Origin of the sequence: Psychrobacter sp. bablab_jr014 (genome assembly GCF_016464015.1) — a bacterium.
Classification (GTDB): Bacteria; Pseudomonadota; Gammaproteobacteria; order Pseudomonadales; family Moraxellaceae; genus Psychrobacter.
Genome location: NZ_JACDXT010000024.1, coordinates 1 through 41,697 on the forward strand (window position 1 = coordinate 1; position 41,697 = coordinate 41,697).

Genomic DNA, 41,697 nt, shown 5'->3' on the forward strand with positions numbered 1-41,697 from the left:
TTCTGCGTGTAAGGCAGACGCTCTACCAACTGAGCTAATCACCCTGAGCGAGGATATAGCGAAGCACTGCTTCGTCCGAGCGCAAGAGAATTTACATTTTCGTAAATTCTAAAAACTCGATAACTATATGTATCGCGAAAACCTTTAAGAGATTTTCTTAGTAAGCTATCATCAGCTGTCACACTCGATGTTAACTTAACCAGCTAGGCTTGTTTTGTTTAGCCCCTTGCTGTGGGTGTGTATTATATAGATTTACATACCCCTGTCAAACACTTTTTGCAGTTATTTTAGCCTTTTTTTAAAGTTTTTTATAAGATATTGTTTTAATGGATTTTATTTTTACAAAAGCTTAAGTCTTTTTAAGGGTACATGCACAGTCACGCAGTTTTACAGCTTATGGCTGTTATCTGTATGGCAATTGCTTCTATACTAAAGACCTTTTAGGACATAGGCAGCGCTGGGAGGGGATTATCGCGGCTTTAGATAATGGGCAATATCTGGCGTCATGGACGTGGATCGACTTTGCAGGGCTGGGTCTGCTACTTCATATCACAGTGATGGTGATATTGACGCTGCGTATTGTAAGTATTCAGCGCAACATTGGTGTGGCCATCGCATGGATTGCGATTCTGTATACGTTGCCGCTGGTGGGTCTGATTGCGTATTTGTTGGTTGGGGAGCCGACGATAGGTCGCCGCTATCGTGAGCGTATGACGCAGGCGCGTCTGCTTATGAACGATATGGCCGCGCGAGAGCGCTTGGTGTTTGATCAAGGCGAGGAGCTGCTTGATTCAGAATATCGTGGTGTCAGTCGGATTGGTACACTTTGGACGGGCTTTGGGGTACTGAGCAATCAAGAGATGCGTTTGCTCGCGTCGACCGATGCAGTATTTGAGTCGTTAATTGAAGATATTGATAATGCCCAAAGTCGGATTTTGATGGAGTTTTACATCATTTATCCCAAAGGTCGGGTGCTTGAGGTGGTTGAGTCGCTTATCACAGCAGCCAAGCGCGGGGTTGAATGTCATATCTTGGCAGACAGTGTGGGCAGCTTTAGTTTTTTTGGCAGTCAGCAGCATAAGGCATTAGAGCGGGCAGGCGTGTTCGTGCACCAGTCGCTGCCAGTGGGGTTGTTTAAGACGTTGTTTAAGCGCTCAGATTTGCGCAATCACCGTAAGCTGGTGGTGGTTGATGAATATATCGGCTATACAGGCAGCTTTAACTTGGTTGACCCTAGGTTTTTTAAACAAGAAAAAAACGTGGGGCAATGGATTGATGTGATGATACGCAGCGTCAGCGATGCGCCTGTCAGTGTGGCGACCGCGATGGCAAAGGTAGTGGTGACGGATATCGGCGCGGAGAGCAATGAAAATTTAAGCGCGCTCAGCCATCGCATGAACACGTATACGCGTAAGCTATATATGTCGCGTCCGACTATTAATGATATCAGTAGTCGCGTGCAACTGATTGAAGAGGCGCAGCACGAGCTGGTACCTATAAGGGATACGCAGCACGAGATTGTGTGTCCGCGCAGTCTGCCGCAAATGCCTGCGGTATCCAACGTGTTGGCGCAGCTGATTCCTTCAGCGCCGCAAGTAACTGCGCATGTGATTTATAACACGCTGGTGACTATTTTGCACCGTGCCAATGAGCGCATTCGTATCACCACGCCGTATTTTGTGCCCGATGAAGCCTTGTCGGGTGCGCTGTGTACGGCGGCAAAGCGCGGCGTCGAGGTGACACTGATTATCCCCAAAAAGGTCGATTCGTTTTTGGTGCAGCATGCGTCACAAGCGTACTATCAAGAGCTGCTCGAGGCAGGCGTGCATATTGCGCGCTTTGAGGGTGGCCTATTACACGCCAAAACCGTGGTGGTTGATTACGATTATGCGCTGTTTGGTACGGTTAATATTGATATGCGCAGCTTTTATTTAAACATGGAAGTCAGTTTGGCGATTTATACGCCTGATATGGTGGCGCAGATTGCGGCGTGTCAGGCATCATATTTGCAAAGCTGTGAGTATCTGCGCCTTGAAACATGGCGGCATCGTCCGAGCAGCAAACGTCTGCTGGATAATGTGATTCGCCTGTTTAGTCCACTATTGTAAAGACACAGCAAAACCGTTATAACAAAGCAATCCTATGAATATTGATAGAAATAGAATAAGTAGTGACGCGCCAAAAAGTAAAGACAGATAAGGTGATAAGTAAGTATGAATCACGTAGTACAGACCAAGACGCCTATGGATGAGCTAGCAGCGACCTATTGGCATGATGTGATTGCGCATCGTCCGATAGCTGGCGGTATGGCCTATGAAGATGAGGTGCGTGCCTGTCAGCTTGACTTGTCGCTGGCCAGTTTGCAGCGCTTGGACGTGCTGCTGTCGCAAGTGCGCCGTGATTGGTTGCGTGCTACTAATGTGGGTGAAGCGACGCGCCTGCAGCATGCGCCGAGTCGTCATCTTTTGTTGTTTTTGGCGTTTTATGCAGGTCGGGTGCTTGCAATGACGAAGCGTGCACCGTGGCATTGGTACGGGCAAGCAGCGCTACAAGAGCGTCAGCCGTCTTTGTCCTTATCGGCAAGTGATTTTTATCAGCAAATGGCGCTGGTGAACGAAGATGAAGCAGGGCAAGTGCTGTTTTTGTTAGAGCCGATTGGGCAGCGATTGTTTGGCTCGATAGACCGTCCTTTTACTGCGACTATAGGTGGCACGGTGGCGGGCGGGTTGTATCAAGCGGTCAATGGTTATTTACAACGCCAAGCCATCGGCGCTAGTCTGTCTCAAGCTCAAGCTCAAGCTCAAGCTCAAGCTCAAGCTCAAGCTCAAGCTCCAGACATGCCACCAGAAACAGCGATGCCAGCGCCTGAATCTGTTGTCCCTGTTGTCGAAACGCCACCAAAGCCAAAGCCCATCAAGCCGACGCCGCAGCCTTTTGTACAACTGCTCAATGATTTAAATACGATGGATGTGCCGCAAACCGCTGGCGTGCAGGATTATCAAAACGCCAGCAAAGTCCTCAACCAGTTTGAGCAGCATATTGCCAAACAAAACAAACCGCGCGCCGAGGTACATTTTTCAGACACCCATCTGAGTGCGCGTGAACAGGCATTATTGAAGCTAAAAAATGCGGCCGATGCAGGGCATACAGGCGCACAGCTACGCCTTGGGATGTACGAGCTGCTGGGCGAAGGATTGGACAATAACAAAGAAGCGGGCATTAATTTAGTAAAACAAGCGGCGGAAAAAGGCGATGTCCGCGCCGAGCGCTTGCTCAGTCACTTGTATTATCAAGGTATCGGCGTCGCTATGAACAGCGGCCAGGGCAAATACTGGCTTGAAAAAGCAGCGGCGAATGGACACGTTGAGGCGAGTGAACTGGTAAATGAGTGGCAGCATGCCGAGGCCTTAATGATGACGCGTCAGCAAGAACAATCGAGCATCCAGCGTTATCAAATCTTATTGGGTATCGTTGCGGTGGCAGCACTATTACTCATTGTCCTTTTATAATTCATGGACTTAGGGCGTGTTGACCATTCGACCATGGCACTGACAGCGACTATTTTTTAGGCAATTCGAGGTTAAAAATAATAAGTTTAGTCACTCTAAGCGTTTATTTTTAACGATGAAGCGGCAAAAAAGAGTCCTGTCCCTGCGGGCTGATGCTAAAACTGCCCCATACTGCGTTGCAAATCTCGCTAAGGCATCTGCATTATCGTCGCTTTGTGCCTTGTCTGGAACAATTTTAGCGATCAGCAGTGCCTACTTGCGAATGTTCAACACGCCCTAATAATACAAAATCTGCGCGCATAAAAAATCCCCATTGCCAAAGACAATGGGGACTCTTTTTGCAAGCTTGCATCAACCAATCGGGTATATGTGCCAGCTTATTGTGGAATATAACAACCGAAGTGCCGCCGTAAGATGGTGACCCATGAACCGTGAAGTTCAGGGCGGATGCGTCATCATGTCGGTAGGTTTCCTGATACACCACAAGGGTGCAGGCATACACATTGACACAATAGGTAGCGCATCCATTTTAAAGATTATCGGCTCAGGGAATAAACATCTACTAGCCAACACTTCAGAATAGATTCATTTTAACCAATGGTCTAATAGATTACAAGTCAGATTTACGACAGCTATTTAATGGTTGTGTTAAGTGTTGTTTTCGGCAATTTTCAGATATGTGTTAATATAGTCGGCTTGAACCCTCTTATTTTAGTCCTATAGATACTCATTCACCCAAGGAGCGGTAATCTATGACGCGCACGCAACAGCAGACCTCAGAAACTGAGCACAATAACGACAGCACATCCAAAAAGACTCCGCACGTTTTGATGATTCTAGATGGCTTCGGTCATCGTGAAGATACCGAAGACAATGCGATTGCCGCTGCCCATACGCCCAATTTTGACCGTATTTATGCCAAATATCCGCATGGTCTTATCTCGGGCTCTGGCGAAGATGTGGGCTTGCCTGATGGTCAGTTTGGTAACTCAGAAGTTGGGCACATGAACCTTGGCGCAGGTCGCGTGCTGTATCAAGACTCGACCTTGATTTCGAGCCAGATTGCTAGTCGTGAGTTTTACAAAAACGAAGCGCTAGTAAATGCTATTACTGCCGCAAATGAGAAAGGCGGCAATGTGCATATCATGGGTCTGCTCTCAGATGGCGGCGTGCACGCGCATCAAGACCATATCGAGAGCATGTGTCACATGGCGTTGGTACATGGTGCTAAGAACGTCTTTGTCCATTGCTTTTTAGACGGTCGCGACACCCCGCCAAAGTCGGCTGACAAGTACATCAACCGTTTGCGCGACCATTTAAACCAATTAAACGCCCATTATGACGGACACACGCAGATTGCCAGCATCATCGGTCGTTATTACGCGATGGATCGTGACAATCGCTGGGATCGTGTAAAGCAAGCCTATGAGCTGTTGACCGAAGGCAAGTCTGAGCGCGTGGCCACCCGTGCAGACGGCGCGATTCAAGCGGCATACAAGGCGCGTGAGACGGATGAATTTGTCGCACCGACCACGGTGATTGAGCATGGCGAGACGCCAATTACTATTGATGACAATGACGCGCTGATTTTTATGAACTTCCGTGCTGACCGTGCGCGTGAGTTGTCACAGGCCTTTGTATTACCTGACCATGAGTTCTCAGGCTTTGCCCGTCATAAGCAGCCCAAGCTGTCTGCCTTTGTCATGATGACCAAATATTCAGATGAGCTGGCGCAAAATGAGCACACCAGCATTGCTTATCTGCCGACATCACTCACCAACACACTGGGCGAGTATCTGCAGAACAAAGGCAAAACCCAGCTACGTATCGCCGAAACTGAAAAATACGCGCATGTGACGTTTTTCTTTAGTGGCGGTCGTGAAGCCGAATACGATGGCGAATCACGCGTATTGGTCGCATCACCTGACGTGGCGACCTATGATTTGCAGCCTGAAATGAGCGCGCCTGAAGTGACGGATAAGCTGGTCGCCGCGATTGAGTCGGGCGAGTATGATGTGTTGATCGTTAACTACGCTAATGGCGATATGGTCGGGCATACAGGCGTCTTTGATGCAGCAGTAAAAGCGGTCGAAGCGCTTGATGGCTGCGTGGCACGTATTGAAGAGGCAGTGATTGCCGCAGGTGGTGATATGCTGATTACTGCTGACCATGGTAACTGTGAGCAGATGCACGACCACGAAAGCGGTCAAGTGCACACCCAGCACACCACTGAGCTTGTGCCGCTCATTTATGTTGGTGAGCGCGCGGTGACCGTACGTGATGGTGGTAAACTAAGCGATGTTGCCCCGACCATTTTGGCATTGATGGACTTACCCATCCCTGAAGAAATGACAGGCAAAACCTTACTGCAAAGTGCATAACGCTGATTCGCATGTACAGCTAGTTCAGTCCGCTATAAGTGTGTAAGACAAAGGAAAGGGCAAGTGTGTCCTTTCCTTTTTTGTGCGCCAATAAAGCGCATGAGTAAGGACAGCGCGTGAGCAAGATGCGGATAGTCGCAGTCGTTCACACAGTGCTTGCAATATGGGTCTAGATTGGCATGGCAGGTTGATGCTATGCTTTTTTTATTTATTTTGAGTTTTGCCATGCATGCAGCGATTGATAACCGTAGAAAAAAGACAATATCAGCGGACAGCGCATTTGTGTCTAGCCGTTTAAAGCCTCTATGCGCTTTGGGACTGTTTGGCGTCCTCTTACTGCCTCTATCCGCCAATGCGGCAGCTGACGCGACCAAAGGCATTCAGCTGATCAGCTTACAAGGCGATACCCTACCTGCTGATAACGGTATAGATGAAGGGATGAGCGATGATGATTGGATTGATGCTGAGCGTGACTTAAGCGCCGTCGACGTCGATCCTGTCGAGGCCAGCGATGACACTTTTAATGATGTATCACTTGATGACGAGGCAGACAATCCTGTTGCTGATGTCCCACTAAATGCCATTTCGCCTGAAACACTCAAGACGTTTGTGTCGGTCATAGATTTGGTGCGCCGCGAGTATGTCGAGCCTGTTAATGATGAGTCGCTATTTAACGATGCCATGAGCGGTATGCTACACAAGCTAGATTCCCACGCAGAATTTTTGGATGCCGAAGCGTACGAAAACTTGCGCGCCTTTACACAAGGGGATGTGGGTGATGTGGGGATTAGCGCTGAGTATAATGACAATGCAGGCTACTGGGTGATTACCCAAGTATTAAAAAATTCTTCTGCTGCCAAGCAAGGCATCAAAACAGGCGACTACTTGCATCAAATTGATGAGCTAAAGCTCGATGCTGACCAGCAAGACAATGATATTACGCAGATGCTGATAGGCATTGCAGGCACGCAAGTGGATGTGGTCACCTCGCGCGCAGGTCGCCGCAAGCATACCAGCACCTTGCAGCGAAACAACAGCCATCCGCAAACCATTGAAACCAAGCTGGTAGAGGGTATTGCTGTGGTGAGGTTGCCTGCTTTTCAAAACAATAGCCGCGATAAGATTTTAAAAGGTCTCACGCAGCTAAACGCGCCCATTTCTGGGATTGTTATCGATGTGCGTGATAACCCAGGCGGCGTACTGGATGCTGCAGTGCAAGTCGCCAGTTTGTTCATGGAAGATACCGATGTGGTACAAGTTGAGAGCCGTAAAGCGCCACTAAAAGTATTAACCACCCAAGGCCGTGCCTTGTTAAAGCAGCTGCCTGTCGTGATATTACAAAACCGATATTCGGCATCAGCAGCAGAAGTCCTTGCCAGCAGCTTACAAACGCAAAAGCGCGCAACGATTGTGGGCGAAGTCAGTTATGGTAAAGGCTCGGTACAATCCGTCATTCCACTTGATGATGACCACGCGGTAAAACTGACCGTGGCGCACTATCTGACGGCGACAGGCAAAAAAATTGATGATATTGGTGTGACTCCTGATATTGCTTTGATTGGTGATGAATGGACATGGGAAGCCAAAGCGCTGGAGGTTTTACAGCAACAAACCCAAATGCCTGGTGTTCGTTTTGTCTCAAAGGAAAAGTAATATCAATAAAGCCAGCAGTAAAAAATAAACCGTTAAAAAACCGACAGTTATCGTTGTATAACCATCAGTTTTTGCTTTATATCAACGTCACCAAGTAGGCTTAGGGCGTATCATCAATGAGCTCATTCAAGAATTTAGCGGTCTTAAACTGGCTAAATCTTGCCAAACAGCGTCAAAAATCTTGTGAATATATCTGTATTCTCTGCAATTTTTTCCTTGTTTGACTACGATTTATCTCATTCTAAGTCTCGCTATCTAAATGATGATACGCCCTAGTCCTCATAGCGCTCATCATCGATATTCAGTTTTTTCATGCGATAACGTAGCGAGCGAAATGTCGTACCGAGCAGCTCAGCCGCTTGTGTTTTATTCCAATCGGTTTGCTTGAGTGCTGCGACAATCAGACGCTTTTCTTGTGCTTGCAGGTAAGCTTCTAAGCCATTCTCAGGCAGCTCATTGTCTTTGTCATCTGCTATAGAGGTATCTACTGGCGGTTGCGGTGGTGCTTCTTTTTTCACGGCGTCATTTAGACCTACTGTTGGCGTAGACTTCGGCGGCGTGATGGTGGACGCAGACATCGAAGAAGGATAGGGCTGATTGTGTGTGCGATAGGGATACACATGGGTATTGGCAGTGGCTGCGGTCTTAGGGGTCGTGGGTTGATGGTGGGTTTCAGACGGCTTGGCGTTTTCTTTAGTGGCGGATGCTGTTATGTCGTTGGCAGATGATGCAGCTTTAATATCTGCGTCACCAGTATCATCAATGACTGTAGGCGTAGCCAGTCCCAAGTGTTGAATATCAATTTCTGGTGTTTCGGCCAGTGTGATGGCGCGCTCCAAAATATTACGCAGCTCACGCACATTGCCTGCAAACTCATGTTGCTGTAAACGAGCAAGTGCAGTGGACGTCAAGGCAAAGGGGTGATCAAGCTGCCACTCTGTAGCAATGAGTGCTAAAAAGTGCTGGGCAAGGGCGGGAATATCCGTTTGTCTGGCTTGCAGCGCAGGCAAAGACAGCTCAATCACATTGATACGATAGTATAAGTCTTGGCGAAATGTGCCTTGTTGCACCAGTTCTGCCAAATTTTTATGTGTGGCGGACAAAATACGGATATCGACCGCCACTTCTTGGGTATCACCAATAGCGCGCACGCTCTTTTCTTGAATGGCACGCAGCAGTTTGACCTGCATCGCAAGTGGCAAATCCGCCACTTCATCTAAAAATAGCGTACCGCCATTGGCTTGTTGAAACAGACCTTGTTTGTCTGCTACGGCGCCTGTAAAGCTGCCTTTTTTGTGTCCAAAAAATTCAGATTCCATCAGCTCAGAGGGAATCGCGCCGCAGTTGACAGGTACAAAGCTATTCTCACAGCGCGGACTCAAATCATGTATCAGGCGCGCCACCACTTCTTTACCTGTGCCTGAGCCACCTGATAAAAATACAGGCGCTTGGGAGCGAGCCAGCTTTAAAATAGTGGCCTTTAACTGGGTCATGACCTCTGAGCTGCCGATTAATCGCTCATCGAGTAATTGCTGCTCAGGCGTTTTGGTATCAGCAATGTTTTCAGCATCGACCTGCGAGGCGACCTTTAGCGCATTTTCTACCAACTGGCGTAAACGCGGTAGCTCAAGCGGCTTATTGACAAAATCAAAAGCGCCGAGCTTGAGGGCTTGAATAGCCAAGTCCATACTGCCGTGTGCGGTAATCACAGCTACAGGTGTACGGCTGCCGCTTTTGCTGATTTGCTGCACCAGCTCCAAACCTGAGCCATCAGGCAGCTTTAAATCCGTTAAGCAAAAATCGTACGTTTGCGCTTGCAAGTATTCACGGGCTTGTGTGAGTGTATAGGCAACATCACTTTTGATGCCCATCTTGGTCAATGTGATTTGCATCAAGCGGCATAAATCCACCTCATCATCTACCACCAATGCTTTTGCTGTCATAATTTCCTCATATTGAGCGTCAAAATGACCATTTTCTTACATGGTCTGTGTTCATATTTACTGCTGTATATCGCCGTTTACGCTTTAGGTATGAATGTCTACTTGATGCCCAGATGTGGGAATAATTAAGCGAAAGCAAGTCTTTTCATGCTCTGCGACGTACACAAGTCGTGCGTGATTGGCTTCACAAAACGCTTGAGATAAATATAAGCCCAAGCCCGTGCCTGCCTTATCGGTAGTAAAAAAGGGATCAAACAGCTGCTCTATATCTGCGGCAGATACGCCTGCGCCATCATCCAAAATATCAATGATAACATCATTCTTCTGACAATAGAGTGCTATATCCACACAAGAGCTATGGTTTTTATAGCCGCTATAACGTAAGCCATTATTAATCAAATTAATTAAAATTTGCTCCAGTTGATGCGCGTCGAACTGTACACTGGGACTCATTTTACAATCAAGAGTGACGTTTTGCTCGGCAAAATAGTTTTTGACAAACTCAGGCAGCCATAAAGACAAGTCAATCTGTTGCTGGTTTGGCGGTCGCTGCTTGGATAAATTAAGTACATCTTCAATAATGCGATTGACCCGTTTGGTTTGGCTAAAAATCATCTGATACAGCTCACGATTGGCAGCCATTGCCATTGCAAATGGTGTGTCTGCACTCTCATCATGCGTCACATATTCGTCTACATCCTCTATAAGCAGCTGACTGGCTTGTGATATGGCGGCTAAGGGGTTACGAATTTCATGCGCGATACTGGCGGTCAGTTGTCCAAGCGCTGCAAGCTTCAATTGCTGGGCTTGGGCCTGCTCTCGGCGTAGGTCTTCGAACAGTATCAGTTGGCTGTGATTTTTTAAGGGAATCAGCTGCACGCTAAGCTTGCTGGCAGCTGTATCAAGTGTGCTGTGCGGTGGCTCATATATAAAGGCACGTGACTGCCCGCTTTGCCCTGCAGCCAACAGTCTGTTATATAATTTGGAGTGCTGCGCTTGTAGCTGCACTTGGAAGTCTGCTAATGGATTAAAAGCATCCATCAATACTGATTTTTGATACCAGCGCTTACGGATAAGCGGCGCTGTACTGGCCTCAGGCGGCGGCTGTTCAGTGATACCAAGCAGCTGATAAGTGGCTGTGTTGGCCATCATCACGCGCCCTTGTTCAACCACCATCACGCCATTTAGCATATGGCTAATGACTTCTTGATTAATGGTATTTAAGCGCTCAACCTCACGCGCGTGCTGAGTTGCCATATGCTCAACATGCACCAGCCGCTGCGAGACTGACCAGCTCAAAAAGCCCACCGCCAAAAAGCTCGCTGACATAAGCAGTGCATCGCCCAAATCCGTCAGACTGACGCTATTGGCAATAGCATAAAAAAACTGCTGATAGATGACCAAAATGATGGCCAGCAGCGTAATAATCAGCGCCTGTGTGCCATTAAGTAGCATGAAGCTGGCGGCGACCACCACCATATAGAGCATGGTCAGTTGTAAATCAGGCGCGCCATTAGTATACAAAAGCAGGCTTAGCATAATGACATCGAGAGCCAGCCCAAAAGACAGTTGCCGCCATGGGTGCTTACCGACCACCAAAAACAGCGCCAGCAAAATAAGGCTGAGGAGCACATAAAAAGACAATGCGGTCTGCTGCAAAAGCGACAGCAACAAGAAGCTGCTGTCCGCTTTGACATTGACATAGCCCATCAGTACCAAAAATGCACTGGCTACCACGCGATAACTGCTATAAATCAGTCCCAGCTTTCTTAGTTGGGGTCGTGGCAAGGTGGCTGGGCGCTGCATATCACTACTTACTGTATTATCAGTGGGCGAGGTTGCCTGTGTCATAAAAAGCGCATCCTATACGGTTGAGTCGCGCGTCCACTTACGGCTGAATCAAGCCATGACGAATGGCCATATGCGTCAGTTTGACATCACTATCGACGCCTACTTTTTCATAAATGCGGTAACGGTAGGTGTTAATGGTTTTAACGCTAACAAACAGCTGGTCGGCAATCTGCTGCGGGCTTTGGCAGTTGACAACCATCATGGCGACTTGTTTTTCCCGATCGCTTAATAAATCAAACGGCGAGCCTGCATTATCAGACAACAGCACTTCAGCAAGCTGTTCTGCGACATCTTGGCTAAAATAACGACCGCCTTGATAGAGTTTTTTAATGGCGCGTATCATTTCATCAAGAGGTGTGCCTTTGGTGATATAACCGTTTGCGCCTGCTTTTAATAGCATGGACGGGTAAGGCTGCGCTGCCATGCTGCTGACCGCTAAAATCTTGATACCCAGTCCCAGCTGCACGAGACGTTTGGTCGCTTCAAGGCCACCAATATTAGGCATGTTCACATCCAAAAGTATCACATCAGGGCTTAGCTGCTTGGCAAGTTTGATGGCCATATCGCCACTGTCTGCCTCGCCAACGACTTCAATCTCGTCGCTGTCTGCCAGCATACGGCTGATGCCCATACGTACCAAATCGTGGTCATCCACCACCAATACTCGAATCATAATTTTACTCTTTACGACAGTTTAACATCGGCTGCATCTGCGACCGACCATAACAGTAGTGTAACGCAGTTATAAAGCAGATGGGGATTTATTGCTGCGGACTAAAATGACACATATCTCATAAGCCATTGATAAAAAAGCCGCTTATTTCGTCTCAACCTACTGCAAAATGCCATTAAATATTATATATTGCTATACTGTTAAGCAAGATTTTCCAAAGCATAAGGGAATGTAATAAAGTTTGAACACGGATGGAAAAAGTCTATGATGTCAACTTCGTACATCAAACTTAAATATAAATCATGATACACTAACCGTACAAAAACCTTGTACGAGTACCTACAAAGCACTTAGAATCGAACGTAATCACCTCATCGAGACAACATATCTTATAAGATATGCGTACGGCGGGAACATGAGCGGGGGAAACATGAAATATCTACCATTAACCAAGCAGCAACTTTTTGCTGCGATGATGTCCTTGAGCCTAGGCACGGTAGCGCAGGCAGGACTTACTATTAATGGCGCAGACACTAGCAGTAGCGCACGCATTGGTTGGGGCGGCGCAAACGGATTATCAGAAGCACGTAATATTATGTACAGTAGCGGTGGTAGCAGCAGCATCCGCTCGGTAGACAACGGCTACGGCACCACCAACATCACCAACGCTAGCAGTGCCAATACGTACAAGACCACCTATCGTGGTAGTTTTGGCAGCAGCAATATGATTCCCATCAGTGCCGATTCGCGCAGCGTGGCAGTGGTTGACGCAGAGACAGGCGAGTCTTTGTATGAAAAAAGTGCAGATGTGGCACGTCCTATCGCCAGTATCAGTAAGCTGATGATGGCTATGGTTGTACTCGATGCCAATCTTGATATGCGCGAAGAGATTACCTTGGACGCTGAAGACTTTGTAGGGCCAAAACGCGCCAGCTCAAGGCTAAAAGCAGGCGATCGCATGAACCGCGCTGAACTGCTACTCATGGCACTGATGAAATCAGAAAACCCAGCCGCCAAAACGCTATCACGTCACTATCCAGGCGGCTATAGCGCCTTTATTCGTGATATGAACCGCAAAGCCCAGTCACTAGGCATGACCACCGCGTTCTTTGGTGACCCAACAGGTCTAGATAAGCGCAACGTCGCCTCACCCAATGACCTTGTGAAAATGGTACGCGCTGCGGGCAACTATGACGTGATTCGCCGTTTTTCAACCACCAAGAGCTACGACTTTTACGTATCCAACTACTCAAGCGGCAACCGCGTTTATAAAGCCAACAATACCAGTAGCCTAGTACGTTCAGGCGATTATCCAATTGGCTTGTCAAAAACAGGCTTTATCAATGAAGCAGGACGCTGCGTGGTGATGGAAACCCGCGTAAACAACCGTCCTGCTATTATCGTCATTCTAGGGGCAAACAGCTCAGCCACCCGCTGGGGCGATGCCAAAAATATCCTAACCAGCTTGTCTAGCCGCCGTACGGTATAAATGACAAGTGATTTAAAAAGACTGTTATTCCCGTAACGGTCTTTTTTATTGTCCATTGTTTTGCTTTTAGCACATAGGTGTGTAAAAGCGCTCGACCGATAACCAAAAGATTCCTGCCATGACTAAAGATTGCCCGCCAGTAACGCCAAAACTGTATCTATTAACCAATGATGATCCGTTGGATGTCTTGCAGCAAAAGCTCAGCGCTGCGTTTGCTACAGGGGCGGTAGGTTTATTACAAATCCGCCGTAAACAAGTTCTAGCGCAGGAAAATGGCCGCGAGCAGCTATATACCGAAGCCCAGTCGCTGATTGCCTTAGCGCAACAGTACAACGTGCCTGTGGTAATGAATGACGATATGGCGATGGCAGACAAGCTGGGCGTCGGTGTGCATTTGGGGCAACAAGACGGCAGTGTGTTTGATGCGCGTGCTCAGCTGGCGGCGGGGCAAATCGTTGGTCGCACCTGTCATGGGGATGCTGAACTGGTTAAAGACGCACAAGCAGCAGGCGCAGATTATGCCGCGATGGGTGCGATTTTTGCCTCAACGACCAAGCCCAATGCCACGACTATCAGTAAAGACGCGCTGATGGCAGGGGCGGCAACAGGTGTGCCAATCTGCGTGATTGGCGGCCTGACACCACAAAATGTGGTAACGCTGGCAGGTATTCCCCTTCGATATGTGGCGGTGGTGGGCGACATTATGGACTTGCCTGTCGATAAGATTGCTGCGCGCTGCGAGGAATGGCAAGTGGCGTTAGCGCAGCTTAGTGCAGCGCTTTAACGTCCAGCCATAAAATAAGTGCCTATATAATAACTAGGCGCTTTTTTTATAACACTAGCGTGTTATCCGTTATACGGAGAAACAATCCGTGCTACTCAGCGTGCTGCATACACAAAGTAGCATAAGGGATGGCTTCTAAACGCTTGGGTTCGATATCCTCGCCGCAAACTTCGCATTCGCCATACGTGCCGTTTTCGATACGGCTTAGCGCATTTTCCACATACATGAGGTTTTGCTGCGCTTCGGCAAGCAAGTTTTTGCGCATATCGTTTTGGCGATAGGAGATGGCTTGGTCTTCCCAGTGTTCGTTTAAGTCGTCTTGCGGGTTTTGAATATGGTCTTCGATGGCCTCAATGCGCGTGCGGTATTCTTCTTGTAAGGTTAATAGACGCTCGCGGGCATCTTGATAAAGGTCATTGTTGTCGTTCGCCATGGTTTTATCCTTTAATCGTTATCAATTTATTAGTCAGTTTGTTTATTGGTCATGTGTGACACATGCGACTGTTTTAATTTTGCTAGTTTGGTTTTAGAGACACTTATTCTTATCGTGCTGAATTTTTATAGTAAAAGTATAGACACTGCGATGCCACCACAAAATGTTAAGACGACGCAGGGCGCGCTATAGTCGATTCTGAATAAAAGCGTTAAGTATTTATTAACCAGCAAGACCGAGATAAATTTTCTGGTGTGCTGTGCCTACGCACACAGAGGCTGTAAAAACTTCTATCGACCTTGCTATAACATTTTGATAGGGAACTCGCTATATCTGCGCGTAGAGTTAGCGATATTTTTACCGCAAAATGGACGGCTGTGGTACACTCACGCGCAATCAAGTCTTAGGCGCTACTGTCGCCTGTGCTGCCCATTTTTTTATTTTTATATGATTGATATAGATGATAGGAGTGAGTCATGAATTTTTTGCGTATGAGTGAGCTGTCACTAAACGACAAAGTGGTACTGATTCGTGAAGATTTGAATGTGCCCATCAAAAACGGGCAGGTGGCTAGTGCCGCACGCTTGCAGGCCAGTTTGCCTACCATTCGCCTAGCGCTCGAAAAAGGCGCGGCAGTGATTGTGTGCTCGCACTTGGGTCGCCCAACCGAAGGGGAGTTTGAAGAAAAATACTCACTCGCGCCTGTCGCTGATTATCTTAATGACGCGCTTGGCGCTGAGCTAAAAAGCCCAGTGACCCTAAGCCGCGACTATCTGACCGAAGGCGTACAGATTGCTGCAGGTGAAGTTGTGCTGCTAGAAAACGTGCGCTTTAACGCAGGCGAGAAGAAAAACGACGACGCATTGGCCAAAAAATACGCGGATTTGTGCGATGTGTTCGTGATGGATGCCTTTGGTACGGCGCACCGTGCCCAAGCGTCAACCGAAGGCGTCACCCGCATCATGCGTCAAGAAGGCAAAACGGCCTGTGCTGGTCTTTTGTTAGCAGCCGAATTGGACGCGCTAAGCCGTGCGCTAGAAACCCCAGCACAGCCAATGCTAGCAATCGTTGGTGGCTCAAAGGTATCTACCAAGTTAGAAGTGCTACACAGTCTTGCTGAAGTGTGTGAGCAAATCATCGTTGGCGGCGGTATTGCCAATACTTTCCTCGCAGCAGAAGGTCATAGCGTTGGCGCGTCTTTATACGAGCCTGACTTGGTTGAAACCGCGCGCGAGATTATGACCAAAACCGAGATTTTATTGCCTGAATATGTCGTGGTTGCCGATAAGCGCGAGATTGACTTTGCAGACTTTACGCATTCATTGCAAGCAGCGACCGCTACCATTAAATCGGTAGATGCCATCGGCGATAATGATATGATTTTGGACATCGCACCAAAGAGCGCAGAAGTCTTGGCAGACGCGATTTGTCATGCCAAAACCATCCTATGGAATGGTCCCGTTGGCGTATTCGAAGTCGATGCTTTTGGGGCGGGTACTGAGATTTTGGCAAAAGCGGTAAAAGACAGTGATGGTTTTTCTATCGCAGGTGGCGGTGATACGCTCGCCGCGATTGACAAATACAATGTCGCCGATGACGTCAGCTACACTTCAACAGGGGGTGGCGCATTCTTGGAATTTGTAGAAGGCAAGGTGTTGCCTGCTGTTGCTGCACTACAAGTATAAACTCGGTAACACGATACGTACAACATACGCCAAAAATATGCGATAGGCTATAAAAACGTTGTCAGAGTCCACTGTATATATTATAGTGGTTTTAGTACGCAATTGCCGAGTTTTATAGCCTTTATGGATGTGCATAAGGGCGTTGACAATACGTACGATTGATAGCGATAACTATTACGCAGGTATGAGATTTTAACCTGAAAATTATTATTGCATGTCTGATTGACTGGCTATAAAATAGCGCCAGCATGCACAGGGCATGCATTTTTTACATGAGGTTGACTATGTTAAAACGTCATTTGTTACTTGCTAGCGTACTTGCTGGTACTTTTGCAGTTACGGCTTGTAGCCAACAAACTGAAGAGCAAGCGGATGCAGGCAACACTGAAGCAGCTGCAGAATCTGCGGCTGATGACGCTGCTGCAAATACTGAAGCGGCTGCTGCTGATGCAGAAGCGGCTGCTCAAAATGCTGGTCAAGAAGTTGCTGACAGTGCAGAAACGGCTGGCGCAGTTGCGGCTGGGGCTGCACAAAACGCTGGTGATGCAATCGCAGAAGGCGCTAACAATGCAGTAGAAAACACTGCTGAAGCTGTCGCTGAAGGCGCAAACAACGTTGCAGAAGGCGCGAACGATGTCGCTACTGACGCTGAAGCAAACGTTGCTGAAGACCAAAACTACTAATCGTTTCTTATAAACGCATCAGTAAATACTTTTTTTATAGTCCCCATCTCTCTAAAAAGCTTTGGTTTATACCAAGGCTTTTTTTATGCTCAGCGTTTTTGTTTGATAGTCAGTCAGCGTGACCAGTATATTTGAGAAATAATGGCGTAAAGCTGCGAGAGCGTGCTGATTTTTGTTATAATCTGCGCCTGATGATGAGCGCCCAAGATTTGCGCGCGCACCATAACTTTTTTATATCAACCAGAGAGCGATTTATGGCTTTAATCTCCTTGCGTCAACTGTTAGACCACGCGGCTGAACACAACTATGGCGTGCCTGCCTTTAACGTCAACAACCTAGAGCAAATGCGTGCCATCATGATGGCGGCAGACGCTTGTGACTCACCCGTTATCGTACAGGCCAGTGCGGGCGCGCGTAACTATGCAGGTTCGGCATTTTTGCGTCATCTAATCATCGCCGCTATTGAAGAGTGGCCACATATTCCTGTCGTGATGCACCAAGACCACGGCACATCGCCAGCCGTTTGCCAACGCTCAATCCAGCTTGGCTTTTCATCGGTCATGATGGATGGCTCGCTTGGTACAGACGGCAAAACCCCAATGGACTATGACTATAACGCCAGTGTGACTCGCGAAGTGGTCAAGATGGCACACGCATGCGGCGTGTCTGTTGAAGGCGAAATCGGCTGCCTAGGCAGTCTAGAAACGGGTATGGCAGGCGAAGAAGACGGTATTGGCGCAGAGGGCGTACTTGACCACACCCAGCTATTGACCAGCGCTGATGAAGCGGAGCAGTTCGTAAATGACACCAATGTCGATGCCCTTGCTATCGCCATCGGTACCAGCCACGGCGCGTACAAATTCACCCGTCCACCGACAGGCGACATCCTCTCTATCGAGCGCGTCAAAGAAATCCATGCGCGTATCCCAAACACCCACTTGGTCATGCATGGCTCGTCATCAGTGCCGCAAGAATGGCTAAAAGTGATTAACGAGTTTGGCGGTGAGATTGGCGAAACTTACGGTGTACCTGTTGAGCAAATCGTCGAAGCCATCAAGCACGGTGTGCGTAAAGTCAACATCGACACCGACCTGCGCTTGGCATCGACTGGCGCAATTCGTCAGTACTTGGCGCACAACCCGAGCGAATTTGACCCACGTAAATACTTTAAAGCCTCAATGCAAGCGATGTCTGACATCTGCACCAACCGTTTTGAAGCCTTTGGTTCAGCAGGTCAAGCCAGCAAAATCCGTCCGATTAGCCTAGAAGGCATGGTCGCATTTTACGAAGGTAAATAAGTCAAGCTAAAGCTGTCATTATTCTGTGTGGCGGTACTCAATAGCACTTCGACAAAGGAGAGGGTAAGACCATGATTGGACTGATTTGCGGGCAAGTCATACATTTAAGCGCCCCCAGCGCCTGCGTCTTGACCAGCTCTGGGGTCGGCTATGATATTGAGCTGCCGCTGCCGTCATTTTGCCAGCTGCAATTGGAGCACGATGCGCGCATTTGGACGCATCACCATGTGCGCGAAGATGCCCAGCTGCTCTACGGTTTTATGAGTCGTAGTGAACGCGATGTGTTCCGTCAGCTGATTAAAATCAATGGCGTGGGCGCAAAAATGGCACTCGCAATGCTCTCAGCCATGTCTGCGGCAGAGCTAAAGGCGCAGGTCGAACAAGGCTCGGAGGCTGCACTGACACGTATTCCAGGTATTGGCAAAAAGACCGCCCAGCGCCTGCTGATTGAGCTAAAAGACAAGCTTAAAAATATCGAAGTGGCGGGCAGTGCAGGTATGCCTGAATATACCGAGCACGCCGTCAGTAGCGACAGCAGTATCAATGCTGAGGTCGAAGGCGCGCTGATTAGCCTTGGTTATAAGGAAAAAGAAGCGCAGCAAGCGATTAAAGCGGCGCGTGGTCAGTCAGATGACTTTGAGGACACGCAAAGCTTGCTCAAAGCGACCTTGCGGCAACTGTCGAGCTTTTGATATTTTCGTTTTTCTAACTAAAAATGGCTGCCGATGTGCAGCCATTTTTAATGCATTAAACTCAGTGACAAGTGCTTATATTACTTATCACGATGTTCATCGCTGTATGCTATCCAAAAGTCAGCATTTTTAATCTATCTTTATCCCATTTTTAAAAATAAAAACTTCCTGTAATCCTACAAATCTCAATCTTTATCAATCTTACGTTAAAATGACTGATTGTTATTTATTAATGATAATTATAATCATTAATGTTATTATTATCAAAAATTAAACATGCTTGTAAGGTATGTTGGTTTTAGGGCGTGTCCCCATTTAGTTATAAACGCTTGAATTAGGGGCACGCCCTAGTTTATTTTGATTAACAAGGAAAGAACATGCGGTCTCAGCAAAGCAAACACTTAATGCAAAAGAAACATCTCACTATAGCTGTACATATTGGCCTCATGATGGGTATAAGTCATACTGCTTATGCTGCAGAAGCTTCTACTGGTACACAGGTTGATCAAACGACCTCACCATCAACCACGTTGGATACTATCGTCGTTTATGCAGATGGTTACCGCAGTACAGGCACAAAGACAGCATTGAACCCCAATGAAGCGCCGATGAGCTATACCCGAATTGACCAAGAATTACTACAAAAAAGACAGGCGGACAGTGTCAATGCTGCTTTGCGTTATGAGCCTGGCATAAGCTCTGAGAGCCGCGGTACAGTATCTGTTTTTGATGAATATAACATTCGCGGATTTAAGACTTATTCTAATTTTTATGAAGGTTTACGGTTGCCTTATGATGGTGCGTGGAATCTTATGCCCCAAGTAGACGTTTACGCCACTGAAGCAGTAGAGGTGGTAAAAGGCTCGGCATCATCGTTATATGGTTACGCGTCGCCTGGAGGCATGGTAAACCAAATTGCCAAAACACCCAAGAGCATACCAGAGCATGAAGTACAGCTGCGTCTAGGCAATCAAAATTTAAAAGAAGTCGCCGTAGACAGTACAGGACCTATTGCGGACAACTTAGACTACCGATTTGTGGCGCTAAAACGCCAAAAAGATGGTCAAATGCAAACGACAGAAGAAGAGCGCTTATTAATAAATCCATCATTAAAGTGGCAGGCGACGGATAATGTTTCTGTACTTGCCAATATCTATTACCAAGATGACCCTGAAATGGTGCCGTCAACACCATTACCAGCTGTCGGTACAGTATATAACGCCAGCTACGGTAAGCTGGATAGTTATGCTTATGCAGGTGATGAATGGAATAAATTTAGTAAAGAAGTATTTATGCCTAGTGTCACGGTAAACTGGGACATTAATGATCAGTTGACCTTTAAACATATTTTGCGTTATACCGATGCCGAGGCGCAGCAGCGCAACATGTATAACAGCGGATTGGTGAGTGGTAGTGATAAAATATTGAATCGTATTGCCTATACTACTGATGAAAGTATGAGTAATTGGAGCACAGACAATCAACTGGCCTATAAGTTTGATACGGCCAATACCTCACACAATTTACTGTTTGGTATTGAATATCAAGAGACCGACAGCGCCGCGACTTACTATGATGCGGGCGCAGCGGGTACGCCAAACCTTGACCTATCTAATCCAGACTTCTCACAAATAAATAAGGCTACGCTGCCACTAGATACCTATCGTCAAGACGAAGACATCGAGCAAAGCCAGCTTGGGCTCTATGTACAAGATGAGATGCAGTGGCAAGATTTGACCGTGGTCGCAGGCTTGCGTCACGATAAGTTTGAGAGTATCACTGAGCAGACCAAAGCCGCGCAAGGCGCGGTGTACGATGCACAAACGATCGATAATGATGCCTCAGAGACCAGCGGTCGTCTGGCCGCCATCTACGACTTTAATAACGGCCTATCTCCATTTGTGAGCTACTCAGAGTCGTTTCAGCCTGTAGTTGGCAGTAACTTTATTACCAATGAACCATTTAAACCAACCACCGCCGATCAATTAGAAGCGGGCATTAAATATCTGTCACCAGATCGTGCGACTCAAGGGACGTTGGCTGTATTTGATATCACACAAAAAAACGTCGTCGTAGCTGATGAAATTAATTATAGAAGTCAAACACAAACAGGGGAGATTACGTCAAAGGGCTTTGAAGTTTCAGCCAGTCATATGTTAAACGACTGGGTAGATGTAGCCGCAAGCTATAGCTATACCGATGCTGAGATCACAGAGGATGAATTTAATCCTGATGTCGTTGGTAATACCCCTGCACAAACAGCCAAACATAAAGCCACGCTATGGGCAGACTATTACGCTACAGACAAGCTAACTTTGAATGCGGGTGTTCGCTATGAAGGTGGGATGCAGTTAGACAAACAAAATTCAGATGAGCTACCAAGTGTGACGTTAGTCGATGTCGGCGGTAGTTATCAGATCAATCCGATGCTCACGTTAGGCGCAAGTGTGAACAACCTTTTTGACAAAACCTATGTCGGTGCTTGCTATGACGTTAATAACTGCTGGATGGGACCTGAGCGTGAAATGTCTGTTAGTTTAAAAGCTCGTTTTTAATTTTTTCCGCTTGCTAACTGACGCCTGTTATTAGGGCGTGTTCTTATTTAAATGATGATGAAAGTGAGGTAAATCTTGCCAAGCATTGCCAGAAATTTTACAAAGATCTCTATATTTTTTGTAACTGTTTCTTTGTTTGATGAGGGTTTATCTCATTTTAAGTCTCGCTATCTCGGTGATGATACGCACTAAAAATGGCTGCCGATGTGCAGCCATTTTTAATGTATTAAACTCAGTGACAAGTGCTTATATTACTTATCACTATGTTCATCGCTGTATGCTATCCAAAAGTCAGCATTTTCAATACCTACTTTTCTAGGGTCAAATATAGGATTAAGACCTGCTTTCATTTGCTCATCGTAGTCTTTAAGGACTTTAAGTGCGATTTTACTTAATAAGATAATAGCAATAAAGTTCAGATAACACATACTACCAAAGCCAATGTCACCAAGCGCCCACATCATGCCTGCAGATTGAATGCTACCCATTAAACAAATGATTAAGAATATGACTTTTAAAATCGGCTTTAATACTGGATAACGCAGCTTACTGTCTAGGTAGACCAATGTGGTCTCAGCAATATAGTAATAAGCAATCAGACAAGTAAAGGCAAAAAGGAAAATAGCGATAGCTACAAAGCCACTACCGTATTGACTAAATACAGTAGATACTGCCGCTTGTGTAAACGCTGTACCTGCTTCAACACCTGGCATGTTTTCAACAAGCGCCGTTCCCGTCTCTGGAATAACATTATACATACCTGTAGATAGAATCATCAGTGCTGTAGCGGTACAAACAAAAACGGTATCAATATAGATAGAAAAACTTTGGACCAGCCCTTGTTTGGCAGGGTGGGATACTTCGGCAGCAGCTGAGCTAAAAGTCGCTTCACCAGCACCAGCGACGTTTGAAAAGACAGCGCGGCGTATACCCCACGCAATAGCTGTACCAACAATACCACCAAAGACAGCATCCATGCCAAAAGCGCTTTTGAAGATAAGTGCAAACATCGCGGGTATGCTTGACGCATTGATAATAAGCACAATGACCATTAATGCAATATAGCCTACCGCCATAAATGGCACGACCAAACCTGCAAAACTGGCAATGCGCTTGATACCACCAAAGATAATAAAGGCCAGTAACGCAACGATAGTAACACCCGTAATCAAGGGCGAGAGTCCAAATGCGGTATTGAACGAGTCAGCAATGGTATTGGCTTGTACCCCGGGTACCAGTACGCCATAAGATAAGCAGGTAACGGTTGCAACCAAGATAGCGAAGGGTTTCATTTTTAAACCACGTTCTATATAAAATGGCGAGCCGCCACGATATTGCCCTTCTACAGTATGCTTATAAACCTGTGCTAATGTGGATTCGATAAAAGCACTTGCGCCCCCGAGCAAGCCCATAACCACCATCCAGAATACCGCACCAGGGCCACCCGCAGCAATGGCTGTGGCCACGCCCGCGATATTACCCACACCAATACGGCCTGACAATGCCATACTAAAAGCTTGAAATGAGCTGATGCCTTGGGTAGACGTCTGTTTATCAAACAGTAGGGCGACCATCTGTTTTAAATAACGAAACTGTACGCCACGTGTCATAACCGTAAAGTAGATACCGACACCTAGTGCCAGATACACCAGTACGTCACTCCAGATATAACCAACGATGCTATTAATGAATGCTTCCATAGCCTTACCTCCTTGTAAGTGTTGTTCCGTAATTACCCAAGACGCCGTACCAAAATTATATTAGTTGGCCAGCCAGATGGTTTTGGTTTGTGTGTATTGTGCCAAGGCTTCTAGACCGTTATCACGACCACCAAATCCTGACTGCTTATAGCCACCAAATGGGGTAGTGATATCACCCTCTGAAAAACCATTGATAGATACGGTACCAGCTCGAATGGCAGTAGCGACGCGATAAGCGCGATGAATGTTTTGGGTATAAAATGATGCGGCGAGTCCGTATTGCGTATCATTAGCCATTTTGATTGCCTCATCTTCGGATTCAAACGTGGTGACTGCCAGTAGGGGGCCGAATACTTCTTCTTGAAACAGCATCATATCAGCACTGACGTGATCGAAAATCGTTGGCTCAATGTACCAGCCGCTGCCTAGAGTGTTGTGTATGTTACCGCCCACAACCAGCGTCGCACCTTCTTGTTTCGCGACTTCTAAATAATGAGTCACTTTGTCAAAATGGGCTTTTTCAATCATAGGGCCAATAGCAGTATCTGGGTCATAAGGAGAGCCTACTTTCCAGTTTTTAAGCCCTGCTTTTAACTTATCGAGTAGTTCTTGCTTTTGACTGCTATGGACTAATAAGCGTGAACCGCAGCTACAGTTTTCGCTCATATTCCAAAAAGCAGCAGAGAGTATATTGTCGATAGTATCGTCATTGAGGAGCGCGTCATCGAAGACAATTTGCGGGCTTTTGCCGCCACATTCTAAAACTATCTCTTTTAAGTTGCTCTTAGCGGCGTACTCTAAAAACAGACGACCGACCTCAGTTGAGCCTGTAAAGGACACCATATCTACATCCATATGTTGCCCTAATGCCGCGCCTACCGCTTCACCAAGACCACAAACCATCTGCAAGGCATCTTTTGGTACACCTGCCTCATAAGCAAGCTCGGTCATGCGATAGGCAGATAGTGACGTCAGTTCGGCAGGTTTAACGATGACAGAGTTGCCTGTGATGAGAGCAGGGGCGACCTTCCAAGCATACATTTGCGCAGGAAAGTTCCAAGGTAACACTGTACCGACCACCCCAATAGGCTCTTGAACAATCATGCCAAGGCCTGTAGGTGCAATTTTTCCAAAAACTTTGTCAGCCGCTTCGGCGTACCATTCAAAGGTTTCAATAGTGGCGGGCATGTCGGTATTTAGGCATTCTGTAATCGGTTTTCCTGCATCAATACAGTCCAAAGCAGCCAGCTCTTCTAAGTGCGCTTGCATAAGAGCCGCCCAGCGCTGCATGATGGTTTTACGTTCTGCAGGGGTCATGCGTCGCCATGCACCACTTTCAAACCCAGCGCGAGCGACCTTAACTGCGGCGTCAACATCTTGTGCAGTACCTGCGGCAATTTTACCGATGATGCTGTCATCAATCGGCGTGCGATTGTCTATCGTATTTTGAGAAATATTGCTGTCAGCTATCAGATGTCCTGCCCATGTTTTTTGTTGCTTGGCTTGTTCGAATACTTGCTCTTTTGTCAAACTCATTAGATGCTTCCTTGTCATTCAGCGGGGGCAATGATGTTGCTATGTTCACCGCTGGCTTTAGTCATGGCATAAGAAAAAACTAGGTGTATTAATTACTTGGGTAATAAATCAAAAAATGCCGTTTGTTCTTCTTTCGTCATCTTGGTTAAGGGCACACGCACTGAACCAACATCCATGCCACCTTTTAAACAGCCTGCCTTAGCTTTTTGGTTATAATTGCCAGCTTCCATAGAATGAATGGCAGGGTAAATACGGCTCATAATTTGCTTTGCAGTATCCCAGTCGCCTTGTTGTGTAGCATTAAACAGTGCCACTTGCTCCTCTGGAAAAACGTTTGCTGCCCCTGCTATCCAGCTTTTAGCACCCCAAAAGAAAAAGTCAACAGGCTGGTCATCACAGCCACAAACCACCTCAAAGTTTGCAAAGTTGGCTTGTAACATTCGCAGCGCGTGGCTAAAGTCACCGCTACTTTCTTTGACACCGATAATGTTTGGATGCTTGGATAAATGAGCCACAGTATCAAACTCAATACTGACGCCGACACGGGCAGGAAAGTTATACATAATGATAGGTAGGTCACTGGCATCAGCGACTTTTTCAAAATGCGCGATGATGCCGTCTTGTTCAGGCAAACTATAAGGGGGTGCAGACAGCATTAAGCCGTCATAGCCTAGTGCTTTGGCTTGAGCAGCAAACTCAATTGAATGGTCAGTGGATAGACTGTTGATACCTGCGATAAGTGTCAGCTTACCTTTAGCTGCCTTAGCGATAGTCGTCATTACCAGCTCACGCTCTTGTGATGAAAAAGTGTAATACTCTCCAGTTGTGCCACACGCGACAATACCTGTCACGCCCTTATCAATAAACGCCTCAACCAGAGCAGTTAACGTTTGGGTATCCACTGCATTGTCAGCTGTGAAAGGGGTTACGATGGGAACTAAGATGCCATTGATATTCATACATATATCCTTGTAGTAAAAGATTGGTTTTGCTTTTCTATTGAACCAGTGTGAGGACGATAGATTGTTTACGTGATTAGTTAAGCGAAGACGACTTGACGAAACGACTTAAGCGATAGGGTGTTGGGTCAATCGTATGTACTTCATTAAAATAGTCGTGCGTTATCATTTGCGCACTGACCACCGCTTGCGTCAGTCCCAAATGCTGATGCCCAAAATTCAAAAATACATTGTCAATGCGATCGATAACTGGTAAAGAGTCTGCCGTTGAAGGACGAAATCCCATCCACTGCGCCGCGTCAGTCATATCTAAAGGTGCGCGTAACATCGGTTGTGCCAACTGATGTAGCATCTGTGCGCGGCGCATATTGGCTGGCGCGTTAAGGCCTGCGTACTCTACAGTGCCTGCTAAGCGTAAACCTTGCTCCATTGGCGTCATAATAAAGCGTCTGTCCATACTCGAAACAGGAATAGAAAGTCGCTGCGTCACATTGGGTAGCATCAAGTGATAACCCCGTTCCGTGTCCAGTGGCACTGAGATGCCAGTCAACTCTTTTGCCAAAGTCTTAGAGTGAGCGCCTGCTGCCAACATGACTTTATTAGCCATCATTGTGTTCTGATTGGTGACAAGTTTAAAACCATCGCCCCTACGCACAATATGCTCGACACGGCAGTGCGTTCTTACCGTCCCACCTAGCTGTCGAAAGCTATGCGTAAGCTGTGCAATCATCGCGTTAAGATTGGTCACATGGCCCGTATCAGGGAAGAACAATGCAGCAAGCTGATTATTTTGTAGTGTAGGTTCACGTTCCAAAAGCTGCTGTTGTGACAGCAGTTGATTGCTAACACCGATATCGTTTAAGCGCTTACCATGATGGGTTAAAGCATCAATGCTTCGCTGCTTTTCGACCGTCAGTAGTGAGCCTTTGACTTCAACCCAGTCATTTAAATGCCATGTGTTTGCAAACTGCTGCCACGCTTTAAGACTGTCTTGATTAAGACGTAAGAGCGCTTGGTGACTGGTATCAAAAGGCACAGCGCGCATATTCAACAGCAGCTGTATTGCCCATGGCATCAGTTGTGGTAGGTAACGCCAATCCAGTCGCAGCGCACCTGTAGGATTAAGTAGCATCGCTGGGATATGGCGCAAAATACTGGCATCAGCAATAGGAAAGACTTGTTCTGTTGCCAAATGACCAGCATTGCCAATAGATGCGCCTTGACCAATGTCATTAGCATCTATCAGTGTAACTTGGACACCGCGCGCTTGTAGCATCACTGCTGTTGTTAAGCCAATAATGCCGCCACCGATGATATGTAGCTCTGAAATCGACATAAGCCCTGCTCCTAAAACCGCGATTAAGCGGTAATGCCCCATTTAAATGGATCGTCTGTCTGTACGATAAGGTTGGTTTGTGCGCAGACATGCGCGTGACCACAAATGGTAGGAACAATGGTATTTTTTGGGTAATTAACGTCACCGCTGTCATGTAATGGCTGATATCTACCAACGAACACGCTACCGACCACGCTTTGTTGATGCCAAGGTTGCCCTGGTGCGAGGCGACCATCTGCAGCCAGACAAGCCAGCTTGGCGCTTGTGCCTGTACCACAAGGTGAGCGATCATAGGCCGCGCCTGGGCACAGTACAAAGTTTTGACTGTCAACATTTGGGGTATCACTGTCTGCAAAAAGTTCAATATGGTCTATTTCTTCACCATCTTTGCCAGTGATATTGGCGGCTACTAAGGCGCGCTTAATACTCACGCAAGCTTGAGTCAAGGTTTGCACGTTGTCCACCGCAATGCGATAGCTGTGATCACTGACTAAGAAAAACCAGTTACCACCCCATGCAATGTCGCCATATACCGTACCTATTTCAGGCACTATTACAGCTACTTGTTTTTTGTAGCGATAGGCGGGAATGTTTTGTACACTACAACTGCCGTCTGGATGCAAGGTGGCTTTAACCAAACCAACAGGCGTCTCTAACCAATGCACACCTGCTGTAATTTTATTTTGGTAGGCCATTGAGGCAATGACACCAATTGTGCCATGACCACACATGCCTAAGTAGCCTGTATTGTTAAAAAAGATGACTGCAGCAGTGGCTTTTGGATGAGTGGGTGCCAGCAACAATGCGCCAACAAGAACATCATTCCCACGCGGCTCTAAAATAATGCTTTGGCGTAAATGATCATAGCGTGTACGGAAATCATGCAGTTTGTCTTTTAAGGTTTTACCAAGTAATTTAGGAAATCCGTCATATACCATGCGGGTTGGTTCACCGCCTGTATGCGAGTCAATAATGGCAAAATTAAAAAGTGTGTTGTCCATGACCGATATTCCTATTCATCCTTAAAAAGCAGCAATACGATGATTTTTGGCGCTGACAAATCAGCCGCCCAAAACAGTTTTCAACCGCTCAGCATTGAGGTCTGTCTATAGAATGGGCTTTTTAATAAGGCGAGTCTTGTGATTTTCCAAAGAAAAAATGCGCATTTCAGCACAATGGTTTGGCGTACACTAGAAGGTTGGGTATAAAATCGGCGTGCTAAGAATACCAAGTAGCGGTCTACATTTTGGCAAAACGTGACATGGAGTCGGGAGAGAATATGCAGACGCAGTTTACAGAGGACAGTACAGCAGCCACATTAGCGGACACATTGCAAAAGCAGTGGCAGTGCAATAGTTATCGACCTGTAGATAAAGATGCATTTGTCGGTAGCGTGTCTTTACTGCTACCGCTTCTTAACACGCTACCCAACGTCGTTTTTTTTGTTAAGAATAGCCAAGCACAATATCAAATTGCTAATAAAACCTTATTAAAGCGGTGTAACTTGCAAAAGCATGACGATATTGTCGGATTTACCTCTGAGCAGATGTTTTTACATCGTCAAGGTAAAGAATATACGCTGCAAGATAAGCGCGTATTAGCGCAAGGCAAATCAGTTGTGGATAATCTGGAACTGCACAGTTATGCATCAGGTAAGCTTGGTTGGTGTATCACAAATAAGCTGCCTATTTATGATATTAATGGGCGTATTGTAGCTATGGTAGGTATATCCGTAGATATTGATGATGATGATGAACGTATTTTACGAAAACATGCGCGTTTGGCAGAAGTTGTTACGTTCGTCCGCGCCCATTTAGACACCAGAATTGCTATAGCCGATTTGGCTGAGCTGGCCAGTCTGAGTGTGTCGCAGCTAGAGCGCACGTTCAAATCAGTACTTAATATATCGCCCTCACAATTGGTACAAAAACTGCGTTTAGAATACGCTATCACCTTACTAGCAGCACCAGAAATGAGTATAACGCGCATTGCGCTCAAATGTGGTTATAATGACCATAGCGCATTCAGTCGTCAATTTAAGCAATTTACAGGCATGTCGCCGACACAGTTTCGTCGTGTACATTGCAGTTAGCTGTATTTGAGTGACGACATTCATTGTCGCTTATCTTTACCGCTGATGGCGACAGGTTACCTTTTTGCATGACTTTGTACGCGGCATTGGGTATGCTGTCTATTGCTGATAGCAGCGCTGATGATAACCCAAGATGATGTATATATTATGATGCAAGACCGCCTGATCAATCCCAACGAAACTGCCATTGATGCCCCTGACAGCAATATTCGCCCTGCATTACTGGCTGAATATATCGGTCAGCCTGTGGTGCGTGAGCAGATGGAGGTCTTTGTTGGCGCGGCGCGCGCTCGTGATGAGGCGCTCGATCATACGCTGATATTTGGACCGCCTGGGCTGGGTAAAACCACACTTGCCAATATCATTGCGCGCGAGATGGGCGGCAATCTGCGCTCAACCTCAGGTCCTGTGCTGGAGCGTGCGGGCGATTTGGCGGCGATGCTGACCAATCTTGAAGAAGGCGATGTGCTGTTTATTGATGAGATTCATCGCTTAAGTCCTGTGATTGAGGAAATTCTCTATCCTGCGATGGAGGATTTTCAGCTCGATATCATGATTGGTGAAGGTCCAGCGGCGCGCTCGATTAAGCTTGACTTGCCGCCCTTTACCTTGGTGGCGGCGACCACGCGTGCGGGATTGTTGACCTCACCACTGCGCGATCGTTTTGGTATTGTGCAGCGCCTTGAGTTTTATAGTGTGGCGGATTTGACCACGATTGTCCGTCGTGCTGCGCGTCTGATGGGTGTGTCGATGAGTGAAGAGGGCGCGGTGGAGATTGCCCGCCGTGCGCGCGGGACACCACGTATCGCCAACCGCCTGTTGCGCCGTGTGCGTGACTATGCCGAGGTCAAAAGTGATGGTCACGTGACAGGCGAGATTGCCAGTAGTGCGCTCGATATGCTCGCGGTGGATAGACGCGGACTCGATCATTTGGACAGACGCTATATTGAGATTTTGCACGAGCGTTTTGATGGCGGTCCTGCGGGTGTGGAAGCGGTCGCCGCTGCGATGGCAGAGGATAGAGGTACGCTGGAAGACGTCATTGAGCCGTATTTGATTCAACAGGGTTACGTGCTGCGTACCGCACGCGGTCGGGTGTTGACGCAAATGGCGATTGACCAAATCTAATGGTTTTTCAAATAAGATAACTTTTTAAAGACATTTATGACATGAAAAAAAGGCTTACCATTTAGGGTAAGCCTTTTTTTATCTAAACATTGCGGCTTTTTCAATTTAACTTATGGCATCAGACGAATGACCACCACGATGAGGGCAAGCGCGTAAAAGATGAGTGATACCCAACCATCAATCTGTATGGCGGCGGCGATAGCGATGGCAAAGACGGCGAGCGCCAGCCAATCATTGCGGCGCGTGTTGAGCATATCGGCACGTATTTGCTGGATTTCTCTTATTTGTTGGTCTTGGCGAGCGCCTTGAGCCGCGAGGCTTTGCACGCTTTTATCGAGCAATTTGGGCAGCTCAGCGCTAGAGAGTAGCAGCTCAGGCAGCTGGGCGCGCAGTTGTTTGAGTTTGCGTTTGGGGTCGAGCTGGGTGTGTACCCAATCGTTAATAATGGGCTTGGCAAGTGACCAAATATCAAGCGCGGGGTAGAGGTCGCGCCCGAGTCCCTCAACGTGTACCAACGTCTTGAGCAGTAGCATCAGCTGCGGCGGTATGGTCATGTGATGTTTGCGCGCAATGTCGAGTATCTGCATGAGCACCCCCGCAAAATCAATCTCATTAATCGGCTTGTTCAGCATCGGTCCGATACTGCGCTGCATATCACGCTGCAAGGCGTGCTTGTCCGCGCTGGGCGGTATCCAGCCTGCGCGACTGACGATGGTCACGAGCGCTTCAAAGTTATTATTCATCACCGAGAGCAGCAAACGCGCCACCAGCATTTGGTCATCAGGCGATAGCGAGCCCATAATCGCGCAGTCCAGTCCAATATAGCGTGGTGGGTGCGGCAGCGGTGCGGCAGTGCCTGCGCTCAACTCAGCAAGTGGCGGCGTCTCAACGAACACATTGCCAGGATGCATGTCGGCATGAAAAAAATTGTCACGGAACACTTGGGTAAAAAAGATGGTCAGCCCTTTTTCTGCCAGCGCGGCGCGGTCGTAGCCAAGCTCGTCAAAAACGTGCGTCTGCGAGATGGGCACGCCTTGAATGCGCTCCATGACCATGACATTTTTGGCGCTTAGATACACCTCAGGCACGTACATCAGCGGCGAGCCCAAAAAGTTATTGCGCATCTGCGTGGTGTTGTCCGCCTCGATGGTTAAGTCCAGCTCATTGAGCATCACTTGGCGGTAGTCTTCGACAAGGGTGATGATGTGTACCGCACGCGCCGCTTCAATACGCGCCGATGCCCAATCGGCGACATTGCGCAGCAGCTCAAAATCGCGCACGATGGTCGCCCGAATCTCAGGCCGCACCACCTTGACCACCACTTCGCGCCCGTCTGGCAGCGCCGCAGTATGCACCTGTGCGATGGAAGCCGCGGCAAGGGGCTTGGTATCAAAGCGAGCAAACAAGCTATCCAGCGGTTGTCCCAAACCTGTACGCGGCGCGATGATTTGTGCGATGGCAGTATCAGGATTAAAGGGCTTGACCTTGTCTTGTAGCTTAATGAGCTGCTCGATAATCTCAGGCGGCACAAGGTCGCGGCGCGTGGAGAGCAGTTGACCCAATTTTAAAAACAGCGTGCCCATGTCCTCAAGCGCGTACTTGATAGCGTCCTGCTGATGCTTTTTGCCCCACGCGGCAGGATGCAAGCGAATCAGCCGCGCAACGGGCGCAAGCTGCGGCATGTCTTCGATTGGTAAGTGGGTGTCGATGCGGTAGGTCGCGGCAATGCGCCACAACTCGCGCAGGCGCTTTTGATGGGATAAGAGCATGGTCAGTCGTCATATTGCCAAAAAACACGCATTATCATAGCACGAACCCAGCCAAAATGACCGCTACCGAAGTCAGGCGTTTTTTAACGCATAAAAAACCCAGCGATAGACATTGCCATCGCTGGGTATTGATACCTTTAAAGCTGAGTAGTCTTTAAAAATTTATAGCTGCTTAACACATCTTTTAAAATAGCCTAAGCAACTTGAGACGCTATCAACCATACTTGTACCGTTACGCTTTAAAGCCGCGATGTACAGCGACGATACCTGCGGTTAGGTTATTAAAGCTACAGTTTTCAAAGCCTGCCTGCTGCATCATTTGCTTCAGCGTTCTTTGGTCAGGGTGCATACGAATCGACTCTGCCAAGTACTGATAGCTCTCAGAATCGTTGGCAACGATTTTGCCCATCAACGGCAGCGCGGTGAATGAATACAAGTCATAGGCTTTTGATAATGGCTTAAAGATAGGCTTTGAAAATTCTAAAATCAGCAAGCGTCCACCTGGCTTTAATACGCGGTACATAGCGCGCAGTGCTGCGTCTTTGTCGGTCACGTTACGCAGACCAAAGCTGATGGTCACCAAGTCAAAGCTGTTGTCTTCAAACGGCGCAAGCGTTTCGGCATTGGCAAGGACGAAGTCCACATTGTTGCAGCCTGCATTAATCAGGCGTTCACGACCGACTTCGAGCATCGCCGCGTTGATGTCCGAGAGCACAACGTGACCTGTACGACCGACTTCACGGCTGAATACTTTTGCCAAATCGCCCGTACCGCCTGCGATATCAAGCACGTGTTGACCTTTACGCACGCCCGATAGGCTGATGGCATAGCGCTTCCACAAGCGATGGATACCGAATGACATCAAGTCATTCATGATGTCGTATTTTTTGGCGACCGAGGTAAAGACGTCTGCCACGCGCGCTTGTTTTTCCGACTTTTTAACGGTTTGATAGCCAAAATGCGTGTCTTCTAAGCCATCGGTGTCTGGCGTGTGCGGGTTGTTAATGTCGTCACGTGGGTTAAACGTGGTTTGGCTGGTGATGGTTGGGCTTTCGCTCGGTGCAGCAAGTGGCTGCTGTTGCCCTTGTGGCGCACCCGCTGGCAAGTCGGTCACATTCGTAAACGTGTCATCTTTTTCAGCTACCTTGTCTGCTGGCGCAACAGGAGCGTCCGCTTTTGGTGCGCCTTTGGTTTGCTCGTTTAGTGCTTTTTGCGCATCTAAGCTGTCTTGAACCAGTTTGTCTTGTACGTTATCGGTGGTGTCGGTCGTTGTTTTTGTGGCGTTACTCATTATCTTATCCGTTTTTTTTGGTGGGTCAGTAGGGCAGTGCGCTTACTGAGAGGTTTTAACTGATTAATGACAGAGTCATTCGCATTATCTTTGCGCCAGTTTTTAGCTGTATCTTATTCTATAAACCAAAAGCGCTTTTGCTGTCGGTCGCTTGCGGCTGGTGTACACGCTCAATCAGCGCCAGCTCACGCTCGCAGAATGGGTCAATAAACGTACCCACGCTCTTTAGTGGCTTCATGGCCTCAAAGCCTGCTTCGATAAAGTCATATAAAGGCTGATAGTTACGGCGATAGGCGGTGCTTTTTGCTAAGGCAAATGCCTTTCTTAGCATAAATGAGTTTAAATCTTTATCGGTGCGGTAGCAGACTTCTTTTAGGTTGCGAATTTGTGTACGGCGTTTGTCCGCTTCATCGACGGCGCGATAGGCGGCGAGCATATTGTCATCATTAACTGGCAAGTCTTCTTTTAGTAGCCACTCGGCCAAATGCATGTCCAACTCAATCGCTAGGATGGATGCTTGAATTGCCAGTCCGCCTGCTTGGAGTGCCGATTCTTTTGCCAGTTTTTCGATTTTTTTGGTTTTTGGCAAGATACGCTCAAGCTGCTTAGCAAGCAGGCTAAATTCTGCGCCGCCATAAAGTTTATTTAAAAAATAGTTTGCCATCGGTTTGTTTTTTGGCTGCTCAAACATTTGGCGATGCGTGTTACGAATGCGGTCACGCTGCCATGCTTGTACTTCGTTTAACTTTATATTAAGTGCCTCGTCTTGGTGGTACGGCAGCGACCAATAGTGAGTAATGTGTTGTTGCAGTTCAGTCAACGCGGCCATGACAAGCTATCCTCTATTAAATATCAATTAATGTTAAAAATGAGCAAAAAATAAAAAAACGCACTGACGACCATAATTCTTTTTTGGTATTCGCGCAGCACGATAAGCGCCAAATGTTTGCGCAATGTGGCGTGCTGTTCAAGCATACCATTATTCAGCGTCCGCCACCTTAAAAGAAACGCAAATCAAATACAAATGCAAACGGTTACAAGATGCCACGGGCGCAAGTGCTATGCTTTTAGAACAAAAATAGCAGTCATAAAGAGCAACTATCAAGGAGCAGCGCTCATGGCAAAAGACAAAGCGAAAAAAAACGATAAAAACAGCGATACATCCAATAAGAAAAATAAAAAGTCAGAAGCCAGTACCGAAACCTTCCCCAGCGTGCATGAGGCATTATTGACGCCCAATCCACTGAGCCAATTTGCGCTCGATGATGATGCCTTGCGCTTGGCACTGATTACCGCGCAATATGCCCTACGTGCCACACGCCAAAGCGAACACAAAAACGATACGGCAAGTGCGCCCACACCGACAGGTTTGTTGGTGCTGGTCAATGGCATGGAGCAGGCGGGCAAAGGCGCGGCGGTCAAGCAGTTGCGCGAATGGGTTGACCCAAGATTACTCAAAGTCGAAGCCACCATCGGTACTGCGCCGCAACCAGCACAGCCCGTTTGGCAAGCGCATACGCACACTTTGCCACGTACAGGTGAAGTGATGGTATATTTTGGCAACTGGTATGCCGATTTGATTTATCACGTCATGCGTATGATGAGTGAGGCTAAAGCCAAAGATAATGGCGGGTCTAAAGGTAAGGACAAGTCTGCCAAAAAAGAGCTTAAAAAAAGATGGCAAAGTTATCTACAGCAGCAGCTCGCGCGCCTTAGCGCCTTTGAGCGCGACTTGGCAGCCAATCAAACCAAATTGCTCAAATGCTGGTTTCACATTGATGCCGATACCTTAAAAGACCGACTGCATGACGACGATGCCGACCCTGAATTTTTGTATCAAATTGATTGGGAAGACAAAGCGGTCTTAAAAATGTTTAATAAAGTCGCTGCGACCCTGATTGAGCAGCAAAGCGACTGGGTGATTATTGACGGCACGGATAAGGCGCGCGCCACTCAGCGCTTTTGTCATGAGGTCTTGCACGCCATGCAGCACACGTTGGTCAGTAGCGAGCAGCCGCCTTGTAATGATGCGACAGGCGATGCTTTTGAATGCGTGCCGATTCCTGAGGTATTGACCGACATTGGCGACCCTGATATGAATAAGGACGACTATCGTCAAGAACTGGCGGACAAGCAAAGCCGTTTGGCAGCGCTCCTACGTGCGCGTGGGGACAGGCACGTGGTGTTTGCTTTTGAAGGCATGGACGCAGCAGGTAAGGGCGGCGCGATTAAGCGCTTGGTGGCACCACTCGACCCGCGTGAATATCAGGTGTACAACATCGGTGCGCCTATGAATTACGAGCTGGAGCACCCGTATCTGTGGCGCTTTTGGACGCGGCTGCCTAATGCGCGTACCGACCGCATCAGCCGCGTGGCGATTTTTGACCGCACATGGTATGGCAGGGTGTTGGTAGAGCGCGTTGAAGGCTTTGCCAAAGACTGCGAATGGCAGCGCGCTTATGCCGAAATCAATCGTTTTGAAGCCGACTTGGTACAGTCAGGTACAGTTGTCTTAAAATACTGGTTAGCGATTGATAAACAAACCCAGCTTGAGCGTTTTGAAGCCCGCAAAAACACACCGCATAAAGAATACAAGCTGACCGATGATGATTGGCGCAACCGCGATAAATGGGAGGACTACGTCCAAGCTGCCGCCGATATGCTGGCGCGTACGGATACTGACGCTGCACCATGGCACATTATAGCCACCAACGACAAGCGCCGCGCTCGCTTGCAAGTGCTCGAGCATGCCATCAATCAGCTACAAAATGGCTGATAGTTTACGCTAACTGCTTGAATCGTCATAAAAATATGAAATGCAAAATGACTGGTTATACTCACGATTGTCTTTGACAAAAGTGTCAAAGTTACCATAATAGGGCTGCCACGAGGTACAATCGACGTGGCAGTTACCTAACGTTATCTTAGAATGTGTCAACATGGCGGTAAATATCGACACAGAACCATGCATTCTAGATACATATCTAATATAATAGGCGGCGCATCATCCTCTTGACAGCTTTAGCATTTCGCGTCTAGCACCTTTTTAGTCGATTCAGACAGACGCGCTCTAGCCGCGGTATGATGCCCAACATTCCCACTTGTGCCGACACCCCATGCTGATACTAAGCGTGGCGCATTGGCTCAGGTGTTTATTCGCACTATTTTTATAAGCTGACGCAGGGCATATCAACCTATGGGTATTAGCAGCAGTTCTACGCAACCGATCAAAAAAGTCGGTTCGATGAGAGTGAATCTCTTCTTTGCCATTCTTATGATTGTGATGACCATTTACTTCTTGTGGTGGGGTATTGGATACACCTTGCATCAGCAAACATTACTGTTTGTGGTCGCCACCGCCTTTGGTGTTTTCATGGCGTTTAACATCGGTGGTAATGATGTTGCCAACTCCTTCGGCACCTCAGTCGGCGCGGGGACACTGACCATCCCACAAGCACTTGGCGTTGCCGCGATTTTTGAAGTCTCAGGCGCAGTGCTGGCAGGTGGTGAGGTAACCGACACCATCCGTAAAGGCATTGTGGACTTAGATGGTCTGTCTGTGACGCCCAATCAGTTTATTTACGTCATGCTCTCCGCTTTGATTGCGGCGGCGTTTTGGCTATTGTTTGCCACGCGTAAGGGCTTGCCTGTATCCACCACGCACTCGATTATTGGCGGTGTGATTGGTAGCTCGATTGTCCTTGGTATTTATGTCGGCGGCACCGACATGGCGCTGTCTACTGTCGATTGGGGCACCATCGGTCAAATTGCCATCTCATGGGTACTGTCACCTGTTTTAGGCGGTGTCTTGTCGTACATCCTTTACGGTCAGATTAAGAAAAACATCATTGATTATAATGATATGACCGAAGCGCGCATTCATGACCTAAAACAAGCCAAAAAAGCGCTCAAGCAAAACCACAAAGAATTTTTTGACAAGCTATCTGAGTCACTCCAGCTGTCGTATACTTCAGCGATGCTCCGCGATCAAGAAATCTATAAAGACGACGACTGCGCGCGTGAAGACCTAGAAACCGACTATTATCAAAATCTATATGACATTGAGCGTGAGCGCGGCAGTTTGGACACGCTAAAAGCGATTAAGAAATGGGTACCGCTCATTGCTGCAGGGGGTGGTGTGGTCATGACCGCCTTAGTCGTATTTAAAGGCTTAAAGAACGTCAATAGCTCATTGAGTAACCTAAATGGCTTCTTAATCATGGGTATGATTGGCGCACTGGTGTGGCTTGCGACCTTTATCTATACCAAAAGTATCCGTGGTAAGCATAAAGAAGATTTGAGCAAGGCCACCTTTATTATGTTTAGCTGGATGCAGGTCTTTACTGCCTCAGCTTTTGCTTTTAGTCACGGCTCAAACGACATCGCCAACGCCGTCGGACCATTTGCAGCGATTATGGACGTGATTCGTAATAACAGCATTGCCGCACAAGCTGCCGTGCCTTCAGCAGTCATGTTAACCTTTGGTGTGGCACTGATTGTCGGTCTTTGGTTTATTGGTAAAGAAGTCATCCAGACCGTCGGTACCAACCTTGCCAAAATGCACCCAGCCTCAGGCTTTTCAGCTGAGCTTGCTGCTGCTGCGGTCGTTATGGGCGCATCGACTATGGGTCTGCCTGTCTCAAGTACGCATACCTTAGTCGGGGCGGTACTGGGTATCGGTATTGTTAATAAAAATACCAACTGGGCTCTGATGAAGCCAATCGGCCTTGCTTGGGTCATTACCTTGCCAGCGGCTGCGGCCATGTCTGCCATTAGCTTTGTGGTTTTAGACAAGATTTTCTAATCAACTTTCTAGGGCGTGTCTTCATTTTAAAAATGGTGATACAGGGAGATTAAAGGTATTTTTCGCAGCCACAGCAAGCAAGAAAAATGCCTTTAATCGAGTGCACCTATTATGTTGTGTCGTTTATTTAGATGTGACCGCACAAACAATAAAAAAGCGTACTGCCAATCGGGAGTACGCTTTTTTTATAAAACTTATAGTGTTAAGAAGACCATCAATCTGTACCAAACTGTTGGCGTTTTTTGGCAAAAAAGCGATCCAAACGATCCATCGCATCTTCAAGGTTTAATAAATTGGGCAAGAAAACCACGCGAAAATGGTCAGGTTTGTCCCAGTTAAAGCCCGTCCCTTGTACCATCAAGACCTTTTCTTCAACCAACAAATCCATCATAAACTGCATGTCGTTTTTGACAGGGTAGATTTCAGGGTCCATCTTTGGAAAGCAATAAAACGCGCCTTGTGGCTTAGTGCAAGAAATACCCTTAATCGCATTGAGACGCGAAATGGCCATTTCTCGCTGCTTGTATAAGCGGCCTGTCTCTGCGGTCAGCTCCTGCATGCTTTGATGACCGCCCATCGCGGTTTGGATAGCGTGCTGCGCAGGCGCGTTGGCACATAGGCGCATTGAGGCGAGCATGTCCAAGCCTTCGATAAAGTCGCTGGCGTGGTCTTTTTTGCCTGAGACCAGCATCCACCCTGCGCGAAAGCCTGCAATACGGTGCGACTTGGACAAGCCATTATAAGACAGTACCAGCGCTTCATCGGTCAGTGTACACATCGGTGTATGTACCACATCATCATAAAGCACGCGGTCATAAATCTCATCCGCCATAATCACCAAATTGTGCTCGACCGCCAAATCTACGATTTGTTTTAATACCTCATTTGAGTACAGCGCGCCTGTCGGATTGTTTGGGTTAATTACCACGATGCCCTTGGTCTTGTCCGTGATTTTTGACTTGATGTCTTCAATATCAGGATGCCAGTTGTCGTCCTCATTGCAGCGATAATGCACCGCCGTACCGCCTGACAAATTAGCGGCTGCCGTCCATAGCGGATAATCGGGCATCGGAATCAACACCTCATCACCGTCATTCATCAGCGCTTGCATGGTCATCACAATCAGCTCAGACACGCCATTGCCCAAATATACATCGCGCACATCGACCGCCGACAGCAAGCCCTTAGATTGGTAATACTGCAACACTGCCTTACGCGCCGAAAAAATGCCTTGCGAGTCTGAATAGCCTGTCGCTTCGGTCAAATTCATTGACACATCACGCAAAATCTCATGCGGCGCCTCTAAACCAAATGGTGCAGGGTTGCCGACATTGAGCTTAATAATTCGGTGACCGTCGGTTTCCATTTTATTCGCCGTTTGTAGCAGCGGGCCGCGAATGTCATAGCAGACGTTTTTAAGTTTGGTAGATTTGGTTAATGGTTTCATAGCGTGACCTGTTGTCGCCGATTGAGATAAAAAAGATGAAGAAGACGTATCAAATATAGTGGGTGCTGTTGACGCCTTAGCGGGTGTATCAGCTGGCATAATCTCAGCGTCTTCTCCGCGCAGCAGGTAGCCCTCAGTACAGCCTAAGAGTCGCGCAAGGGTAGGCAGCTTTGAGGACACAATGCCATTGGTGCCGCGTTCCCAGTTTGAAATCGCACCTCGACTAACTTTAGCGCCTGCCTCGGTCATCGCTTGCGCCAGCTGTTCTGCCGTAAGCCCCTTATCACGGCGCAAGCGCACCAAACGCGCTGCCTGTGCCAGTCGGTCTTTACTTGTCTGATCCGTCATAAAACAGTAAATCCTCTGCAGATGAGGTAATAATCATAGTTTTAAATGCAAGATATTATTGCAAATAAAATAATTTGGCAAATGTATTCTGATAAATTTTATTAAATCATTACATTTTGCAAGTAAATCTTGCATTTTATAAATAACGAATTGCCTAATGAATGAATTGTGACCAGATATCAACAATTCGTAGCACAACACTGGTAAAACAGACTGGTCATCACCATATTAAAAGCGCACACTGAACCAACATAGATACTTGAGAGTTTTAAGGAAACAACATGCAAGACAACCAACTGACCAAAGAAGAAATTGCCCAACTGACAGATGCTGACTGGAGAGAGCGCCTAAGCGACGAAGAGTATCAAATCATGCGTGAAAAGGGCACAGAACGCCCATTCACTGGCGTGTATAACGATACTACCGATGATGGCGTGTATCGCTGTAAAGGCTGCGGCGCAAAGCTGTTTGATGCGGATAATAAGTTTAACGCAGGTTGCGGCTGGCCGAGCTTTGACCAAACCATCGACAACAGCGCCATTGACGAGCACCTAGACACCTCACTTGGCATGCGCCGTACCGAAGTCACTTGCAGCAACTGCGGTGCGCATTTGGGTCACGTCTTTCCAGATGGCCCGCGCGAGACCACAGGCATGCGCTACTGCATCAATTCTGTAGCACTTGAGCTGGATACAGATGCCAAAGAATAATTAACAGCCGTTAATCGCTAAACAGAGCGTGTGATAAACGCATGCTCTGTTTACTATGAGAACACAGTGATAAGCAACGATTAAAATAATCATAATAAGGAAAACATTATGGACAACATCTATCAGTTTGACGCCGAGCGCTTAGATGGCAGCATGCAGTCATTCGCAGACTATAAAGGCAAAGTATTGCTCATCGTCAATACCGCCAGCAAATGCGGACTGACGCCGCAATACGAAGGGCTAGAGCAGCTGTATCAGACCTATAAGGACCAAGGGCTGGTTATCATCGGTTTTCCTTGCAACCAGTTTGGGCATCAAGAACCGGGTGACGCCTCAGAGATTGGGCAGTTTTGCCAAAAGAATTATGGGGTTAGCTTTCCAATGATGGCGAAGGTTGATGTCAACGGCAGCGATGCGCATCCCATCTATAAGTGGCTAAAAGAACAAAAAGGCGGCGTTCTGCTGGATGCGATTAAATGGAACTTCAGCAAGTTTTTAATCAATCGTGAGGGTCAAGTGGTCGAGCGTTATGCGCCAACGACCGAGCCAAAAGCCTTAACTGACGATATCGAAGCACAGCTTGCACAAAAAAGTGTATAAAGTAGCGCTAAATAATCACAGCGAAAACAATATCTTATAAAAAACTTTAAAAAAAGGCTAAAATAACTGCAAAAAGTGTTTGACAGGGATATGTAAATCTATATAATACACACCCACAGCAAGGGGCTAAACAAAACAAGCCTAGCTGGTTAAGTTAACATCGAGTGTGACAGCTGATGATAGCTTACTAAGAAAATCTCTTAAAGATTTTCGCGATACATATAGTTATCGAGTTTTTAGAATTTACGAAAATGTAAATTCTCTTGCGCTCGGACGAAGCAGTGCTTCGCTATATCCTCGCTCAGGGTGATTAGCTCAGTTGGTAGAGCGTCTGCCTTACACGCAGAA

30 protein-coding genes and 1 other RNA gene are annotated in these 41,697 nt (G+C 47.4%); 17 read left to right on the forward strand and 14 right to left on the reverse strand.

Annotation, left to right across the window (positions count from 1 at the left end; translation table 11 throughout):
• Nucleotides 1-557: 557 nt before the first annotated feature.
• Nucleotides 558-2,108 carry a cardiolipin synthase gene (locus JIE71_RS07010; protein WP_199508028.1) on the forward strand — a complete coding sequence of 517 codons (1,551 nt, stop codon included), beginning with the start codon at nucleotides 558-560 and terminating at the stop codon, nucleotides 2,106-2,108.
• A 105-nt stretch (nucleotides 2,109-2,213) separates the two neighbouring features.
• On the forward strand, nucleotides 2,214-3,509 hold the full coding sequence (locus JIE71_RS07015; RefSeq protein WP_199508029.1) for a tetratricopeptide repeat protein: 1,296 nt from the start codon (nucleotides 2,214-2,216) through the stop codon (nucleotides 3,507-3,509).
• A gap of 389 nt (nucleotides 3,510-3,898) precedes the next feature.
• Here the strand turns inward: JIE71_RS07015 and ssrS are convergent.
• Nucleotides 3,899-4,093, reverse strand: a non-coding RNA gene (ssrS, locus tag JIE71_RS07020) — 6S RNA.
• 168 nt (nucleotides 4,094-4,261) lie between these two features.
• Here ssrS and gpmI point away from each other — a divergent pair.
• Together gpmI and JIE71_RS07030 are read left to right on the forward strand one after the other, a co-directional pair.
• On the forward strand, nucleotides 4,262-5,890 hold the full coding sequence (gene gpmI / locus JIE71_RS07025; RefSeq protein WP_199508030.1) for a 2,3-bisphosphoglycerate-independent phosphoglycerate mutase: 1,629 nt from the start codon (nucleotides 4,262-4,264) through the stop codon (nucleotides 5,888-5,890).
• A 195-nt stretch (nucleotides 5,891-6,085) separates the two neighbouring features.
• Entirely contained in the window at nucleotides 6,086-7,543 is a 1,458-nt protein-coding gene (locus JIE71_RS07030) for a S41 family peptidase (RefSeq protein WP_199508031.1), read from the forward strand.
• A gap of 272 nt (nucleotides 7,544-7,815) precedes the next feature.
• On the opposite strand, the gene JIE71_RS07035 is transcribed toward JIE71_RS07030, so the two are convergent.
• The 3 genes from JIE71_RS07035 to JIE71_RS07045 form a co-directional block, all read right to left on the reverse strand.
• Complete coding sequence (locus JIE71_RS07035) at nucleotides 7,816-9,486, reverse strand: sigma-54-dependent transcriptional regulator (protein WP_199508032.1); 1,671 nt, start codon at nucleotides 9,484-9,486, stop codon at nucleotides 7,816-7,818.
• Between the two features lie 84 nt (nucleotides 9,487-9,570).
• On the reverse strand, nucleotides 9,571-11,337 hold the full coding sequence (locus JIE71_RS07040) for a sensor histidine kinase (RefSeq protein WP_199508033.1): 1,767 nt from the start codon (nucleotides 11,335-11,337) through the stop codon (nucleotides 9,571-9,573).
• Between the two features lie 37 nt (nucleotides 11,338-11,374).
• Complete coding sequence (locus JIE71_RS07045; protein ID WP_199508034.1) at nucleotides 11,375-12,010, reverse strand: response regulator; 636 nt, start codon at nucleotides 12,008-12,010, stop codon at nucleotides 11,375-11,377.
• 430 nt (nucleotides 12,011-12,440) lie between these two features.
• On the opposite strand from JIE71_RS07045, the gene JIE71_RS07050 reads away from it, so the two are divergent.
• Both JIE71_RS07050 and JIE71_RS07055 read left to right on the forward strand, forming a co-directional pair.
• On the forward strand, nucleotides 12,441-13,499 hold the full coding sequence (locus tag JIE71_RS07050) for a serine hydrolase (RefSeq protein WP_199508054.1): 1,059 nt from the start codon (nucleotides 12,441-12,443) through the stop codon (nucleotides 13,497-13,499).
• Between the two features lie 118 nt (nucleotides 13,500-13,617).
• Nucleotides 13,618-14,283 (forward strand): thiamine phosphate synthase, encoded by a 666-nt coding sequence (locus JIE71_RS07055; RefSeq protein ID WP_199508035.1) that lies wholly within the window; start codon nucleotides 13,618-13,620, stop codon nucleotides 14,281-14,283.
• Nucleotides 14,284-14,374: 91 nt separating this feature from the next.
• On the opposite strand, the gene JIE71_RS07060 is transcribed toward JIE71_RS07055, so the two are convergent.
• On the reverse strand, nucleotides 14,375-14,716 hold the full coding sequence (locus JIE71_RS07060; protein WP_199508036.1) for a TraR/DksA family transcriptional regulator: 342 nt from the start codon (nucleotides 14,714-14,716) through the stop codon (nucleotides 14,375-14,377).
• A gap of 476 nt (nucleotides 14,717-15,192) precedes the next feature.
• Here JIE71_RS07060 and JIE71_RS07065 point away from each other — a divergent pair, with 476 nt between their 5' ends.
• The 5 genes from JIE71_RS07065 to JIE71_RS07085 all read left to right on the forward strand — a co-directional run bounded on the left by JIE71_RS07065 (nucleotide 15,193) and on the right by JIE71_RS07085 (nucleotide 21,629).
• Entirely contained in the window at nucleotides 15,193-16,401 is a 1,209-nt protein-coding gene (locus JIE71_RS07065; protein ID WP_199508037.1) for a phosphoglycerate kinase, read from the forward strand.
• Nucleotides 16,402-16,685: 284 nt separating this feature from the next.
• Complete coding sequence (locus tag JIE71_RS07070; RefSeq protein WP_199508038.1) at nucleotides 16,686-17,084, forward strand: hypothetical protein; 399 nt, start codon at nucleotides 16,686-16,688, stop codon at nucleotides 17,082-17,084.
• Nucleotides 17,085-17,338: 254 nt separating this feature from the next.
• Nucleotides 17,339-18,382: a class II fructose-bisphosphate aldolase gene (gene fba, locus JIE71_RS07075; RefSeq protein WP_199508039.1), complete on the forward strand. Its 1,044-nt coding sequence runs from the start codon at nucleotides 17,339-17,341 to the stop codon at nucleotides 18,380-18,382.
• 71 nt (nucleotides 18,383-18,453) lie between these two features.
• Nucleotides 18,454-19,074 carry a Holliday junction branch migration protein RuvA gene (gene ruvA / locus JIE71_RS07080; RefSeq protein ID WP_199508040.1) on the forward strand — a complete coding sequence of 207 codons (621 nt, stop codon included), beginning with the start codon at nucleotides 18,454-18,456 and terminating at the stop codon, nucleotides 19,072-19,074.
• A gap of 377 nt (nucleotides 19,075-19,451) precedes the next feature.
• Nucleotides 19,452-21,629, forward strand: coding sequence for a TonB-dependent siderophore receptor (locus JIE71_RS07085; RefSeq protein ID WP_228284579.1), 2,178 nt, complete (start codon nucleotides 19,452-19,454; stop codon nucleotides 21,627-21,629).
• A 251-nt stretch (nucleotides 21,630-21,880) separates the two neighbouring features.
• Here JIE71_RS07085 and JIE71_RS07090 read toward each other — a convergent pair whose 3' ends face one another.
• The 5 genes from JIE71_RS07090 to JIE71_RS07110 form a co-directional block, all read right to left on the reverse strand.
• Nucleotides 21,881-23,329, reverse strand: coding sequence for an alanine/glycine:cation symporter family protein (locus tag JIE71_RS07090; RefSeq protein WP_199508041.1), 1,449 nt, complete (start codon nucleotides 23,327-23,329; stop codon nucleotides 21,881-21,883).
• Between the two features lie 60 nt (nucleotides 23,330-23,389).
• Nucleotides 23,390-24,865, reverse strand: a complete 1,476-nt coding sequence (locus tag JIE71_RS07095; RefSeq protein ID WP_199508042.1) for an aldehyde dehydrogenase — start codon at nucleotides 24,863-24,865, stop codon at nucleotides 23,390-23,392.
• A 92-nt stretch (nucleotides 24,866-24,957) separates the two neighbouring features.
• Entirely contained in the window at nucleotides 24,958-25,824 is an 867-nt protein-coding gene (gene dapA / locus JIE71_RS07100; protein ID WP_199508043.1) for a 4-hydroxy-tetrahydrodipicolinate synthase, read from the reverse strand.
• A gap of 76 nt (nucleotides 25,825-25,900) precedes the next feature.
• On the reverse strand, nucleotides 25,901-27,160 hold the full coding sequence (locus JIE71_RS07105; RefSeq protein WP_199508044.1) for an NAD(P)/FAD-dependent oxidoreductase: 1,260 nt from the start codon (nucleotides 27,158-27,160) through the stop codon (nucleotides 25,901-25,903).
• A 23-nt stretch (nucleotides 27,161-27,183) separates the two neighbouring features.
• Nucleotides 27,184-28,161 (reverse strand): proline racemase family protein, encoded by a 978-nt coding sequence (locus JIE71_RS07110; protein WP_199508045.1) that lies wholly within the window; start codon nucleotides 28,159-28,161, stop codon nucleotides 27,184-27,186.
• A gap of 245 nt (nucleotides 28,162-28,406) precedes the next feature.
• Here JIE71_RS07110 and JIE71_RS07115 point away from each other — a divergent pair, with 245 nt between their 5' ends.
• Both JIE71_RS07115 and ruvB read left to right on the forward strand, forming a co-directional pair.
• A complete protein-coding gene (locus JIE71_RS07115; protein WP_228284580.1) occupies nucleotides 28,407-29,252 on the forward strand; it encodes an AraC family transcriptional regulator in 846 nt (281 codons plus the stop codon).
• Between the two features lie 150 nt (nucleotides 29,253-29,402).
• Complete coding sequence (ruvB, locus tag JIE71_RS07120; RefSeq protein ID WP_199508057.1) at nucleotides 29,403-30,380, forward strand: Holliday junction branch migration DNA helicase RuvB; 978 nt, start codon at nucleotides 29,403-29,405, stop codon at nucleotides 30,378-30,380.
• Nucleotides 30,381-30,490: 110 nt separating this feature from the next.
• On the opposite strand, the gene JIE71_RS07125 is transcribed toward ruvB, so the two are convergent.
• From JIE71_RS07125 to JIE71_RS07135, 3 genes are all read right to left on the reverse strand, one after another.
• Complete coding sequence (locus JIE71_RS07125; RefSeq protein ID WP_199508046.1) at nucleotides 30,491-32,149, reverse strand: ABC1 kinase family protein; 1,659 nt, start codon at nucleotides 32,147-32,149, stop codon at nucleotides 30,491-30,493.
• Between the two features lie 232 nt (nucleotides 32,150-32,381).
• On the reverse strand, nucleotides 32,382-33,440 hold the full coding sequence (gene ubiE, locus JIE71_RS07130; RefSeq protein ID WP_199508047.1) for a bifunctional demethylmenaquinone methyltransferase/2-methoxy-6-polyprenyl-1,4-benzoquinol methylase UbiE: 1,059 nt from the start codon (nucleotides 33,438-33,440) through the stop codon (nucleotides 32,382-32,384).
• Nucleotides 33,441-33,558: 118 nt separating this feature from the next.
• Complete coding sequence (locus JIE71_RS07135; protein WP_199508048.1) at nucleotides 33,559-34,269, reverse strand: FFLEELY motif protein; 711 nt, start codon at nucleotides 34,267-34,269, stop codon at nucleotides 33,559-33,561.
• A 288-nt stretch (nucleotides 34,270-34,557) separates the two neighbouring features.
• On the opposite strand from JIE71_RS07135, the gene JIE71_RS07140 reads away from it, so the two are divergent.
• Together JIE71_RS07140 and JIE71_RS07145 are read left to right on the forward strand one after the other, a co-directional pair.
• Nucleotides 34,558-36,216, forward strand: a complete 1,659-nt coding sequence (locus JIE71_RS07140) for an ATPase (protein WP_199508049.1) — start codon at nucleotides 34,558-34,560, stop codon at nucleotides 36,214-36,216.
• Between the two features lie 420 nt (nucleotides 36,217-36,636).
• Entirely contained in the window at nucleotides 36,637-38,244 is a 1,608-nt protein-coding gene (locus JIE71_RS07145; RefSeq protein WP_199508050.1) for an inorganic phosphate transporter, read from the forward strand.
• 214 nt (nucleotides 38,245-38,458) lie between these two features.
• Here JIE71_RS07145 and JIE71_RS07150 read toward each other — a convergent pair whose 3' ends face one another.
• Entirely contained in the window at nucleotides 38,459-40,039 is a 1,581-nt protein-coding gene (locus JIE71_RS07150; protein ID WP_199508051.1) for an aminotransferase class I/II-fold pyridoxal phosphate-dependent enzyme, read from the reverse strand.
• A gap of 281 nt (nucleotides 40,040-40,320) precedes the next feature.
• Between JIE71_RS07150 and msrB the strand changes: the two genes are divergently transcribed.
• Complete coding sequence (msrB, locus tag JIE71_RS07155) at nucleotides 40,321-40,749, forward strand: peptide-methionine (R)-S-oxide reductase MsrB (protein WP_199508052.1); 429 nt, start codon at nucleotides 40,321-40,323, stop codon at nucleotides 40,747-40,749.
• Between the two features lie 108 nt (nucleotides 40,750-40,857).
• Nucleotides 40,858-41,349 carry a glutathione peroxidase gene (locus JIE71_RS07160; RefSeq protein ID WP_199508053.1) on the forward strand — a complete coding sequence of 164 codons (492 nt, stop codon included), beginning with the start codon at nucleotides 40,858-40,860 and terminating at the stop codon, nucleotides 41,347-41,349.
• The last annotated feature ends 348 nt before the right edge of the window (nucleotides 41,350-41,697 follow it).

What these genes read in the sequence shown, in the direction of transcription:
- msrB (WP_199508052.1), top strand. Translation starts at nt 40,321, where the DNA reads ATGCAAGACAACCAACTGACCAAAGAAGAAATTGCCCAACTGACAGAT.
- JIE71_RS07050 (WP_199508054.1), top strand. Translation starts at nt 12,441, where the DNA reads ATGAAATATCTACCATTAACCAAGCAGCAACTTTTTGCTGCGATGATG.
- JIE71_RS07110 (WP_199508045.1), bottom strand. Translation starts at nt 28,161, where the DNA reads ATGGACAACACACTTTTTAATTTTGCCATTATTGACTCGCATACAGGC.
- ubiE (WP_199508047.1), bottom strand. Translation starts at nt 33,440, where the DNA reads ATGAGTAACGCCACAAAAACAACGACCGACACCACCGATAACGTACAA.
- ruvA (WP_199508040.1), top strand. Translation starts at nt 18,454, where the DNA reads ATGATTGGACTGATTTGCGGGCAAGTCATACATTTAAGCGCCCCCAGC.
- JIE71_RS07070 (WP_199508038.1), top strand. Translation starts at nt 16,686, where the DNA reads ATGTTAAAACGTCATTTGTTACTTGCTAGCGTACTTGCTGGTACTTTT.
- fba (WP_199508039.1), top strand. Translation starts at nt 17,339, where the DNA reads ATGGCTTTAATCTCCTTGCGTCAACTGTTAGACCACGCGGCTGAACAC.
- JIE71_RS07085 (WP_228284579.1), top strand. Translation starts at nt 19,452, where the DNA reads ATGCGGTCTCAGCAAAGCAAACACTTAATGCAAAAGAAACATCTCACT.
- JIE71_RS07160 (WP_199508053.1), top strand. Translation starts at nt 40,858, where the DNA reads ATGGACAACATCTATCAGTTTGACGCCGAGCGCTTAGATGGCAGCATG.
- JIE71_RS07010 (WP_199508028.1), top strand. Translation starts at nt 558, where the DNA reads ATGGTGATATTGACGCTGCGTATTGTAAGTATTCAGCGCAACATTGGT.
- JIE71_RS07135 (WP_199508048.1), bottom strand. Translation starts at nt 34,269, where the DNA reads ATGGCCGCGTTGACTGAACTGCAACAACACATTACTCACTATTGGTCG.
- JIE71_RS07150 (WP_199508051.1), bottom strand. Translation starts at nt 40,039, where the DNA reads ATGACGGATCAGACAAGTAAAGACCGACTGGCACAGGCAGCGCGTTTG.
- dapA (WP_199508043.1), bottom strand. Translation starts at nt 25,824, where the DNA reads ATGAATATCAATGGCATCTTAGTTCCCATCGTAACCCCTTTCACAGCT.
- JIE71_RS07125 (WP_199508046.1), bottom strand. Translation starts at nt 32,149, where the DNA reads ATGCTCTTATCCCATCAAAAGCGCCTGCGCGAGTTGTGGCGCATTGCC.
- JIE71_RS07045 (WP_199508034.1), bottom strand. Translation starts at nt 12,010, where the DNA reads ATGATTCGAGTATTGGTGGTGGATGACCACGATTTGGTACGTATGGGC.
- JIE71_RS07060 (WP_199508036.1), bottom strand. Translation starts at nt 14,716, where the DNA reads ATGGCGAACGACAACAATGACCTTTATCAAGATGCCCGCGAGCGTCTA.
- JIE71_RS07030 (WP_199508031.1), top strand. Translation starts at nt 6,086, where the DNA reads ATGCTTTTTTTATTTATTTTGAGTTTTGCCATGCATGCAGCGATTGAT.
- JIE71_RS07040 (WP_199508033.1), bottom strand. Translation starts at nt 11,337, where the DNA reads ATGACACAGGCAACCTCGCCCACTGATAATACAGTAAGTAGTGATATG.
- ruvB (WP_199508057.1), top strand. Translation starts at nt 29,403, where the DNA reads ATGCAAGACCGCCTGATCAATCCCAACGAAACTGCCATTGATGCCCCT.
- JIE71_RS07105 (WP_199508044.1), bottom strand. Translation starts at nt 27,160, where the DNA reads ATGTCGATTTCAGAGCTACATATCATCGGTGGCGGCATTATTGGCTTA.
- JIE71_RS07145 (WP_199508050.1), top strand. Translation starts at nt 36,637, where the DNA reads ATGGGTATTAGCAGCAGTTCTACGCAACCGATCAAAAAAGTCGGTTCG.
- gpmI (WP_199508030.1), top strand. Translation starts at nt 4,262, where the DNA reads ATGACGCGCACGCAACAGCAGACCTCAGAAACTGAGCACAATAACGAC.
- JIE71_RS07015 (WP_199508029.1), top strand. Translation starts at nt 2,214, where the DNA reads ATGAATCACGTAGTACAGACCAAGACGCCTATGGATGAGCTAGCAGCG.
- JIE71_RS07065 (WP_199508037.1), top strand. Translation starts at nt 15,193, where the DNA reads ATGAATTTTTTGCGTATGAGTGAGCTGTCACTAAACGACAAAGTGGTA.
- JIE71_RS07035 (WP_199508032.1), bottom strand. Translation starts at nt 9,486, where the DNA reads ATGACAGCAAAAGCATTGGTGGTAGATGATGAGGTGGATTTATGCCGC.
- JIE71_RS07140 (WP_199508049.1), top strand. Translation starts at nt 34,558, where the DNA reads ATGGCAAAAGACAAAGCGAAAAAAAACGATAAAAACAGCGATACATCC.
- JIE71_RS07095 (WP_199508042.1), bottom strand. Translation starts at nt 24,865, where the DNA reads ATGAGTTTGACAAAAGAGCAAGTATTCGAACAAGCCAAGCAACAAAAA.
- JIE71_RS07055 (WP_199508035.1), top strand. Translation starts at nt 13,618, where the DNA reads ATGACTAAAGATTGCCCGCCAGTAACGCCAAAACTGTATCTATTAACC.
- JIE71_RS07090 (WP_199508041.1), bottom strand. Translation starts at nt 23,329, where the DNA reads ATGGAAGCATTCATTAATAGCATCGTTGGTTATATCTGGAGTGACGTA.